Origin of the sequence: Streptomyces sp. NPDC051561, assembly GCF_044454195.1 — a bacterium.
Classification (GTDB): Bacteria; Actinomycetota; Actinomycetes; order Streptomycetales; family Streptomycetaceae; genus Streptomyces.
Map to the genome: position 1 here is coordinate 1 of NZ_JBITDM010000034.1, position 48,162 is coordinate 48,162.

32 protein-coding genes and 14 pseudogenes are annotated in these 48,162 nt (G+C 67.9%); 21 read left to right on the forward strand and 25 right to left on the reverse strand.

Annotated features, from left to right (window positions below; all coding sequences use genetic code 11):
- Positions 1–86, forward strand: a pseudogene (locus ACIA73_RS38760) (IS5/IS1182 family transposase); the annotation flags it as partial.
- Positions 87–92: 6 nt separating this feature from the next.
- On the opposite strand, the gene ACIA73_RS38765 reads toward ACIA73_RS38760, so the two are convergent.
- Positions 93–275: a hypothetical protein gene (locus ACIA73_RS38765; protein ID WP_399443694.1), complete on the reverse strand. Its 183-nt coding sequence runs from the start codon at positions 273–275 to the stop codon at positions 93–95.
- Positions 276–937: 662 nt separating this feature from the next.
- On the opposite strand from ACIA73_RS38765, the gene ACIA73_RS38770 reads away from it, so the two are divergent.
- Both ACIA73_RS38770 and ACIA73_RS38775 read left to right on the forward strand, forming a co-directional pair.
- Positions 938–1,363: a hypothetical protein gene (locus ACIA73_RS38770; RefSeq protein WP_399443695.1), complete on the forward strand. Its 426-nt coding sequence runs from the start codon at positions 938–940 to the stop codon at positions 1,361–1,363.
- 197 nt (positions 1,364–1,560) lie between these two features.
- Entirely contained in the window at positions 1,561–1,911 is a 351-nt protein-coding gene (locus tag ACIA73_RS38775) for a hypothetical protein (RefSeq protein ID WP_399443696.1), read from the forward strand.
- A gap of 382 nt (positions 1,912–2,293) precedes the next feature.
- Here ACIA73_RS38775 and ACIA73_RS38780 read toward each other — a convergent pair whose 3' ends face one another.
- The 4 genes and pseudogenes from ACIA73_RS38780 to ACIA73_RS38795 form a co-directional block, all read right to left on the reverse strand.
- Positions 2,294–2,503, reverse strand: a complete 210-nt coding sequence (locus ACIA73_RS38780; RefSeq protein WP_399443697.1) for a hypothetical protein — start codon at positions 2,501–2,503, stop codon at positions 2,294–2,296.
- A 354-nt stretch (positions 2,504–2,857) separates the two neighbouring features.
- A pseudogene (locus ACIA73_RS38785) lies at positions 2,858–3,013 on the reverse strand (glycosyltransferase family 2 protein); the annotation flags it as partial.
- Between the two features lie 123 nt (positions 3,014–3,136).
- Positions 3,137–4,576 (reverse strand): gluconate:H+ symporter, encoded by a 1,440-nt coding sequence (locus ACIA73_RS38790; protein WP_399443698.1) that lies wholly within the window; start codon positions 4,574–4,576, stop codon positions 3,137–3,139.
- A gap of 99 nt (positions 4,577–4,675) precedes the next feature.
- Entirely contained in the window at positions 4,676–5,269 is a 594-nt protein-coding gene (locus ACIA73_RS38795) for a gluconokinase (RefSeq protein ID WP_399443699.1), read from the reverse strand.
- Positions 5,270–5,414: 145 nt separating this feature from the next.
- On the opposite strand from ACIA73_RS38795, the gene ACIA73_RS38800 reads away from it, so the two are divergent.
- The 5 genes and pseudogenes from ACIA73_RS38800 (at position 5,415) to ACIA73_RS38820 (ending at position 9,146) form a co-directional block, all read left to right on the forward strand.
- Positions 5,415–6,116 (forward strand): FadR/GntR family transcriptional regulator, encoded by a 702-nt coding sequence (locus ACIA73_RS38800; protein ID WP_399443700.1) that lies wholly within the window; start codon positions 5,415–5,417, stop codon positions 6,114–6,116.
- Positions 6,101–7,013, forward strand: a pseudogene (locus ACIA73_RS38805) (IS3 family transposase); the annotation flags it as partial. The gene ACIA73_RS38800 and the pseudogene ACIA73_RS38805, both read left to right, overlap by 16 nt.
- An 11-nt stretch (positions 7,014–7,024) precedes the next feature.
- Positions 7,025–7,251: pseudogene (locus tag ACIA73_RS38810) on the forward strand (IS5/IS1182 family transposase); the annotation flags it as partial.
- A 25-nt stretch (positions 7,252–7,276) separates the two neighbouring features.
- A pseudogene (locus ACIA73_RS38815) lies at positions 7,277–7,528 on the forward strand (Imm53 family immunity protein); the annotation flags it as partial.
- Positions 7,529–7,820: 292 nt separating this feature from the next.
- Entirely contained in the window at positions 7,821–9,146 is a 1,326-nt protein-coding gene (locus tag ACIA73_RS38820) for a PQQ-binding-like beta-propeller repeat protein (protein WP_399443701.1), read from the forward strand.
- 558 nt (positions 9,147–9,704) lie between these two features.
- On the opposite strand, the pseudogene ACIA73_RS38825 reads toward ACIA73_RS38820, so the two are convergent.
- Positions 9,705–9,839 (reverse strand): annotated as a pseudogene (locus ACIA73_RS38825) (IS5/IS1182 family transposase); the annotation flags it as partial.
- A 1-nt stretch (position 9,840) separates the two neighbouring features.
- A pseudogene (locus ACIA73_RS38830) lies at positions 9,841–10,686 on the reverse strand (IS5 family transposase); the annotation flags it as partial.
- A 99-nt stretch (positions 10,687–10,785) separates the two neighbouring features.
- Here ACIA73_RS38830 and ACIA73_RS38835 point away from each other — a divergent pair.
- A complete protein-coding gene (locus ACIA73_RS38835) occupies positions 10,786–11,415 on the forward strand; it encodes a class I SAM-dependent methyltransferase (protein WP_399443702.1) in 630 nt (209 codons plus the stop codon).
- A 157-nt stretch (positions 11,416–11,572) separates the two neighbouring features.
- Here the strand turns inward: ACIA73_RS38835 and ACIA73_RS38840 are convergent.
- From ACIA73_RS38840 to ACIA73_RS38870, 7 genes and pseudogenes are all read right to left on the reverse strand, one after another.
- A pseudogene (locus tag ACIA73_RS38840) lies at positions 11,573–12,046 on the reverse strand (transposase family protein); the annotation flags it as partial.
- Positions 12,047–12,186: 140 nt separating this feature from the next.
- Positions 12,187–12,711 carry a DDE-type integrase/transposase/recombinase gene (locus ACIA73_RS38845; RefSeq protein ID WP_399443703.1) on the reverse strand — a complete coding sequence of 175 codons (525 nt, stop codon included), beginning with the start codon at positions 12,709–12,711 and terminating at the stop codon, positions 12,187–12,189.
- Positions 12,712–12,731: 20 nt separating this feature from the next.
- Positions 12,732–12,980: pseudogene (locus ACIA73_RS38850) on the reverse strand (IS3 family transposase); the annotation flags it as partial.
- A complete protein-coding gene (locus tag ACIA73_RS38855; RefSeq protein ID WP_399443704.1) occupies positions 12,977–13,117 on the reverse strand; it encodes a hypothetical protein in 141 nt (46 codons plus the stop codon). The pseudogene ACIA73_RS38850 and the gene ACIA73_RS38855, both read right to left, overlap by 4 nt.
- 29 nt (positions 13,118–13,146) lie before the next feature.
- Positions 13,147–13,521, reverse strand: a complete 375-nt coding sequence (locus ACIA73_RS38860; protein ID WP_399443705.1) for a hypothetical protein — start codon at positions 13,519–13,521, stop codon at positions 13,147–13,149.
- Between the two features lie 357 nt (positions 13,522–13,878).
- Positions 13,879–16,755: a hypothetical protein gene (locus tag ACIA73_RS38865; RefSeq protein WP_399443706.1), complete on the reverse strand. Its 2,877-nt coding sequence runs from the start codon at positions 16,753–16,755 to the stop codon at positions 13,879–13,881.
- Positions 16,756–16,832: 77 nt separating this feature from the next.
- Entirely contained in the window at positions 16,833–17,210 is a 378-nt protein-coding gene (locus ACIA73_RS38870) for a hypothetical protein (protein WP_399443707.1), read from the reverse strand.
- Between the two features lie 551 nt (positions 17,211–17,761).
- On the opposite strand from ACIA73_RS38870, the pseudogene ACIA73_RS38875 reads away from it, so the two are divergent.
- Positions 17,762–17,929 (forward strand): annotated as a pseudogene (locus ACIA73_RS38875) (MMPL family transporter); the annotation flags it as partial.
- On the opposite strand, the gene ACIA73_RS38880 reads toward ACIA73_RS38875, so the two are convergent.
- A complete protein-coding gene (locus ACIA73_RS38880; RefSeq protein WP_399443708.1) occupies positions 17,922–18,911 on the reverse strand; it encodes a GlxA family transcriptional regulator in 990 nt (329 codons plus the stop codon). The pseudogene ACIA73_RS38875 and the gene ACIA73_RS38880 overlap by 8 nt on opposite strands.
- 71 nt (positions 18,912–18,982) lie before the next feature.
- Here ACIA73_RS38880 and ACIA73_RS38885 point away from each other — a divergent pair, with 71 nt between their 5' ends.
- From ACIA73_RS38885 to ACIA73_RS38895, 3 genes and pseudogenes are all read left to right on the forward strand, one after another.
- Positions 18,983–20,275, forward strand: a complete 1,293-nt coding sequence (locus tag ACIA73_RS38885; RefSeq protein WP_399443709.1) for an MFS transporter — start codon at positions 18,983–18,985, stop codon at positions 20,273–20,275.
- A 28-nt stretch (positions 20,276–20,303) separates the two neighbouring features.
- Positions 20,304–20,609, forward strand: a pseudogene (locus tag ACIA73_RS38890) (transposase); the annotation flags it as partial.
- Positions 20,610–20,653: 44 nt separating this feature from the next.
- Positions 20,654–20,881 (forward strand): annotated as a pseudogene (locus tag ACIA73_RS38895) (transposase); the annotation flags it as partial.
- Positions 20,882–20,998: 117 nt separating this feature from the next.
- Here ACIA73_RS38895 and ACIA73_RS38900 read toward each other — a convergent pair.
- From ACIA73_RS38900 to ACIA73_RS38910, 3 genes are all read right to left on the reverse strand, one after another.
- The gene (locus ACIA73_RS38900; protein WP_399443710.1) at positions 20,999–23,017 is read right to left on the reverse strand and encodes a glycoside hydrolase family 3 protein; all 2,019 of its coding nucleotides are present in this window, start codon (positions 23,015–23,017) and stop codon (positions 20,999–21,001) included.
- A gap of 358 nt (positions 23,018–23,375) precedes the next feature.
- Complete coding sequence (locus ACIA73_RS38905; protein ID WP_399443711.1) at positions 23,376–25,148, reverse strand: ThuA domain-containing protein; 1,773 nt, start codon at positions 25,146–25,148, stop codon at positions 23,376–23,378.
- Positions 25,145–27,964, reverse strand: a complete 2,820-nt coding sequence (locus tag ACIA73_RS38910; protein ID WP_399443712.1) for a PQQ-dependent sugar dehydrogenase — start codon at positions 27,962–27,964, stop codon at positions 25,145–25,147. The genes ACIA73_RS38905 and ACIA73_RS38910 overlap by 4 nt, the downstream gene beginning before the upstream one ends.
- Before the next feature lie 518 nt (positions 27,965–28,482).
- On the opposite strand from ACIA73_RS38910, the gene ACIA73_RS38915 reads away from it, so the two are divergent.
- Entirely contained in the window at positions 28,483–30,816 is a 2,334-nt protein-coding gene (locus ACIA73_RS38915; RefSeq protein WP_399443725.1) for a ricin-type beta-trefoil lectin domain protein, read from the forward strand.
- 1,240 nt (positions 30,817–32,056) lie between these two features.
- On the opposite strand, the gene ACIA73_RS38920 is transcribed toward ACIA73_RS38915, so the two are convergent.
- Positions 32,057–32,470 carry a hypothetical protein gene (locus ACIA73_RS38920; protein ID WP_399443713.1) on the reverse strand — a complete coding sequence of 138 codons (414 nt, stop codon included), beginning with the start codon at positions 32,468–32,470 and terminating at the stop codon, positions 32,057–32,059.
- Between the two features lie 249 nt (positions 32,471–32,719).
- A pseudogene (locus tag ACIA73_RS38925) lies at positions 32,720–32,968 on the reverse strand (transposase); the annotation flags it as partial.
- 397 nt (positions 32,969–33,365) lie between these two features.
- Here ACIA73_RS38925 and pflB point away from each other — a divergent pair.
- Entirely contained in the window at positions 33,366–35,621 is a 2,256-nt protein-coding gene (gene pflB, locus ACIA73_RS38930) for a formate C-acetyltransferase (protein ID WP_399443714.1), read from the forward strand.
- 458 nt (positions 35,622–36,079) lie between these two features.
- On the opposite strand, the gene ACIA73_RS38935 is transcribed toward pflB, so the two are convergent.
- Entirely contained in the window at positions 36,080–36,889 is an 810-nt protein-coding gene (locus ACIA73_RS38935) for an aminoglycoside phosphotransferase (RefSeq protein WP_399443715.1), read from the reverse strand.
- 560 nt (positions 36,890–37,449) lie between these two features.
- Here ACIA73_RS38935 and ACIA73_RS38940 point away from each other — a divergent pair.
- Positions 37,450–37,644: a hypothetical protein gene (locus ACIA73_RS38940; protein WP_399443716.1), complete on the forward strand. Its 195-nt coding sequence runs from the start codon at positions 37,450–37,452 to the stop codon at positions 37,642–37,644.
- Positions 37,645–37,732: 88 nt separating this feature from the next.
- Here the strand turns inward: ACIA73_RS38940 and ACIA73_RS38945 are convergent, their stop codons facing one another.
- Positions 37,733–38,689, reverse strand: a complete 957-nt coding sequence (locus ACIA73_RS38945) for a helix-turn-helix domain-containing protein (protein ID WP_399443717.1) — start codon at positions 38,687–38,689, stop codon at positions 37,733–37,735.
- 124 nt (positions 38,690–38,813) lie between these two features.
- On the opposite strand from ACIA73_RS38945, the gene ACIA73_RS38950 reads away from it, so the two are divergent.
- Positions 38,814–39,842, forward strand: coding sequence for a saccharopine dehydrogenase family protein (locus ACIA73_RS38950; RefSeq protein WP_399443718.1), 1,029 nt, complete (start codon positions 38,814–38,816; stop codon positions 39,840–39,842).
- Between the two features lie 68 nt (positions 39,843–39,910).
- Here the strand turns inward: ACIA73_RS38950 and ACIA73_RS38955 are convergent, their stop codons facing one another.
- Positions 39,911–40,378 (reverse strand): hypothetical protein, encoded by a 468-nt coding sequence (locus ACIA73_RS38955; protein ID WP_399443719.1) that lies wholly within the window; start codon positions 40,376–40,378, stop codon positions 39,911–39,913.
- 191 nt (positions 40,379–40,569) lie between these two features.
- Here ACIA73_RS38955 and ACIA73_RS38960 point away from each other — a divergent pair, with 191 nt between their 5' ends.
- The 4 genes and pseudogenes from ACIA73_RS38960 (at position 40,570) to ACIA73_RS38975 (ending at position 46,026) form a co-directional block, all read left to right on the forward strand.
- Positions 40,570–41,640, forward strand: coding sequence for a GTP pyrophosphokinase family protein (locus ACIA73_RS38960; RefSeq protein ID WP_399443720.1), 1,071 nt, complete (start codon positions 40,570–40,572; stop codon positions 41,638–41,640).
- Positions 41,641–41,654: 14 nt separating this feature from the next.
- Positions 41,655–43,286 (forward strand): annotated as a pseudogene (gene arc / locus ACIA73_RS38965) (proteasome ATPase); the annotation flags it as partial.
- Between the two features lie 1,148 nt (positions 43,287–44,434).
- Positions 44,435–44,956, forward strand: coding sequence for a hypothetical protein (locus ACIA73_RS38970; protein WP_399443721.1), 522 nt, complete (start codon positions 44,435–44,437; stop codon positions 44,954–44,956).
- A gap of 488 nt (positions 44,957–45,444) precedes the next feature.
- The gene (locus ACIA73_RS38975; protein WP_399443722.1) at positions 45,445–46,026 is read left to right on the forward strand and encodes a DUF6368 family protein; all 582 of its coding nucleotides are present in this window, start codon (positions 45,445–45,447) and stop codon (positions 46,024–46,026) included.
- A gap of 192 nt (positions 46,027–46,218) precedes the next feature.
- Here ACIA73_RS38975 and ACIA73_RS38980 read toward each other — a convergent pair whose 3' ends face one another.
- Positions 46,219–46,566: a MerR family transcriptional regulator gene (locus tag ACIA73_RS38980; protein WP_399443723.1), complete on the reverse strand. Its 348-nt coding sequence runs from the start codon at positions 46,564–46,566 to the stop codon at positions 46,219–46,221.
- Positions 46,567–46,589: 23 nt separating this feature from the next.
- A complete protein-coding gene (locus tag ACIA73_RS38985; protein WP_399443724.1) occupies positions 46,590–47,525 on the reverse strand; it encodes an aldo/keto reductase in 936 nt (311 codons plus the stop codon).
- Between the last annotated feature and the right edge of the window lie 637 nt (positions 47,526–48,162).

The window sequence follows — 48,162 nt, forward strand, 5'->3', positions numbered from 1 at the left end:
GGCAGATCTTCCGCAGATCCCGCATCAGTCCCAACCGCATGAGCGTCATCACGAAAGCCGTCCTCACCCTGGAGAGGCAACGCTGAAAACGCTCAGCGATGCAGCTCACTGCCCGGCAGAGAGGTGATCAGCTCCAGGGCGTCACCGGCCAGAGGTGCCTCCCAGATCGCGACATCATGACCCACCAAGTCCTCAGCGCTGAGATGCCTCATGGGGTCGGTGATCCGGACTACCTCGATCAACTCGGTCTTCTCTTGAATGAGCGGAAGCATCATGCACAAACACTCTCTGATCGAGGCGCCCCACACCAGGATGGGTCAGACCTGGCCACCATGAAAATCCGCCCATCGAAAAGAGCCTTCCCGTGCCGCAGGAACAGGGCCGGGGACAGCCAACCGCCCCGCCCCGAGAAGAATCCGCCACCGCCCGGGGCGGGCCAGGTGCAGCGCGGGGATACGCGCGTCGGTTAAGCAGGGCGGCCGCCCGACATCTGGCCGTAGGCCGAGTTGCGCGAGCACAACGGCGGCCACCCTGCCGGGCCGGCCGGCGCGCACGGCGCACCTGCTGGCCGGTACACCAACCACGGGTGCAGCGAACCTACGGCCTTGCCCGGCGAATCGTGTCGTTCTCGTCACCGCGATCAACCCCAGGCGGTTGGCAGTCCAACTGAGAGGAGAGCAGGTTGGGTCAGGGCGAACGCATTCCGCAGCCGCCCGACGAAAGCCCCTGTGAGCAGCCCCCTCGCCACCGCCCGTTCCTTCCTTCCGGGCCGGATCTTTCCTTCGGGCCGGGATCCCGGTGAGCGTGACCGGCCACGCGAACAGGCGGGCCCACGCACGTCCGCGACGGAACTCGATGAGTTGCTTCGATGTACCTGAGTGAGAGAGCGGCGATTTTTGCGGGCATCATGAAGGCCGACCTTGGAGGAGCGACGCCTATGAGACTGGTGCCCGATCCCGTGTGCGGCGAAGTAGCTCTCACCGCGACGGCGTCAGAACTGGCCCGCTTGGCAGGCGCGATAGCCGAGGGTGCCGGGTTCATCAGCACCGCGTCCATGCGTCCCCTCGACGGCAACACGCTGGCGGGCATCGAGGTCAGGACGACACTCAGTTCCGGTGTCCGTATCGACCTCGATGCCCAGCGGCAGACCCTTGTGATCAGCGGCGATGCCGACGCCAGGGCTGTCCTGGCCGACAATCTGCATGCCATGGCCACTGCCGAGGACGGCGGTCACCTCCACATCGACTACTTCCCCGAGCACCCCTACCTGATGGCAGGGTCACTGCCCGTGGTGGTCAACAGCCCGCACGGAGGCATGCCGGCCCGACGAACTGAGCCTGCGGCCACTGGGCCGTGCAACTGACCCGAACGGCCACCCTCCCCGCCGCCTCGCAGGACACACGCGAGTTCAGCGCTACGTCTCCCCTTGTCGGCGACTCACAAGCGCTCAAGGAAGTACGGGCGAACGTGCTCAACAGGATGACGGGTGACCGCTCAACTCAAGGGGAGCGGTGCCACGATGACCTTGTGAACATTCCTGGCCCTTCAGGGCGTCGTCGCATGCTGATCGAAGCGGTGGTAGTGGTCGCGGCAACTGCCACGGTCCAGGTGGCTTGGCTGGAAAAGTACAACGTGCCACCCGACGAGATCGCCTTGGACTTCGATGACGCCTTCCGGCTGGCTGCGCACCTGGTCGACGAGGGGCAGCTCAGTCCGGTGGCGCTGCCTCATCTGCAGATGATCGACGACGTCTTCAGCGAGATGGCCCAGGCTGCGGGAATGGATCCGTGGACAAGGTCGGCACTGCACACCGAAGCGGGATGGGACCGTGCCCGGCAGGCGGCGCGAAAAGTCCTCACTGCGGAAGGCGAGGGCGACGCACCGCTGCCGGACATCTGCATCATCCGATGATCGCTTGAGCCAGCAGCAGATCACAGACCGCGCGATCACGTTGACTCGCACGGGAGCCATGAGCTCTATGTGCCGTCGGTGATCGCATCACTCTGCCCAGCCCGGTGCGCGCGACGGCGCACCGGGCGAACGAAATCCCCAGACTGAGCCACCTGTTGCCCGCCGTCGTGAAGCACCCGACGGGCCACGACACGGAAGTCAGCTGAGCAGGCCCGGTCCCAGTACGTCAGATCACCGGATCTGACACAAGCTCCGCGGAAGCGGCACCCCTGCTTGCTGACGGTCGGCCCGCCGTTGCACGCCTGCAGGCTCGCGAAGGAGAGGTAGTGGCTCGTACTCCAGTGTGACTTCGCAGTTCCACGTCGCAGCGCGCGTGCGCTGGCTACTGGACGTTCTCCTGTCCGATCGCGTGGAGGACATCGGCGAGCCAGACCAGGTGGTGGCCCACGGCTCGGCCCGGGTCGGCGAGTAGGTCTTCAAGGTGCTGCCAAGACTCGGACAGCTGCCCGATCGTGATCGTTCTCGGCTCATTGAGTACGTCGTACAGTTCGTCGCCCGGTACAGACCAGAAGTAGTCGTGTTCGAGCGCCACAGTGCCAGCTGACGTTTCAATGTGTCGCAGTACCAGCTCGAAGGCATGCCGGAGTTGACCAAGCGGGATTTGCAGAGGTTCGCTGTCCGTGCGCTCATCTTGTCGATCAGGGCCGTTGGGCCGAAGCGAGGAGTTCGGTACTGCCCCCGGTCCCGGCCAGGAACGGGAACGGGAACGGCCACCGCGTGACCACTTACGCCGTCGACCATCTCGGCAGCCGGGATGGGGCGCTGATCGTCGACGAGACCGGACGTATCGAGGCCAGTCAGGTCGGCGTCTTTCTCGCTTAAGCGACCGGCCGGGGACGGGCCCTGGATGCCGCGCCTGCGTGCGGATCTAGACCTGCGTGCGGATCTAGATACGCGAGTTGCGTACCGACTGCAATACCGCGCCGGCCAGGGAACGGGTGGCCCGCGGGAGCGACAGGTGCTCGTGCTCGCGGTACAGCTCCCGGTTGTACTTCACCAGGGACATCTTGTTGGAGGAAAGCGACCCCGCCTGCTGGACCCGGGGCGTGAGGGCCTTCTGATCGTTCCGTGTAGATGTCGCAATCCACACCGAACCCGAAGGCCTTCACCCGTTCAACATCCCCAAGCCGTGGGATCCGTCATTAACCCCCGGTGGACAGCACAGCTAGATCACCAGTGACAGCAGCAGGACGAGTGCGCCTGCGACGACCGAGATGATGGTCTCCATGACCGACCAGGTCTTGATGGTCTGGCCGACGTTCATGCCGAAGTACTCCTTGACCAGCCAGAAGCCTGCATCGTTGACATGGCTGAAGAAGAGCGAGCCCGCGCCGATCGCGAGGACGAGCAGGGCCGCGTGCGAAGTCGACATGTCGGCTGCGAGCGGTGCGACCAGGCCTGCGGCGGAGACCGTCGCGACGGTGGCAGAGCCGGTGGCGAGGCGGATGACGACGGCGATCAGCCAGGCGAGCAGGAGGGCGGGAATCGCCCAGTCCTCGGAGATCTGGAGGACCATCTGACCGACGCCGGAGTCGATGAGGGTCTGCTTGAAGCCACCGCCCGCGCCGACGATCAAGAGGATGCCCGCGATCGGGGCGAGCGACTTCTCGACGGTCGCGGTGATCTTGCCCTTGGAGAATCCGGCGGCGCGGCCCAGGGTGAACATGCCGACGATGACGGCGGCGAGCAGGGCGATCAGCGGCGAACCGATGACGTCGAAGACGCGCTGCACGGTGTGCTCGGGGTTGTCCACGACGATGTCGACGAGGGCCTTGGCCAGCATCAGCACGACAGGAAGAAGCATGGTGGCGAGGGTCGCGCCGAAGCTGGGCAGCTTGGCTGCGGTATTGCCGGGCTTGCCCGACTCACCCGTGGCGTCCTCCAGTTCCTCGGACGGGCGACGCGGAATCATCTTCTCGGGCACCGGGATGTCGACCCAGCGGGCCGCCACCTTGGAGAACAGCGGGCCGGCGATGATCACGGTCGGGATCGCGACGAGCACACCGAGGGCGAGCGTGACGCCCAGGTTGGCGCCGACCGCGTCGATGGCGACGAGCGGGCCGGGGTGCGGCGGGATCAGGCCGTGCATCACGGAGAGACCGGCGAGGGCGGGGATGCCGATGCGCATCAGCGAGTAGTTGCCGCGCTTGGCGACCATCAGTACGACGGGGATCAACAGGACGATGCCGACCTCGAAGAAGAGCGGCAGCCCGATGACGCTGGCGATGAGCACCATCGCCCAGGGCATGGACCGTCCGCCCGCTCTGGCGAGGATGGTGTCGACGATCTGGTCCGCTCCCCCGGAGTCGGCGAGGAGCTTGCCGAGGATGGCGCCGAGCGCGATCAGTACGCCGACGCCGGCGACCGTCGAGCCGAGCCCGGAGGTGAAGCTGGTGATGACCTTGTCGAGCGGGGCTCCCGCGAAGGCCCCGAGCGCGAGCGACCCGATGGTCAGCGCCAGGAAGGCGTGCACCTTGAACTTCGTGATGAGCAGGATGATGACGGCGATGCCCGCGAGCACGGCGATGCCCAGCTGGGCGTGGCCGGCCGAGGTGATCGGCTCCACGGCTTCTGCTGCCAATGTCTCGACGCTGAGACTAGTCACGGTGTGATCCCTTGCAGGAGGTGGGTTACGGGGAGGGGCGCGTACGTACGGGGGTGTTCGTACGCGTCGGGGCCCGGCGTCCGCGAGGCGGCGCGGGCGTCACTGTGGCGGTGACTGCGGGAACTTCGGGAGTACGGGGACTGCGTGATGAGGCGACTGCAGGATCCCGGGGCCGCCGTCCGGCTCCCCGTCCAGCGTGTGCAGGGCAGCTACGGCCCGCTCGGTGATCTCCTCGGGGCTGCCCGCGACGTCGACGTCGACGCCCGCCTCGTCCGGGCCGAGCGGCTGGAGCGTGGCGAACTGCGAGTCGAGCAGCGCGGTCGGCATGAAGTGGCCCTGGCGCTTCGACATCCGGCCCTCGATCAGCTCGCGCGAGCCGGTCAGATGGACGAAGACGATGCCCGGAGCGGCGGACCGCAGCCGGTCGCGGTAGCTCCGCTTCAGTGCCGAGCTGCTGACGACGCCGCCGAGCCCGGTCCGGCCGTGGGCCCAGGAGCCGATGGCGTCGAGCCATGGCCACCGGTCGTCGTCGGTCAGCGGGGTGCCCGCCGACATCTTGGCGATGTTCGCCTCGGGGTGGAAGTCGTCGCCCTCGGCATAGGGAACGCCGAGCTGTGCTGCGAGCAGGGGGCCGATCGTTGTCTTCCCGGTTCCTGCCACGCCCATGACTACGACGACGTGGGGGGTGTGCATTGCTGCCTCGCTGTCTTCATCGACATCTCGCACGGCGGCCGGTCGTGCGTCATGCCACTGAAACCCATTAGGTCAGAGGAATTCAAGAGCCTGTGACCTAAAAGTCATACTTATTGTGATCCGGGTCGCCTCGTAGGCTTACCCCATGACTGCACAGGCCCGAGGGCTGCACGCCCGCGTACTGGACACCCTCGGGCCCGCCATCACGGGAGGCGAGTACCCGCCGGGCAGCGTCCTGCGCACCGACGAGCTGTCCCAGGAGTTCGAGGTGTCCCGCTCCGTCATGCGCGAGGCGGTCCGGGTTCTGGAGTCCATGCACCTGGTGGAATCGCGGCGCCGGGTCGGGGTGACTGTGCTGCCCACCGCGGAGTGGAACGTCTACGACCCGCAGGTCATCCGCTGGCGCCTGGCCGGTGCCGACCGGCCTCGCCAGCTGCGCTCCCTCACCGTGCTGCGCTCCGCCGTCGAGCCCACCGCGGCCGGCCTAGCCGCCCGCTACGCCACCGCCGAGCAGTGCGCGGCCCTCACCGAGTGCGCCATCGGCATGGTCGCCAACTCGCGCGGACAGCGGCTGGAGGGCTATCTCCTGCACGACATCGAGTTCCACCGGACGATCCTCAGGGCCTCCGGCAACGAGATGTTCGCCCGCCTCGGCGACGTGGTGGCCGAGGTGCTCACGGGACGCACCCACCACCAGGTGATGTTCGAGGAACCGGACCCGGCTGCGGTCACCCTGCACGTCAAGGTCGCCGAAGCGGTCCGGGAGCGGAACGCCGTACGGGCCGAGGAGCTGACCCGCGAGATCACCATCGGCGCTCTGGAGGAACTCAACGTGCTCGCACCGTGAACCGCTTCCAGTGCGTCGCCGACCTCCACCACCGTGACGGCGTGAAGCGGTTGTGCAGCATCCTCGGCGTGAGCCGCTCGAGCTTCTACTACTGGCGCCGGACAGCCGAGGCCCGAGCCGCCCGGCTGGCGGCCGACGCACAACTGGCGGCCCGGATACGGGTGGTGCACCAAGAATCGGACGGCACCTACGGAGTCAGAGAATCACCGCCGAGCTCCGCGAGACAAGCGGTGAGGCGGTCAACCACAAGAAGGTCGCCAGGATTATGCGGGCGTCCGGGATCGAAGGGATCCGGTTGCGCCGCCGGCACCGCACCACCGTCCCCGATCCGGCGGCGGCCACAGCACTGGACCTCATCGGTCGCGACTTCAGTGCAGAGAAGCCCAACACGAAGTACGTCGGCGACATCACCTACCTGCCCATCGAGGCGGGAGGTTCTGCTACCTGGCGACCGTCATCGACCTCGCCTCACGCCGTCTGGCCGGCTGGGCGATCGCCGACCACATGCGCGCGGATCTCGTCACCGACGCCCTGGCCGCGGCGATCCGCACCCGCGGCAACCTTGCCGGATCGATCATGCACACCGACCACGGAGCCCGGTACACGAGCAGGGCATTCGCCGAAGCCTGCAGGTCAGCAGGGGTTCGGCGAAGCATGAGCGCGGTCGGGTCCAGCGCGGACAACGCACTCGCCGAGTCCTTCAACGCGACCTTCAAACGCGAGACGCTGCAGGGACGAAAGAGCTGGCCCGACGAACGCCAGGCCCGACTCGACGCCTTCCGATGGCTCCACCGTTACAACACCCGACGCCGCCACTCCCGCCTCGGACAACGATCACCGATCGCCTTCGAAAACGCCCTCCACCTCACACCAACTACGCTGGCACCAGCCGCATAACCCGTGTTCAGGATTCAGGGTCAAGGCCCGCCGGCAGACCCGTCCGCGTTCCGTTCCGGAGCCGCCACCTCAAGCGATGAAGCGCCGCCACAACACCACCCACGCCAAGATCCGCTGTGTCGGCGAGCAGCCCATGGCCACCCTCAAGGGCTGACGCCTCCTGCGGAAACTCCGATGCAGCACCAACCGCATCACCAACATCGTGAAGGCCGCCCTCGTCCTTCACCACGTGTCAGCGCGAGGTTGGAAAGAGCTCACAGTGCGATGGCGACTGGGAACACGAATGGGGCATGACCATCGAGACTCTCGACAACCCGGGCCGGGCCGTCAAGATTGATCTTGAGGAGACAGTCTTGGCGGACCGGGAGTATCCCCAACATCAGGTCACTCGGGATGAGCGCGACTGGGTCATGGCCTGGACGGCCGAGAGGGCGTTTCGCATCGCGTGTGGACCTGGCAACCTGACCGAGGCCCTCACGCTGTTCCGGGGCTGGGCAACGGTGAGCGTCCCGTAAGTGAGGCGACCGGAGATCCTGTCACGCTGCGAGCGCGGGTCGACCGCCCCATTCGAGCGGATGGGCAGCACACGGAGGTGACACCTCTCGGTAATGTGACATGCACAGGGCCACCCGGGGGCAAGTAGGCCTGCCGGGAGGCCGTTTGCCCGTCAGCCGATGAAAGGCCCACCGCGTGCGTTCCCCATCCATACCTCGTCCCTCTGCATCTGCACCCCCGCCCGGACGGGACCGGCGGCCGGCGGCCGGGCCCCGGGACAGATGCGGGAAGGGGCGGACCACTGGGGCAGCAGTGGCCGTACTGCTGCTGTTCGGTGGGGTGGCGGGCTGCGGAACCACGGGATCCGCCGGTAAGAACCCGTCGGCGAGCGGCACGCCCACCCCCTCGCCGACCCGCCCTGCGAGCACCGAGGCGGTCGAGATCCTGCGGGAGACCGTCCCCGAGGTCGACGGGGACGACTTCGTAGGGGCGAAGGGGACTTGGCTGGCAGGCACGACGTACGCCTCGGCCATCCCGTACGGGGTGGCGGGGTACGAGTCGGCCACTGGCCGCAAGCTGTGGACGCTGCCCCTGAGCGGAGACATCTGCGAATCGTCGCGCGATGCCAACCGGAGCGGACTGGTCGCTGTGGTGCACCGCGCCTCCAAAGACCCCGACGCCCTGTGCACGCAGATGAGCCTCATCAACCTGACCACCGGCACGCAGGTGTGGCGCAAGCCCGTCCCGGAGAGCGTCGCCGCCGGCTTCAACCTCAACGTGAATGTGGCATCGGGCATCGCGGCCGCCGGCTGGCCCGAGGGATCCGTTGCCTACCAGGCCACGCCCGCCGGACAGCAGGTGTGGAAGAGCGCTCCCGCGGGCTGCACGAACTCCGAGTATCACGGCACCGAAGCCCTCTACTCGGTCGCCTATTGCGACCGCACGTTCCGCGTGGAGCGGCGCGCCGGGGACACCGGGCGCGTCGAGTGGACGTATTCGCTCCCCCGAGGCGAGAAGGGCCCGAAAGCGGTCTGGGTGGTCTCCACCTCCCCGCTGGTCCTCGCCACGGTGACCCCGCCCGGAGAGGACTCCGACGTGGACGGTCCGGACAAGCTGCTGAGCATCACCCCGCAGGGCACGGTTGGGGCCACCATCGACCTCGGCAAGCGCAAGTACGAGACCGGGTGCACGGACGGTGACGGTACCTGCGACGGCGTCGTCGTCAGCAAGGGCACGATCTACCTCGCCACCCACGCAAAGAATTTCAGTGTGCCGAACGCACTGGTGGCCTTTGACGCCGGGAGCGGGGCCCGCAAGTGGAGCGCTCCCGCCCCCGGATCGGGCACGTACATCCCGGTGCGGTCGCAGGACGGCGAGCCGATGGCCTACCAGAGCTCAGAGCCTCTGCGAGGCCCCCGGCTGGTGCGCATGGACCGCGAGACCGGTCACCAGACCCTCGTCCTGCGCATGCCCCCGGAGAAGAACATGGACTCGTCCCTGCTGGTGACAAAGACCGGCGCTGAGCCCGCCCTGTACGCGCACGGACGGCTGCACCTGCACCACGGCGGCTCCTACCTGCCCGGCGACGCCGGCAAGATACTGATGAGCGCCATCTACGCCCCGAAACCGTCCGCTTAGGGGCCAGGTCTCCGTCCGCTTCGGAGCCCCGTACCCCTTTGCCGGGTAGTCCGACACGGCTCGAAGCGCAGTCAGGGCCGCTCTGTACACCCCAGGAACGGGATACGGAGCGGCCCTTCGTCGTGTCAGGGCGCGGCGTCACGGGGAGGGTGCCGCACCCTATGGCCAGTAGCGATGTCGTACCCCGTTCGCGAGGATCTCCGCTCACCCTGAGTACCTTGGCCCCGCGCAACCACCAGGTATGACGGCAACGCCCTCGTCGCTGTTGCCGACGATGTCCGCCGGAAAGCGTCGAGACGACCGTGTCTCGGCGCTCACCCGCCTCCTGCCCCGGGTTCCCCGCTGTGCTGCGCATGGCTGCGGCTCACCAGGCGACACGGGGCGGATTACGGCCCTCGATCAGTGCCCGCGTGAAGTCCCACGGGAGGCGAGTACGGTCCCGCGCTATTCCGAAGCTACCGTGGTGTCCGTACCTTTCGCGGCCCGCCTTCTGGGCTTTCGTCTCCGAGTTGAGCCCTGTTCAAGAGGCCGAAGGACCGGGATTAACGGCGAGCTTCTTCAGCGGTGCCGCTCCAGTGTGAGGATGGCCTTGGCGATTGACGTCATGCGGTTGGGGCTGCAGCGGGACCTGCGGAAGATCCGCCAGGACTTCAGGCGGGCGACGCCGCGTTCGTCGGGCGCGCGTGCTAGGGCCTGTCTGATCTGACAAATGATTACCCCGTGGACTCGCGGAGCCAGAGGATCAAGGAAGCCAGGACAACTCCGGCACGGTAGCGGTCGCCGAGCTTGTCGAACCGGGTCGCGATCGCGCGGAACTGCTTGAGGCGGGCGAAGCATCGTTCGACGACGTTGCGGTCGCGGTAGGTGACCTTGTCGAAGGCCGGCGGCCGGCCGCCGAGGGCTCCGCGTCGGTGGCGGTTCGCCGCCTGGTCGCGGCGCTCGGGGGTCGTGGCAGCGATGCCCCGGCGCCTCAGCAGATGGCGGATGGCCCTGCTGGAATACGCCTTGTCACCCAGCACACGGTCCGGTGTCGTGCGCGGGCGGCCCGTGCCGAGGCGCGGGGTGCGGATGCCGTCGAGGACCTGGCCGAACGCCGTCGCGTCGTTGACGTTGCCGGGCGTGAGCACAATCGACAGGGGCAGGCCCCGGCCATCGACGGCGAGATGGACTTTGGTGGTCAGTCCGCCTCGGGAGCGGCCGAGGGCCTGGCGCGCCTGCGAGCGGCCCGGATCGTCCAGTTCGTCCCCGTTCGCATCCCCTTTTTGCGGGCGCCGACTGCGTGCTGGTGGGCTCGGTTGATGGTGGAGTCGACGGAGACGGTCCATTCGACCCGGCCCACCGCGTCATCGCGGACCTGAACGTGCTCCAGCAACCGTGCCCAGGTGCCGTCCGCCTCCCAGCTGGCGAACCGCTCGTAGACGGTCTGCCACGGCCCGAACCGGTCGGGAAGATCCCGCCACGGAGTCCCGGTCCGCAGCCGCCACAGCACCCCGTTGACCACCTGCCGGTGATCACGCCACGGACGGCCCCGTCCGTCCACCTAAGGCAAAAGGGGCTCTATCCGCCTCCATGCCGCATCCGTCAACTCACCTCGACCTGCCACAAGATCAATTATCAGACCGGCTATAGAGTCCTGCCCGTGGCGAATCATCAGGACGAGACCAGGACGGCCTACGACGGTGTCGTCGAGCTGTACGCATCGCTGTTCGCAAACCGGCTGGAAACACAGCCTTTCTCCCGGGCCATGATCGGCACCTTCGCCGAACTGGTGCGCGCGACGGGCAACCTGCGGACAGCGGACGTCGGGTGCGGGCCCGGACATCTGACAGCCATGCTGCACGAACTCGGCCTGGACGCCTTCGGACTAGACCTTGCCCCCGGCATGGTCGACCACGCCCGGCAGGCCCATCCGGCGCTGCGCTTCCAAGAGGCGCGGCTGGAATCCCTGCCGATCGAGGACGCCGCGCTCGGCGGCGTACTGGCCCACTACTCAATGATTCACACCCCTCCGGGGGAACTACCGGAGCTGCTCGCCGAACAGGTACGCGTCCTGGCACCGGACGGTCTGCTCCTGGTCTCCTTCTTCGGGACCGACGGACAAGAACCGGTCCGGTTCGACCACAAGGTGGCGCCCGCCTACAGCTGGCCGGTGGATCGCCTCGCCGAACTGCTGGGCGATGCTGGGCTCGATCCCTTCGCCCGGCTGCTCCACGATCCATCCTCTGATCGGGGCTTCCTCGACGCCCATCTACTGGCCCGCCGTTCGTAGCCACTGCCCAGTCCCCCCCCAGCCGATCGGCGCACCTCCGGATTGCCAGCTCAGCCGAATCTCGCTGATCAGACCGGAATTGTCAGACACCCCCTAGGGCCAGGCCACGGGTGCGGGTCCTGTCGGTGGGAGTGAGTTCCTGCAGGGGCTTGCGTTAGATACCTGTGGTCAGCCGCGGGCCGGCGCCCTGGTAGACGAGATCAGCCACGATGGGAACGCCCTGGCGCTCGCAGATTCGGATGATCCGGTGGGTGCGGGCGGCGGTCAGGTCGTGGGTGCGGCCAGGCAGGGCGGGCGAGAGCCACAGCAGCCGGCCATCGGGATCGGTGACGATCTGCACGTTCACGCCGTGGCGGCGGTGCTTGTGGAAATAGCCGGCCCGGCCGTCACCGACCCGGTCGCATGCGGCGAGGGTGCCGTCGCGCAGGACGAAGCCGGGTTCGTGCTCGCGCAGCGTCTTGAGCACGCCCGGTGCACGGGCGGCGAGAAGGTCGACGACCGCGCTGGTGCAGGCATGGGCGGTGGACTCGCTGATCCCGAAACCGGCGGCGATCTTCGCCAGAGTGGTGTGTTCGCGCAGGTACACCAGTGCCACCATCGCGCGCTGTGACGGGCGGAGCTTGCAGCGCCGGTGGGCCTTCCCCCAAGAAGGTGGGCACGCGGTTATTGATCACGCGGCGAGTGTGAGTCCAGCGGCGTGGTGTCGGCGTTCGTATTCGCCGGAGCTGAGGTGGCCGTTGGCGGAGTGTCGGCGGCGGGTGTTGTAGCGGGTCAGCCAGGTGAAGACGGTCTGTCGGCAGTTGCCGGCATCGCCGTAGGCGGGGGCTCCTTGGGGGTTTCGCGTTTCGGGGAGGCGTGGAAGCTTTCGCAGGCCTCATTGTCGGCGCTGGTGCCAACCGTGCCCGTCGAGCGGGTCACCCCGGGCTGGTCGCAGAGTTCGGCGTAGGCCCTGGATCCGCCCTGGGCTCCGTGATCGGAGTGGAACACCGATCCGTCCCGCGAGCCGCGGGCCGAGGCGGCCATCCGCAACGCGTCGGCAACCAGTTCCGTGTGCATGTGAGGGGCGATGGACCAGCCCACGGTCTTACGGCTGAAGCAGTCCAGCACGGTCGCGAGGTAGAGGAACTCCCCTTCTGCGAGCGGGAGACAGGTGATGTCGCCCATGTACTTCTGCCCCGGCTCGATGGCGGTGACGTCCCGCTGGAACAGGTCTTCAACCGGTGAGCTCGACGGGTCGGGGCAGGTGGTGCGGACGCACCTGCGCAGCCGGATGCCGGTGATCGAGTACGCCTGCATGATCCGGGGACCCGCTTCTCGTTGACCACATGTCCTTTGCCACGGAGCTCGGCGGTCACGCGCGGGGAGCCGTAGGCGCCGCCGGACCCACCGTGGACCTCGCGGATCTCCTCGGCCAGGAGACGGTCCCGGCGTTGGCGGGTGGCCCGGGACTCGGCACCGGCGAGCCACTTGCAGTAGCTGGACCGGTTGACGTCCAGGATCTGGCAGAGCCGCTTCACCTCGTAGGTGGCCCGGTGGTCGTCAACGAACTGGTAGCGGCTGGTCACCAGTTGGTCTCTCCGGCGAAATACTTGGCCGCCTTGCGGAGGATGTCCCGCTCGGTGGCGAGCTTGCGCTCACTGGCCGGACTCGTACGGGGCCACGGCATCGGCCTTGAATTCGTCCGGTAGTCCTTCAATGCCATCGGTGGTCTTCTCGCTTCCTCCGGATCAATCAAGATCCAGTATCAGCGTATCCACCACTCAGGGGGAGGCCCCAGCTGTCCATCGCCAGGCTGATCAGCCCCTGCTGAGTGATGCCGAGCAGACCGTCGGCATGGAGGTGGCGATGGTGCAGCCGGAGCTCCTCGACGCTGACACCGACCGTCTGCGCGAACTCTGCGATCGGAATGAGGCTGCCGGTTTCGCCGTCGGGATTCATCAGTCCGATCTGGTCACCTCGCATCACCTCGTCCAGCAGAGCAGCCGATTCGGGCACTCTTCCCCCGTAGACGGGAAAGGGCTCTTCCATTTGCGCGAAGAAGACGACCGTCTCCGACGGAGCGAAAGCCTTGAGGTCGAACCGCCCCGTTTGCGGATGCGGAATCAAAGGCTCGCCCCACCACACCTTTTGACCGCCGCCGTTCCCTCAGCGGCAAGCGCTTTGGGACTTGCCGGGCTTACTTCGTCCCATGACCGCAGTTGTGGAGTGCTGCTCAGGTCGCTCACATCCACATCGGAACTCGGCAGGAGTATGTTCGTCCTACTGCGCGTCGTTCATGCCTTCCCCTCCCGGAGCCAGGGGACTCACACCCGTCCGTCTGCGCGGCCGAGGTGGCGGACGGCAACACGGCATCCGCAACCTCCCGGGAGCGAAGACATGACGGGGCACGACTCCCACGAAATCACCACCCCTACTCCTGACCAGGGGAAACGCTGCCCTCAGTTCCGGAAAGGCAACAACTTCTTATCGCCAGCCAGCCACGATGCTGGCCGCTGCAGCAAAGTTGGCGTTCCGGATGCACTGCCGGATTTGACCCTCCTCTGCCTCCCGACCCAGTGCGGACAGGGCGTCGGCCACTGTGGCGAGGGTGACGGGAAGGTATGCCGTGAAGCCTTCGGGGAGTTTCACCGCCAGCTTGTCGTAGAGAGAAAATGCCTCGGTGGCTGTTCTCAATGCCGCATCCTCTTCTTCGTGGAGGTGCAGCCGGATCCCGGCGTGAATGTGAAGCGTTCTGGCTAGCTCGGAAGTGAAGAAGGTATTCGCCTCCGACAGTTTTCGATAGTGCAGGACCGCCTCATCGGATGCCGCCAGCGCGTCCTGTCTCTCGCCCACTTTCGCCAGCTGGTAAGCGAGGTTGCTCAATGACATGGCGTAACGCTCGCCGTAGGAAGCCCAGTTGTCGCTCGCCAGTCGTTGGTGGATCTGTACGGCTTCGCCTGTGGCTGCGAGTGCTTCGTCCATGCGCTCGTGCAGTGACAGCCGGAGTCCAAGGTTGCTCAGCGCGTTGGCGAGGTCCGGCTCGTGAGCCACACGGTTGGTACTTGTCAGTGACCGGTTGAGTTTCACGGCCTCCGAGGCGTTGGTCAGCGCCTCGTCGTCGCGATCAACCTCTGCCAGTATCAGCCCCAGGTTGGTGAGGGCCGCGGCGAGGTCCGGCTCGTACATTTCCTGGTTGGCTTGAACCAACTGCCGGTAGAAGTGGACTGCGGCCTCACCGTAGAAAACGGCTTTGTCGAACCACCGGATCCGCATCATCTGTGTGCCGAGGGTGTTGGCGGAGTCGGCCAGTCCCGGTAGGGAGTCAGCCGGGTTTTCCTCGTAGAGGGCTTTTCGGATCATGAAGGCTGACACGGAGACTTCAACAGACTGGCGAAACCTGTCGAGCTTCTCCAGAACCATGCTCAGGTTGTTCAACGCGATGGCATAACTACGCCGCTCATCCCGGGTCTCCAAGTGACGAGACCGGATCTCGACCGCCGTCTCCAGTGCAGCCAGTGCTTCCTCCAGTTGTCCCAGCTCGGCCAGCACGGTGCTGTGCTGACTCAGCGCATAGGCCAAATCGCCTGCCTCCCCGGTGTGTGTCTCGTCCAGGCGCCGTTGAATCGTGACGGCTTGCTCGGAGGAGATCAGGGCGTCCTGAGGGTGGCCGAGGCGGGAGAGGAGGACTGCCTGGTGGCTGAGAGACCGTGCAAGGCGAGGCAGTTGGGCGGGCTGTTCCAGCGCGAGTCGCCGGCGGATGCGGACGGCCTTCTCATTGGCCACCAGAGCTTCCTGGTTCAAGCCCGCCTGACCGGCGCTCACGGCCAGTTCGGAGTACAGGTCGGCTTGCTCCGCCGGATCGGAGGTGTGGGACAGAAGGCGGCAGGTTGTCCTTCTGACGATCGCCGCCATTCCTGGCGCAAGTTCTGGATAGGGCCCGCTGGGAAAGCAGAGCTGAATGCCCTGCAACACCTGCGGGTCCATTTCCGGGATGTCTGCCAGGGAAATGAGCGCTGCGCTGCCGGCGGCGACGGCCAGCGCAGGGTCGTCGAGCAGGATTTCATTGAGGTGCTCCGCGACGTGTGACCAGCGCCCTGGGGACGCTGCTGCGGCCAGGAAGCCGAGGGCCCGGGGAGTCCAGGGCGCGGCATAGCCCTTCGGAGTCCTGGCAAGCAGTTCCTGGATGGTGGTGCAGGCCCAGGCCTGGGCTGGGTAGTCGGCGTGGTGGCCGGGCAGGCTGAGGGCGAGGAAGTCTTCTGCGAGCCGGTCCGGGTAGAGGGGCTCCAGTGCGGAGAGACGCGTCGGGTCGTTCGGCGGGCGTGGTACCAGGGGTGGGTAGCAGCGGGCGTGATCGACTGCCACCTGCTGTGCGCCGGGGGCGAGTTGCAAGCTGTCGAGTACTCGGATGGCGCGTGCCCGGGGCAGTGCTCCGGTGAGGGCGGCGGTGAACACACTCCGTTCCATGGATGCGGGCGGGGTGCGGTAGGGGCGCCGGCCCGGGGTGAGTTCGTGGGTGCCGTCTCCGTAGAGTTTCGCCCAGTGGAGGTGCTCGCGGTCCAGGAGATACAGCGTGAGGCCTTCGGGCGTCCGAGGGGGGCTGCGTCCCTGGTCCGCGGCGTCCACGGCGACCAGCGCAGCCATGTGCACGGTGAGGGTCAGGCCCATCTCCGGGTCCGTCAAGGGGCTGGGAGATGCGAGGTGGGTGGTGTCCTGGAGGCCGTAGCGGATGGCGAAGGCGTTTCGGGCGGCGGTGAACATCTCCAACCGGCCGGCCTGCCCGTCCGGCAGAGAGCCCAGCTGTGTAGTGGAGACATCCACCTGGCTGTTGGCCAGGGTGGCACGGAGGGGTGTCCAGGCTTCCGCCCCGCGGGCAAGCAGGAGGATGCGGGTCGGAATCGGTTGGTAGAGCAGGGCGTTGCTGAACAGCCAGGTGAGGTGCGAGAGCGGCCACTGGTCGGCGTAGTCGACGATCAGGAGGACTCCCGCGGCGTCGGTCAGGCGCAGGTCTTCCTGCATGCTGGGTGACGGCCAGACCAGGCCCGGGCCGTGGAGTGCGGTGACAGCCTTCCAGCCAAGTGCCGTGCATTCTGCGGCCAGTTGGTCCGCGAGGCGGGTCTTCCCCTGCCCTCCGGGCCCGTGGAGCCAATGTACGGCCAGGCGCGATCCCTTGTCCCGCCACTCGCGCAGGTCGGCGAGCTCGTTCTGGCGGCCGGTGAAGTCGACGATCTGGAAATGGGCGTTCAGCATGCGGCTGGGCAGCTCCCGCAGGAACCCGGCATCCGAATCGGGCGGGGGCCTGCGGTTTGCCAGCAGGTAGACGGGCACACCGTCGCCGAAGACGTGGATATCGGCTCCCTGCACTCCGTGACCAGTACCGCTCTCCACCCTGACGGTCTGCTGCGAAGTGACGGGCCGACGGTCCCTGCCCTTCCGGAATTTCACCGGTTGCCCTCTGCGTCGTCCCCGTGCAGAGTCCTCGGCGGAGAAGGGAGCGGCGCCCCTGTGGCGCCCGTCTCGTGGTGGGTGACATGTCCGTTCATGGACGCGTAACCGGCACCGCCGTTGATCACAATGGTCTGCTGCTGGTGGGGCTGTCCGGGGCGGCCGTGGCCGGGCGGGCCGGGCACGGGGGTCGGATTCTCCCGCCGCGCCCCACGCACGGAGCAGACCAGGCCTGCTATGGCCACGAACAGCGCCAGAACGCTGGCAATCTTGTCTGCCTGGTCCCAGCCCACCACGATCAAATAGGCCACCAGGGCCGCCGTTGAGGTACCTGCCGCTGCGCCACCGGCCCACGCCTGAACCTGCCCTGTCATAGCCGTATGGTGTCCAGACGCCGACGGGCTGGAACCTCTATGGCACACCGGCGACGGCCGCGTGGGTGCCCGCGACCGTGAGGGCGTCCGGCATATAGGGCGGGCAGCGGCCAACCGGTGCCGGGTCACAGGCAGTCGAACACGGCAGCTGTCGCAGAACAGCGCAGACCCGTCCGTGCGTATCGCGGTGGCCTACAACCGCCACGTCACCCCCGAAACCCGGGACCGGCTGCTCGCACTGGTGGAGACCGAGGACGCGGCCGGCAGCATCGACGCCGAAGTCGCTCTGCGCTGGTCGCCCCACGAGCCGGGCCGGCTGCGCACCGCACCCCTCACCGAACGGCTGACCTACCTGAACAGCCCGCACCCGGCGTTCCGGCGAGCACTGGCCGCGGGCCGGGATCTGCCGGATCACGCCTGGCAGAGGCTGGACGACGACCCGGACGTATCCGTCCGCCGCGTCGCCGCCCGCCGACCCGGCACACCACCGCAAGTCCTGTTGCGGCTGCTCCGCCACCATGGCGAGACCTCCCACATCCGACCGCTACTGGGCGACGTTCGCGGCGCTTGGGGTGACCCCGCTGGCCTTCCTGCTCCACATCGCGTTCATCGTCGCCTTCGGCATGCTGTTGGACACGCTGGTGGTGCGCTCCCTGCTCGTACCGCCGCTGGTGTGGGACATCGGGCGCAGGGCGTGGGCGCCCGCCGCTCCTACTCGGCCGTTCTCGCGCGAAAGGCGCGCCGGTACGCTGCCGGGGTCGTGCGCAGTGCCGTGTGGAAGCGGCGGCGAAGGTTCACCGCCGAGGAGAGGCCGACGCGGTGGGCGATGGTTTCCACCGGGAGGTCCGTTTCCTCCAGCAGGGCCCGGGTGGCGTCGATACGGCGGTCGAGGAGCCAGCGGCCGGGGCTGACGCCCAGTTGTTCGGTGAAGCGCCGAGTGAGGGTGCGGGCCGAGACCTGCGCGTGGGCGGCCATGTCGGCGACGCTGACCGGCTGGTCCAGGCGTGCGGTGAGCCAGTCCAGGAGCGGGGCGAGGGAGTCGGTGACGGGGGCGGTGGCAGGCAGTTCGGCGTACTGGAGCTGACAACCCTCCCGGTGCGGCGGCATGACCAGCCGACGGGCGACGCGACGGGCGTACGCGGCCCCCTGGTCGGCGCTCACCAGGTGCAGGCACAGGTCCAGGCCGGCCGCCGAGCCCGCGCTGGTGGCGACGTCGCCGTGGTCGACGTACAGCGCCGCGGGGTCGACCCGTATCTGCGGGAACCTGGTGGCCAGTTCGGCACTGCGGGCCCAGTGGGTGGCGGCCCTGCGGCCGTCGAGCAGTCCGGCGGCGGCGAGCACGAAGGCTCCCGTGCAGATGCTGACGACGCGAGCCCCGCGCACGTGTGCGCGGCGGACCGCGTCGGCCACCGGCTGCGGCACCTCGGTTCCCGGCGGCTGGTCCCAGCCGGGCACCAGCACGGTGTCGGCGCGTTCCAGCGCGTCCAGGCCTGCCGTGACCGTCAGGTCGTAGCCAGCCCGGGTGCGTACCCGGCCGGGGCGCTCGGTGCAGACCTCGAAGGCGTAGCGGACGGGGATGTCCGGGCCGTGCTCGCCGAACACCTCGCTCGCGCAGGCCAGCGCGAGTGCCGACTGCGGGGGCCCCACCAGGGCCACGATCCGGTGCCGCGCCGGGAGGGGTGACGGCAGACTGGGCACCATGGCGGGAAAGTACCTCATCATGTCGTTCCGGACACTGGGGCGACCAATTGGTCTGAACCATTATGTGTGCGGTGACCACTTCAGAAACCCCCGCTCCGGAATCCCCCGCCGCCGAGGCTCCCGCTCCGGACTCGAAGGCATCGGCGGCTCTTCGCATCCCGCTCTGGGACCGGCGCTTCACGCTCTTCTTCACCGCCCGTACGGTCTCGCAGTTCGGCGACGCGATGATGCCGGTGGCCGCCGCGCTCGCGGTCGGCGCGGTGTACGGGATCTCCGGGGTCGGCCTCGTGCTCGGCACCTGGACCGGCACCTTCGTCCTGCTGGTCCTGTTCGGCGGGGTGTTCGCCGACCGGTTCGGGGCGCGCCGGATGATGGTCGGCGCGGATCTGGTCCGGGTGGGCACCCAAGGGGTGCTGGCCGTCGCGTTCTTCGCCGGGACGCCCCCGTTCTGGCTGCTGGTGACCATGTCGGCACTCGGCGGCGCGGCCGTGGCGATGTTCCTGCCGGGGATGAACGGAATGGTTCCGCTGGTCGCCCGCGAGCCTCAACGAGCCAACGCCACGCTGAAAGTGGCCGACGCGCTCGCCCACTTGCTCGGTCCGGCCCTCGCGGGACTACTGATCGCACTGACCAACGCCGGGATCGTGTACACGATCGACGCCGGCACCTTCGTCCTCAGCGCCCTGTGCCTGGCACTGATCCGGCTCGCCCCGCATACCGACAATTCCCTTACTCAGAAAGGTCGTTCACTTCGGCGGGACCTGCGTCAGGGCTGGCGGGAGTTCCGTGCGCGCACCTGGATGTGGGCGGTGATCCTGATCTGGATGTTCTACGGAGTTCTGGTCTTCGGCCCGCTCGTACCACTCAGTTCGGCGCTCGTCGGCGCACGGCTGGGTCCGGACGCGTACGGACTCGCGGTGTCCTTCCTCGGCGTGGGCACGGTGCTCGGCGGCGTGCTGGCCATGCGGGTGCGCCCGGCCAGGCCGCTGGCCGCCGGTGCGGTGGCGATGGCCCTGTTCACCGTGCTGCCCCTGTGCGTGGCGCTGGACGCCGGGCTGCCGGTACTCCTCACCGGCCACGTACTCGGCGGTGGGGCGATGGCGTTCTGGTCGGTGATGTGGGCGACCAGTGTGCAGACCCACACCCCGCCCGCGGTCCTCAACCGGGTCACCGCCTACGAGCTGGCGGGTTCGGTGTCGGGCATCGCGATCGGTCAGATACTGGCCGGCCCCGCTCTCGCGCTGGCCTCCCCCGCGCGGCTGCTGATGGTCTCAGCGGGCGCGTGCCTGGTCGGTTGCGCGGCGCTGTTCGCCATCCCCGCGATACGTATGCTGCGCCGCGCTACTCCCCCGGCCGCAGGCTGACGATTCCTCGGCAGCGGACCCAGGCGCACAGGCTGCTGACGCGGTACGCGGCAGGATCGACTGGAAATATTGCCTGGGTCTGGAGCTGCACGATTCCGGCTTCGACGCCTCGGTGCTCAGCAAGTTCCGCAGCCACCTCGTCCAGGACGACCAGGAAGACCGGATGCTGTCCCGCACCCTTGAGCTGCTGGCCGGCCGTCAACTGCTGGGGGCCGGGGGCGTGCAGCGCACCGACGCCACGCATGTGGTGGCGAACATCCGGCTGCTGAACCGGCTGGAGCTCGTGGTGGAGACGATGCGGGCGGCGCTGGAGGCCTTGGCGGCAGCCGCGCCGGGCCGCGCGCCGTATGCCCCCGGCATGGCTGCGCGAAGAAGCACTACGCGCTGCGGGCCGGAGTCGAGGGCACCATGGCCCAGGCGTCCAGCCGCTGCGATGTCCACCGAGCCCGCTACCGCGGGCTCGCCCGCACGCACCTCCAGCACGTACTCACCGCGACCGCCCTCAACCTTGTCCGCACCGACGCCTGGCTCTCCGGGATTCCCCCGGCCGGGGCCTGGACATCACGCCTCACCCGCCTCCACCAAGCACTCACGGCCACCATGTGAAGAGACCAGCAGGGTCAATCACGGGGAAACCTCACCCAGTGGCAGCTTGACAACCCCGCCCCTGGGCGGTGAGGGGCCGGGGGCCGGCCCCTCACCGCCCGTATGAGCCTCTGGAGCTCACCCCCGGCGCGATCCCCGGTACCGGAGCCCGTACCCGCGCTCGTACAACGGGTTGGCCGTGTCGTCCGGTACGTCGCCGAGCTGGGCCTCGACCTCCTTCTGGGAGGACGGCAGTTCGAAGGGCAGCTTGCCCTCGGGGCTGCGCTCGCCGAAGACGGTCTCCAGGAGCACCTCGTCCGAGACGCCGTAGTTCGCCAGGACCGCGTCCGCGTCGCGGGCAACGTCGGTCAGTACCAGCGGCCGGTCCAGCTTGGGCACCGCGACGGTCGGGGTGCCGCTCTTCGCCGCCGCCTTGAAGGCCTTGTACGCCGGGTCGGTGGCGCTGAACTCCAGGCCGGTCAGGTCGGATCCGCCACGCGGGTCGGAGAGCCGTACGAGTGCCAGGTCGGCCTTGGCCGGGTCGGTGACGACGCGCAGCCCACGGGCCTTCGCCTCGTCGGCGGAGACGCCGTACAGGTAGACGTCACGCACCTGGGAGCGCTTGGCGGGCAGCGTACGGTCGCCCTTCCGCCCCGCACTGTTCTTCAGCAGCGTCAGCGACTGGGCCTGCGCCTTGTCGCCGAGCGCCTGGAAGGCACCGTTGCCGACGAGGCGTCCCGCGGCCTTCTCGTCCACGTAGGGGGTCTCGAAGAGGCCGAGCTGGAACTTCTGCTCCAGCACCCGCCGCGCCGCCTCGTCAACCCGCTTCTGGGTGACGAGTTTCTGCTGGACGGCCTGCACGACGTACGCCGGCTCGTCGCTGCCGCCGATCTGGTCGACGCCCGCGTTCAGGGAGAGCGCGAAGCGGTCCAGCACGGTCTTGTCCTCGACACCCCACGACATTCCGACGCCCCACGACCCGAAGAAGGGGGCCGGCGGCTTGGTGTTGCGGCACACCTCGGGACACGTGCCGGTGATACCCCAGTCGGACACGATGACGCCGTCGAACTTGTACGTCCCGCGCAACAGGTCCTTCAGCAGGTAGGAGTTGAAGCCCGCGCCCACCTGCTCCAGCTTCTGCCCTTTGTGGGTGAGGTCCTTGAGGATGGAGTACGTCGGCATGATGCCGGAGGTGTTCGCCGCGAACGCGCCCTTGAAGGGCGTGATGTGGTCCTTGAAGTTGTTGCCGGGGAAGGTCGCGTAGCGGCCGTAGTAGTAGTGGCTGTCGTAGCCGTTCGCCTGGGCGCCGTAGCCCACCCAGTGCTTGGTGACGGTGGCGACGCTGTCCTTTTCCAGGCCCTTGGAGCCGCCCTGGAGGCCCTTGACGTAGGCGTTCACCTGGCGGCCCGCGTCCTCGGGGTCGGAGCCGAAGGTTCCGTTGATCCGGGTCCAGCGGGGCTCGGTGGCGATGTCGGCCTGCGGCGAGAGGCCCTCGGTGATGCCGACGGCGCGGTACTCGCGGCGGATGACGTCACCGAGCTTCTCGGTGAGCTTCGGGTCGTCGGTGGCGCCCATGCCGATGGCGTCCGGCATCGCGGTCGTGCCCGCACCGGCGACGGTCTGGCCCTCGACGACGGCGAAGCCGTTGCGCGGGTCGGTGGAGATCATCACCGGAATGCCCAACCGCTGTTTCTCGGCGACCAGTTGGACCTGGTTGCTGGCCGCGGCGACCTCCTCGGGGGCGGCCGACAGGCGGGTGATGGCCGTGGTCACGTGGCGATCGCCGACCAGCTGGGCCAGCTTGGCAGGGTCGTAGGCGGTGCCCGCGGCGGTGAGGGTGCCGTGGACCAGGAGTCCGGCCTTCTCCTCAAGGGTCATGCGCGAGAGCAGGTCCCGGGCGCGTGCGCTGTCGCTCAGTCGCCAGTCCTCGTACGGAGTGAGGCGGCCATTGCGGTCGAGGTCGCGGAAGCGCAGGCCCTGCGACGTGATGAGGGGGGCTTCGCGGGTACTGAGTCGGGGCTGATGGGGCGGTTGGCCATGGGCCTGGGCGGCCGGGCTGAGGATGCCGGACTGGGCCACGAGTGCGGCCGCCGTGACGACGGCAGCCGCCGAGGCCACCCGTCTCGCTCCGGTAGCGCCGCCAATACCTGAACGCATGAGGTTCCTCTCCATTGAGGTGCGCAATGTCTCCAACATGTGAAGTGGTGACTCGCGTCAGCGGCCTCAACGTAGGCGATCAGATTCAGACGTCACAAGAGATAAGCAGCAACCACATCCCTTGAGTTCAACTCATGGCGCTGCTAAGGGTTATGTGCCACAACGAGCGCGGCCCTTTCCGCAGAGGCCGGCGGATCGGATGGGGTCCCGTTGCGGGGTGGCGGCGAATCCAGGTTCGGCTCGGTACGGCGGCGGGGCGCTTCGGCGTCGCGTCCCGCCGCCGTCACCGGCCCGGTGGAGGGGCCGGTTCCGTCGTCACCGTCCTCCACGGTGACGACGGGGTCGGGGGGAGGGCCGCTCAGGCGGGGAGGGCCCATTTCTGGTTGGCTCCGGTGTGGCAGGCCCACAGGTGGAGCCTGGTGCCGTCGACCGAGGAGCCCCCGGCCGCGTCCAGGCACTTGCCCGACTGCGGGTTCCTGAGAGTTCCGTCGGCCTGCGGGACCCACTTCTGGGCGCCGGTGTTGTTGCACCCGTACAACTGGATCTTGGTGCCGTCGGCCGTGCCGCTGCCACTGACGTCCATGCACTTGCCGAGTGCGCGCAGGGTGTTGTCCGCGGCGACCGTCCATTTCTGGGCGGGCGTCCGGTTGCAGGTCCACAGCTGGATCTGGGTGCCGTCCGCACTGGAACCGTTGGAGACGTCGACGCACTTGCCGCCGATGCCGGTGAGGGCGCCTTCACGGGGGCCGGTGGTGCCGCCGAGTTCCTTGATGCGGATGTTGCGGAAGGACACGTCGTCGCCGTCGCCGTGGTTCTGCAGGCCGATGTGGCCCTGGAGGAGACTGCGGGCGGGGTCGGTGTTGGTGAAGTCGTTGATCTTCCGGCCGTTGAGGAAGAGCTGGAGCCGCTCGCCCTCGACGCGGATCTCGTAGGTGTTCCACTCCCCCGGCGGGTTCAGGGCCGCGTCACGGACGGCGAGGTCGGCGGACTTGTAGCCGTAGACGGCGCCGGTGGTGCGGTCGGCGGCATCCGTGGCGTCGATCTGGATCTCGTAGCCGTTGTTGACGGCCGACCACGGGTCGTCGGAGGCCGGGAAGCCCACGAAGATCCCGGAGTTGTCGTCACCCGCCTGGCGCCAGTCGAGCTTGAGGGAGTACGACTTGAGCTCCTTGGCCTGGTACCAGAGCATTCCCAGGCCGCCCTGGGAGGTCAGGGTGGCGTCGCTGTGGGCGAAGGAGCCGGGACCGGCCTGCTTCCACCCGGCGGTGCCCGCCGAACCGAAGAGCGTGGTGTAGCCGCTCTCCGCGCGGCAGTCGGCCTCGGTCATCTCCGAGGCCCAGCGGATGCCGCCGAGCAGGTGGCGGCGGAACGCGGGGTCGGCGTAGGAGGCCTCGGTGTGGCCGCCGCCGGTGTAGAAGGCTCGCCCGCCCAGGTAGTCCTTGCACCAGGCGATCGGGTGGTCGCCGCCCATCGCGCCGCCGCTGTAGGTGGACTCGTCGAGCGAGGCCAGGACGTGTGCGGTGCTGCGCGGGTTGGTGCGGTAGTCGTACCACTCGTCGGTCCGCTGCCAGGTGGATCCGAGGTGGGCGGTGGCGTCGTGCGCGCGGTCCTCGACCTTCACGGTGGCGGGCTGGATGTGCGGGTGCGACTGGAACAGGGCGCCGGCCAGGCCCGCGTACCAGGTCCAGTCGTACTCGGTGTCGGCCGCCGCGTGGATGCCGACGTATCCGCCACCGGCCCCGATGTACCCCTCGAAGGCGGTCTGCTGGGCGGGGTTGAGGACGTCGCCGGTGGTGGAGAGGAAGACGACGCTCTCGAAACCCGCGAGGTTCGCGGAAGTGAAGGCGGCTGGGTCCTCGGTCGCCGTGACGGTGAAGTTGTTCGCGGCGCCCAGTTCGCGCAGGGCGGTGATGCCTTCGTCGATGGAGGAGTGCCGGAAGCCGGTGGTCCGGGAGAAGACCAGCACGTCGTACGCCGGGTCGGCCGCGAGCGCCTCGGCCGCGCGGGTGGGCGGGGCGGAGGCGGGCGGGGCGGAAGTGGGTGCGGCGGAGGAGAGGCTGGCGGGCAGGGCGAAGGTGCCGAGCAGGCCGCAGACGGCCCAGCAGGCAACGCGACGGAGTCGTCGGTTCATGACAGGGTCCACTTCTGGTTGGCGCCGGTGTGGCAGGTCCACAGGTGGAGCTTGGTGCCGTCGGCCGAGGAGCCCCCGGCCGCGTCCAGGCACTTGCCCGACTGCGGGTTCTTCAGCGTGCCGTCGGTCTGCGCCACCCACTTCTGGGCGCCGGAGGCGTTGCACCCGTACAGCTGGATCTTCGTGCCGTCGGCCGAGCCGCCGCCACTGACGTCCATGCACTTGCCGAGCGCGCGCAGGCTGTCGTCCACGTGCCTGGTCCACTTCTGGGCGGCCGACTGGTTGCAGGTCCACAGCTGGATCTGGGTGCCGTCCGCACTGGAACCGTTGGAAACGTCGGCGCACTTACCGCCGACGCCCTTGAGTTCGCCGCCCTGCGGAGGGGTCGCCGTGGTGGTGAGGGTGAAGTCGTCGACGTCGAAGAGGGATCCGGTGCCCCCCTTGAAGACGAGGTGCAGGGTGGTCGCGCCGGCCGGGCGGGCGTTGAGGGCCACCGACACGTCCCGGAAGGTGTCCCAGCTTCCGGTGGCGGGGACGGCCGTGGAGCCGAGCAGGGTGCCGGTGGGCGAGCCGGCCCGTACCTCCAGGGTGCCTCCGGAGGTGCCGGAGGAGACGCGGGCGGTCAGCGAGGTGACGTTCGAAAGGTTGTAGGGCGTGAAGGAGATCCAGTCGCCGTTGTCGATGTAGCCGACCGTCTTGCCGCCGTGCGCGGAGGCCTTGTCGACGATCTGCACGCCGGCCGAGGCGCCGAAGTGCTCGGCCTGGCGCTTGCTGCCCTGGCTGATGTTCTGGTCGTGGGTGGTCAGGGCGCTCTGGCCGTTCGCGCCCTTGTCGGTGTACTCGGCGTCCCAGACGCCGAAGATGTTCGCGTTGGGGTCGTGCTCGCCGTCGGCCAGCGTTTGTACGGTGCCGGAGCAGCCGGTGGCGGAGGTCTGCGGGTGGCCGTGGCTGTCGTGGCCGACGATGAAGGTGACCTTGACCTTGGAGCAGTCGATGGTGCCGTCCTCGGGATCGGTGACGGTCACCTTGAACGGTACGGCGGCGCCCGGGTCGATGACGGACCCTTCGGAGGGCAGGTCCAGCGTCACGGTGGGCGCGGTGTTGCCGACGGTGACGAGCACGGAGGCGGTGGCGGTGTTGCCGGTGCCGTCGGAGACGGTCAGTTCGGCGGTGTAGCGGCCGTAGGCGGTGTACGTGTGGGAGGGGTTGGCCGCGGTCGAGGTGGTGCCGTCGCCGAACTTCCAGGAGTGGGTCAGCGGGTCGCCGTCGGGGTCGGAGCTGCCCGCGGAGAAGAACTGGACGGCCAGTGGGGCTGGGCCGGAGGTGCGGTTGGCCGCGGCCTTGGCGATCGGGGCGAGGCCGCCGTTGACGCGCTCGATGCGGTACAGGGCGCTGTTGGCGTCGCCGTTGAAGTAGCCGGTGCCGTAATCCAGGACGTAGAGCGCGCCGTCCGGGCCGAAGGCCATGTCCATGACCTGGGTGCCCTGCCAGGGGAAGGCGTTGATCGACTGTACGGTCCCGTCGGTGCCTTGCTCGATGCGCTTGATCCAGCGTCGGCCGAACTCACCGGCGAAGAAGTCGCCGTCGAAGCTCTGCGGGAACTTGACCGCGGAGGTGGACGCCGCGTCGTAGCGGTAGACGGGTCCGGCCATCGGCGACTCCGAGCCGGAGCCGAACTCGGGGACCGATCCACCGTCGTAGGGGATCCAGGCGGCCTGGGCCGGGGGCAGGTCGGCCAGGCCGGTGTTGCGCGGCGAGGTGTTCTTCGGTGCGGTGCAGGAGAAGGCGGCACCGGAGGTGGAGGTGGCGAAGTCGTAGTCGATGTAGGGGCTGTTGTTGCCCGTGCAGTACGGCCAGCCGAAGTTGGCCGCCTTGGTGATCCGGTTGAACTCCACCTGTCCCGCCGGTCCACGTCCGGGGTTGGCGGTGCCCGCGTCGGGGCCGTAGTCACCGAGGTAGACGGTGCCGGTCGCCTTGTCGACGCTCATCCGGAAGGGGTTGCGGAAGCCCATGGCGTATATCTCGGCCCGGGTCTTCGCGGTGCCGGGGGCGAAGAGGTTGCCCACCGGGACGGTGTAGCTGCCGTCGGCGGCCACCTTGATGCGCAGCACCTTGCCGCGCAGGTCGTTGGTGTTGCCGGCGGAACGCTGGGCGTCGTATGCGGGGTTGCGGGACGCCCTCTCGTCGAGAGGGCTGAAGCCGTCGGAGGCGAACGGGTTGGTGTCGTCGCCGGTGGAGAGGTAGAGGTTGCCCTGGGCGTCGAAGTCGATGTCGCCGCCGACATGGCAGCACAGGCCGCGGGAGGCGGGAACGTCGAGGACCTTCTTCTCGCTGGCGAGGTCCAGGGTGCCGTCGGTCCGGAGCACGAACCGGGACAGCCGGTTGACGCCGTCGAACGGTGCGAAGTCGGCTGCCGTGCCGCTCGCGGGGGCGTCGCCCGCCGGGGTGGTGAGCTTCGGGGCGTAGTAGAGGTAGACGGCGCGGTTGGCGGCGAACCCCGGGTCCACGCCTATGCCTTGGAGGCCCTCCTCGTCGTGTGGGTACACGTCGATTTTGCCGGCGACCTTGGTGGCTCCGGCCGCGTCCGTGAGGCGCAGGGTGCCGTCGCGCGAGGTGTGCAGGACCGATCTGTCGGGCAGTACGGCGAGGGTCATCGGCTCGCCGGTCTCGGCCACCCCCTTGGCGAGGGTGACCTGCTGGAAGGTGTCCGCGGCAGGTGCCGCGGACGCGGGTCTCTGCTGGGCGGTGAGGGCGCCCGCGGCGGCGAGCAGGGTGCAGGCGAGCGCCGCGAGGGGTCGGGAGAGTCTCCTGTGCACGCGCATCCTCCGTATGACAACGGGGTGGGGAGTCTGAAGCACAGGCGCGCGCCGTCGCGCCGGGAAGACGGACGTCCAGCAGGAGGAGGAGGAAAAGCTGGGCGCCCGGCCTTTGTTGTCCGGTACAGACCAGGAAGGTAATGGCTATTCCCTTGACCAGGAAGCCTTTGGTCACACCCGTCCGCAACTTTCTCCAGCGCGGAGACAAAGCGCCTGAAGGGGACGGCTCACCTGGCAGAACGGAAACTTTGTACACCGTGGTGACAAAGCATGGACGGGCTCACGAGAAGTCCCTACTGTGTGCGACGCGACGGCACGGACCTCATGTGTCCCCGTCCGCACCACTCCGTAACCGGGTCGACGGCGCGCCCCGGCAGCGGTGGATCTTCCACTTGCCCAAGTCGTTCCTCAACTCCGAGGTCCGCACAGGAGGTTACGTGTATCCACGGCTGTACTCCCACCGGCTCGGCAGACGTCTCGCCGGCACTCTCACCGCGTCGTTCCTGGCGCTGGGACTGATGTCGCCCGCGGTCACCGCCGCACCAGCCGCCCCAACTCCCGCTGCTGTCGCACCACTTCCACCGCAGGTACCTGGCGTCACCCTGCGCGTCTTCGACGTTCAGGTGCCGTTGAACGCGCTCTGCGAGCTCAAGCCGGGACAGACTCCGAACGTCGACAAACTGATGCCGGTCATCAACTGGTCCGCGGACGCCGACTTCGGTCTGAGCTCCCAGTTCGTCTCCCAGACCCTCGCCAACCTCACCGCCCCCACGGCCGGCACCTACGCCTTCCGGCTCACCAGCGACGACGGCTCCCGGCTCTTGGTCGACGACAAGCCGGTGATCTCGCACGACGGGCTGCACGGCCCGGAGTCCAAGGACGGCGAGGTCTCCCTCACCGCGGGCCCGCACTCGCTGCGCATCGAGCACTTCGAACGCGACGGCGGCCAGCAGGTCACCCTCGCCTGGAAACCGCCGGGCGCCGCAGGCTTCACCGTGGTTCCCCAGTCCGTCCTGAGCACCGACGCCGATGTCGTACGGGTCACCTCGCCGGGACGCAAGGAGTGCGAGGGCGGCGCCGACTCCCCGGGCGACGGCCTTCCGCTGACCGCCGTCCACCCGAACTACACCCTGACGAACCTGCGTCCGGCCGGCTTCGAACCGCAGGTCTCGGCGATGGACTGGCTCCCGGACGGCCGCCTGGCCGTCACCACCTGGGGCGGCAGCAACAACACCGCGGGCGAGGTGTACGTGCTGAGCAACGTCACCGGCAGCACGGGGCCCGACAAGGTCACGTACAAGAAGATCGCCTCGGGTCTCAAGGAGCCGATGGGCGTCAAGTACGTGGACGGCAAGCTGTACGTGTCGCAGAAGCACGAGCTGACCGAGCTGACCGACACCAACGGCGACGAGGTCACCGACCAGTACCGCAGGGTCGCCACCTGGCCGTTCGGCGGCAACTTCCACGAGTTCGCCTTCGGCCTGCTGTACAGGGACGGGTTCTTCTACCTGAACCTGTCGGTGTCGATCAACTACGGCGGCGCGACGACGGATCCGCAGCCCGCACCGAACCGCGGCACCACCCTCAAGATCAGCAAGGCGACCGGCGCGGTCAGTTACGTCGCAGGCGGCCTGCGTACGCCCAACGGCATCGGCTGGGGCCCTGACGGCGACCTGTTCGCCACCGACAACCAGGGCGGCTGGTTGCCCTCCTCCAAGCTGGTCCACATCAAGCAGGACCGCTTCTTCAACCACCACATGAACCCGGACGGCCCCTTCGACTCCCGCCCCGTCACCAAGCCGGTGCTGTGGCTGCCGCAGAACGAGATAGCCAACTCCCCCAGCACACCGCTCCAGTTGACCACCGGCCCCTTCGCCGGCCAGATGCTGTTCGGCGACGTGACCTACGGCGGCATCCAGCGCGGCTTCCTGGAGAAGGTCGGCGGCGAGTACCAGGGCGCGGTCTTCCGCCTCACCCAGGGGCTGGAGGCCGGCGTCACCCGGATCAGCCTCGGACCCGATGGAGCGCTCTACGCCGGCGGGCTCGGCGCGGGCGGCAACTGGGGCCAGGAGGGCAAACTCAGCCACGGACTCCAGAAGTTGACCCCCAACGGCACCGAGGCCTTCGACATCCGCGCCATGCGCGCCGTACCGGGCGGCTTCGCCCTCGAATACACCCAGCCGGTGTCGACGGAGACCGCCGCGAACCTGGCCGCCCGCTACAAGATCAAGCAGTGGCGGTACGTGCCCACCGCCGCGTACGGCGGCCCCAAGGTCGACGAGGAGACCCTCACCGCTCAGTCGGCCACCCTCTCGGCCGACCGCAGAACGGTCACCCTGACGGTCCCGGGACTCAAGGCCGACCGGGTGGTGCACATACGCTCGGCCCGCCCCTTCAGCGCCACCGACGGCAAGCAGCTGTGGAGCACCGAAGCCTGGTACACGATGAACCAGCTGCCCGGCTCCCCGTCCCGCACGGGCGAAGTCAAGGGCGTCAACAGCAAGTGCCTGGACGTCGACAACAGCGGCACCGCCGACGGCACGAAGATCCAGGTGTGGACGTGCAACAGCAGCGCCGCCCAGCAGTGGACGGTCCCCGGTGACGGAACCGTGCGCGCACTGAACAAGTGTCTCGACGTGAGCAACGGCGGCACCGCCGACGGCACCAAGGTCCAGCTGTGGACCTGCAACAGCACCGCCTCCCAGACATGGCAGCCCCAGGCCGACGGCACGGTGCGCAACCCGCAGTCCGGCAAGTGCCTGGACGCCTCCGGCGGGGTCTGGAACGACGGCACCGCAGTCCATCTGTGGAGCTGCCACACCGGCCCGAACCAGACGTGGGTCCTGCCGTAGGGCCACCGCCGACAGCCCTGCTCAATCCGCAGAGGCACAGGGACAGTGCGCTCCGGCGAGGGCCGTCGGAGCGCACTGTCGCGTGCCGTGCGGGTCACGCGCAGGCCGTGACCGGCAGACGTCGCGGCGGAAGCAGCCGAGATCGCGGCAGTTGCCCGCAACTCCGCTCCCCCGTCAGGTAAATGGCAGCAACTCGGACAACGCTGGTTGCGTCCGGCTCTCGTGATCGCGGTAGGCATCGCGGTCTTCTCTCAGCTCACCGGAATCAACGCCATCGCTACTACGCGCCGACGATCCTTCACGACGCGGGTCTCGGTGACTCCGTGGCTCTCCTCATCGGCATCGGCATCGGCATCGGCATCGGGGCGATGCTTGTCCTTGCGGGAGTGGTCGGAGCCATCGCCATGGACAAGGTGGGCTGACGCCGCACGATGCTGTGGTTCCTCCCCGGCTCGGCGCTCGCCATGACCGTACTCGCGCTCGCTTCACCGACTCGTCCGGATCCGCCACGCAACGCTGCACGGTCTCCCTCGGGCATCTCCGGGCCGTCCGGCCGGCAGATGGCATCGAGGTCGTCGGGGTCGGTGTTCTCGATCGCCTTGCGGGCCCCGATGGCCGGCATCCCGTTGGCACGCGTCCCCGCATCGCGCGTGAGACGAGGCGTCCCAGAACCGACCTGGAGCGACTGCGCCAGCTGGCTCTCGCCATGGTTTGAGTCCGGTCCACGCCCTAGCATGCCCATGACGCGTCGCACTCCGAAACTGTGCCGCTCCCGCGGCAGCGCGAGGACAGCGTCGGCCGGGCAGACATTGCGCCGGCCCGGGGCGTGCAGCGCGCATCGTGCGACGGTGACCGGGCCGGACACGGTCGCCAGAGCGCGGTGCACACCCCCTCGGCCCCGACGGTCAAGGCACCCGACAAACGAATCACCGGCGACGTCTACCTCAACAGGACTGAAACCCCGCCGGACCAGCCCGCCCCGCCGCCGCCATGGTCCGCTTCACGCCCGGAACCCGCACCAACCAGCACTCCCACGCCAATGGCCAGACCTGTACATCACCGACGGCATCGGCCTGGTCAGCACCCGCGACGGCCATGTCGTACGGGTCAGCGCCGGACAGTCCGTCAAATGCCCGGCTGGTGAAGAGCACTGACAGGCCGGCACCGACACCACGTTCATAGCCCACATCGCCATGGTCGCCAGCGACGCGCACGGCGACGGCCCGGGCCCCCGATGTCCTCACTGCAGCGCTTCCACCAGTCGCAATTTCACGCCCGGTGCCAGGAGCGTGAGGGGTTTGGCGGTCTGATTCCGATGGATCTCCATGCGGTGCGCTCCCATATAGAGTTCCACGACCGTTGTCTGCTGGACACCGGTCACCTCGCTCCAGGCCACAGAATCGGCCACCCGGCCGAAGCGGTTGGTCACGGCCACCCCCTCCGCCAGGAGGTAGCACCGGTTCATGCCGAGCCAAGCGGTCAGCAGCCGCCATCCGAACGTCACGGTGTAGACGGCGATCACCACAGCCGTCGTCCAGACGAGGTTCCCGTCGACCTGGTCGGGGGTGAACACGGTGAGACCGGCCATGACGACCCAGAAGATCAGCAGGAATCCCCGAAATATCTGCAGCAGGGTGCCCGCGAACAGGGTCATGACGGTGTAGTCACCTCGGATTGGACCGAGGCCCAGTCCGGACACGCGAGTGCGCACGATTCCCCCATCAGCCAGATCCGCTCCGAGCCCTGACGTACGGTCGGCAAGGCAGGACATACCCCTACGCACGAGGAATCGAACAGGCTTGTCCTGGATCGTGCCGGCTGGTCCCAGCGCAGGGGCACGGAGGCGGGACTGGCCGACACTGTTGTCGCGGGCATCACCCTGTACGAGGCCGCCGCCCTCCCGCTACTGGGCTTTCAGGCGGGTTGTCGTGGGGTGGAGGCCGGTTGCGGCGAGGCATCCGTCGATGACGTCGCTGCGGTATTGGATCTCTCGGAGAGTTCGCCGCAGGACGCGCATGAGGTGGTCCCAGTCGGTGAACGCGATGTTGTTCTGACCCGCGCGGCGAACCAGTGACCAGATGCCTTCGACGGGGTTGAGGTCAGGTGCATAGGGCGGTAGCCGGAAGGAGGTGATCCAGTCCCGGGAGGCGATGAGGAGGTTGGCGACGGGTTTCACTCCGTCGTCGATGTTCCGCCCGGCGCATCCACTGCGACAGCGTCACACCCGGGCCACGGTTCCTCGCGACCCGCACCACATCATCCCGGAACTCCTCCGGACAAGGCTTCGGCACAACGACATCCTTCCCGCCCGCCCCACAGGGCGAGCCAGTTCAGATCTCACCCGATCGTCCAGCAGACCCCCCGCTCGCACGCCTGGGCGCACCGGACTGTTGCGACTGATGGCCGCAATACGCCTCTGGCTCAAGGGCAGAAAGACTCCGCAGGAGGTTCCTTGGGCCTGAGAAAGAGGACTTTTGGCCCGCCAGGATGATCCATCAATGGGTGTCCACTGAAAGCGCGGGGATAAAGCCTTGGAAAGGTGAGAATCCATGACAGCGATTGCTGAAGCACCGGCCGGCGAGCGGGCGTGGGACGGCTTCAAGGGCGGCCTGTGGCGGGACGCGATCGACGTCCGTAACTTCATCCAGTGCAACTACACCCCGTACGAGGGCGACGCCTCCTTCCTCACCGGCCCCACCGCCCGCACGACGGCCGTCTGGGAAAAACTTCTGGCCCTGTTCCCGCAGGAGATCGCCTGCGGCATCCTCGACGTGGACGTGTCAACACCGTCCCGCATCGACGCTTTCGGCCCCGGATACATCGATCAGGACCTGGACCTGATCGTCGGTCTGCAGACCGACGCCCCGCTGAAGCGCGCCATCATGCCCAACGGCGGCTGGCGCATGGTCGAGTCCTCGCTGAGGGACTACGGGTACAAGCCCGACCCCCGGATCAAGGAGATCTACACCCAGCTCCGCAAGACCCACAACGCGGGCACCTTCGACGCCTACACTCCCGAGATCCGCGCCTGCCGTACCTCAGGCATCATCACCGGCCTCCCCGATGCCTACGGCCGCGGCCGCATCATCGGCGACTACCGGCGCGTCGCCCTCTACGGCGTGGACCGCCTCGTCGCGGCGAAGGAGTCGGAGAAGGCTCGGCTGGGCGAGGAGTGGGTGACGGAGTCCGTCATCCGCGACCGCGAGGAGATCTCCGAGCAGATCAAGGCGCTGAACGAACTGAGGACGATGGCGGCCTCCTACGGCTGCGACATCTCCCGCCCCGCCGGCACGGGCCGCGAGGCGATCCAGTGGACGTACTTCGCCTACCTGGCAGCGGTGAAGGAGCAGAACGGCGCGGCCATGTCGCTGGGCCGCACCTCCACGTTCGTCGACATCTACCTCCAGCGGGACATCGACGCCGGTCTCCTCTCGGAGGTGCAGGCGCAGGAACTCGTCGACGACTTCGTCATCAAGCTGCGCATCGTGCGCTTCCTGCGCACCGAGGACTTCAACCAGGGCTTCTCCGGCGACCCGACGTGGGTGACGGAGTCCATCGGCGGCATCGGTGAGGACGGCCGGCCGCTGGTGACCCGCTCCTCGTTCCGCTACCTGCAGACCCTCTACAACCTGGGGCCCGCCCCCGAGCCGAACCTCACGGTCTTCTGGTCGCCGCGGCTTCCTCAGGGGTTCAAGGACTTCGCGTCACAGGTGGCCATCGACACCTCTGCCCTGCAGTTCGAGTCCGATGACCTGATGCGCCCCAAGTACGGGGACGACACTGCCATCGCGTGCTGCGTGTCACCGTCGGCGACCGGCAAGCAGATGCAGTTCTTCGGCGCCCGCGTCAACGTCGCCAAGGCACTCCTGTACGCGATCAACGGCGGCCGTGACGAGAAGACCGGGCAGGTGGTCGCCGAGGGGTTCCAGCCGCTCACGGACGAGGTCCTCGACTACGAGACGGTGGCCCGCCAGTACGACGCACTGCTCGACTGGCTCGCCAAGACGTACGTGCACGCGATGAACGTCATCCACTACATGCACGACAAGTACGCCTACGAGCGCATCGAGATGGCCCTGCACGACTACAACCCCCTGCGCACGATGGCCTTCGGCGCCGCGGGGCTGTCCGTCGCGGCCGACTCGCTCTCGGCGATCAAGCACGCCAAGGTCCGCCCGGTGCGCGACGCGAGCGGCCTCGCCGTCGACTTCGAGATCGAGGGCGACTACCCGGCGTACGGGAACAACGACGACCGCGCCGACCAGATCGCGGTGCGCATCGTGCACGACTTCATGGAGAAGCTCCGCAAGTACCCCACCTACCGCGACGCGGTGCACACCCAGTCGATCCTGACGATCACCTCGAACGTCGTCTACGGCAAGAAGACCGGCAACACCCCCGACGGCCGCCGCGCGGGCGAGCCCTTCGCCCCGGGCGCCAACCCGATGAACGGCCGGGACCGGCACGGCTACATCGCCTCCTCTATGTCCGTCGCCAAGCTCCCGTACGACGACGCCGAGGACGGCATCTCACTCACCAACACCGTCACGCCTGACGCTCTCGGCCGGACCCCGCAGGAACGCGTCGCCAACCTGTCCGGTGTCCTCGACGGCTACGTGGAGAGCGGCGGCTTCCACATGAACGTCAACGTCCTCGACAAGAGGATGCTCGAAGACGCCATGGAGCACCCGGAGAACTACCCGCAGCTGACCATCAGGGTGTCCGGATACGCGGTCAACTTCGTACGCCTCACCCGCGAGCAGCAGCTCGACGTCATCAACCGCACCTTCCACAACACCCTCTAGAACACCCTCTGGAGCGCAGGTCGCCATGGGCGTCTCCCCAGGCGCCCATGGCGACCTGCTCTGTGCGCCAGGGCCTGAGTCACCGGCACATGCGACGGCCGACGTGTCCGCTCGCGTACGCGGCGACCGGGCCTGCGGACGCTACTGGCTCCCTGCGACAGGTTCGTCCGAAGATGCAGGCTCCAGTGCGGTTCGCCGCGCACCGGAGCAGCGCCTGATATACCGCTGTCGAGGTCCCGATGGGGTCGCCCGGCAATCTCACATGTGGCACCAGGGCGGGTTCGGGCGGCCCGCCGGGTAACGCGTTCGGCGAATGAACACCCTCCGGAGCCGCAAGCTCGATCGCCGGGCCCTGACAACCAGCCGATGCCCACTCGGGCTTGCCCCGCCGCAGCTCGTAGCTGAACGCACCTGGCAGGCGAGCAGTAATGGCACGGCTACTCACTCAGGCAGTACCGTCATCGGCGGTGCCAGAAGTCGGCCCACCGGCGGGCGGCCTCGGCGGTCGACTCGATGCCCTCGGTGCCGTACGCCTGCCAGTCCTCCCACGAACGCGCCTCCGCCTCCGTGAGCACGCGCACCCCCTCGCAGGCTGCGGCGGCGAACACAGGGATGCCCGCGATCTGCTCCGCCGCCTGCTCCAGGGTGTGCTTGCCGTCCAGGATCAGCCGGTACCCCCACAGCGCCGTATCGATCCATCCCGGCCCCCGGGCCGCCCAGGCCCAGTCCACCAGCCACGCCCGGTCACCGTTGATCAGGAAGTTCGTCGCGGCGGGATCGGTGTGCAGGAGACACTCCCCGGTCAACAAGGGTTCGTCCTGCGGGTCGCAGTAGGGGCCCCACCGGTCCCACGCCGTCATCAATCCGACGTCCGGTGCCGGACGGGTGCTCAGGTCCCGCAGAACGGCGGCCACCTGGTCCAAGTGCCCGCCGTCAGGTGTGAAGTCGGCCCACGGGGTCGCGGTGACGCCCTCGAACCCCAGCAACCGCCACCCGCCGGCCTCCACCCACCACAGCAGCTTCGGCGCGTAGTCGGGGAGTCGGTGGCTGACCCTCGCTTCCCGCTCCAGCTCCTCGGCACGCTCGTGCTCGACGGGCAAGCCCTTCACGAATACCTTCGAACCGTCCGGGACAGTGAGCAGCGTGGCGATGCCGGTGCTCTCCCCCGTGCTCATCCCCGTCACCTCGTAGGTGGCCCCCACCTGGCGGTCCACCGCCGTACGGGTCTCGTCGGGGAGCTGGTCCCAGCCGATGTGTGCCACGCGCATGATCAGCGCGACCCGGGAGGATTCGGGGGCATCGGCGGGTTCTTGTCCGGCCCCGGCCCCGACGGCGGGCGTCCCGGCGGCGGCTGGGACGGCGGACGGGACGGGGGCCTTCGCGCTTCGGTCGTCGCCATGGGGCGAGGGTAGGGCGACCGAAGTTCATGCCGCCACAGGGCGCGCACCGGGGCCGCTCCAGCCCCCCTCCAACTCACCCTGACACCACCGCTATTGACACAGCGGCGCGACCAGTCGTTTGTACCCGTGAGCTTGACCGTCTCACTGAACGTGGCGGGGCGGAGGTTCTCCTCCAGACGCAACCGGAGAGACGGCCGCCCCGTCCACCGCGAGAACGAGACGTGCTTCTCGCCCGACTCAAGCGACTTCGAACACACGACTTTGACCTCGCTGGCCCCTCCGGTCAGCCCGGGCGTCACCGACTCCAGACGGCCACACCCCTTGCCATGCACACTGAGCTGACCCCTGAGCCGCCACCCCTTCCCCTCCCGGTACACGCTGAGGAGCATCGACGTCTCCACCGCTACACTCCCGCGTCAGTCAGGCCCATGAAGAGGGCGGAAGCTCTCGTAACGCTTTCCAGCTGCCTGGATATTTCGCGCTGGCAGGTGGTGGACAGCACGACGAGGAAGCCAGCCATCCTGCCCAAGGAGCGGCTGACCAAGTTCGTCGTCGTCTCGACACTTGAACGATGGTCAGCAGGTTGGAAGGTCATCCGTGACGAGCCGCAGGCCCAGGGATGATGAGCCGCAGAGCGGACGGGCTTGGCGCCGGCGCCGCCGTGAGCGCATTCCTCTGACTGCTCGTTTCCTGTGCTTCGCGCAGGTGGTGTCACTCGCCGCGGTTCGGGCCGGGGTGGGTGTGGGAGCGGAAGGTACGGCGATAGGTGTCCGGGGGGACGCCGACGGTCCGGTGGAAGTGTCGGCGCAGTGTCGTGGCGGTGCCCATACCGGTGGCCGCGGCGATGGTGTTGTCAGTGGTTTCCAGGAGTTCCTGGGCGTGGCGGATGCGTTGGGTGTGGAGCCACTGCAGCGGGGTGGTGCCGGTGACGTGCTTGAAGTGGCGGCCAAGGTGACGTGAGCTCATCCGTGCCTGGCGGGCCAGGTCCTCCACGGTGAGCGGCTCGTCGAGGCGTTGGAGTGCCCAGGGAAAGAGTTTGGTGAGGGGGTGGTTGCCCGGGGTGGGGACAGGGGTGGTGATGAACTGGGCCTGGCCGCCGTCGCGGTGTGGTGCTGCGACGAGGCGGCGGGCGATCTTGTTGGCGTTCGCCGAGCCGTGGTCGAGGCGGACGAGGTGCAGACACAGGTCCATGGCGGCGGCCTTGCCGGCGGAGGTGAGCACGTCGCCGTTGTCGACGTAGAGGACGTCCGGATCGACCGTGACCTTGGGGTGGCGCTTGGCCAGTTCCCGGGTGTGGGCCCAGTGCGTGGTCGCCCTCTTGCCGTCCAGCAGGCCGGCGGCGGCGAGCACGAAGGCGCCCGTGCACAGCGAGACCACGCGCGCGCCCGCCTCGTGCGCCGCGCGCAACGCGTCAACGAGTTCGGCCGGAGGGTCCTGGTCGGTGTCGGCCCAGCCCGGGACGATCACGGTGTCGACGTTTGGGAGGTGGTCGAGCCCGTGGTCTGGCTCCAGATGGAAGCGGTCGACTTGTACGACGCTCGGTCCGCAGACGGAGAACTGATACCAGGGGTCGACGATGTGGGTCAGGTCGGCTCCGAAGACCTCGAAGGCCAGGGACAGCTCGAAATGCAGCATGCCGTCGGTGACGGCCAGTGCGACAGTATGCATGTCCGAAAGTGTATGGGTCATGTCGTTCCAGACACTCATGCCAAGGTGCAGGCCCTCGGCAGGATGTCCGTAACGGACCGCAGCAGATCAGCGGCGGACGTTTCGAGCACGGAGGAGCGACCTCATGGGATCACGTCAGACGGTGGCGGTTTTTGGTGCGTATGGACATACCGGGCGGTTCGTGATCGCAGAGCTGATGGAGCGTGGGTTCGTCCCGGTACTGTCCGGCCGCGACGCCGACAAGTTGAAGGCGCTGGGGTACGAAACCGGTCTCGACGCACACGTGGCGTCGGTCGACGACCCGGCCTCGCTCGACCGCGTACTGGCCGACGCAGCGGCAGTGATCAACTGCGCTGGTCCCTTCGCCTCGACGACGGCCCCCGTGATCGAGGCGGCCCTGCGCGCGAAGATCCCGTACCTGGATGTGGCGGCCGAGCTAGAGGCCAACATCGACACCTTCGCCCACTTCACCGACCGGGCACGGAACGCCGGTGCGGTGATCGTCCCGGCGATGGCCTTCTTCGGCGGTCTGGGCGACCTGCTGGCCACCGCGGCGATGGGTGACTGGACCGAGGCCGACGAAGCACACGTCGCGTACGCCCTGAGCAGCTGGCACCCCACCTCCGGGACTCGGCTTTCGGGCGCGGTCTCGCGGGAGCGGCGCGGTGAGAGGCGCATGCGCTATACGGGCGGCCGGTGGGAGTACCGCACCGACGCTCCGCCGACCCTCGAATGGCGCTTCCCTGAACCCATGGGCCAACGGTCGGTGATCGGGGAGTTCACGATGGCCGACGCCGTGACCCTGCCCAGCCACCTGTCCATCCCGGAAGTGACCACCTACATGACGGTCGAAGCGGTCCGTGACATCACGTCCCCGAGCACACCAACCCCGGCTGCGGCCGACGAGAGCGGACGATCGGACCAGACGTTCCTCGTCGACGCGGTCGTACGCTCGGGCGGCACCGAACGCCGCGCCGTGGCCCACGGTCAGGACATCTACGCCGTCACCGCACCCCTCGTCGTGGAGGCCCTCGACCGCATCCTCACCGGCCGCACCCGCGCGGTCGGCGTCGCCGCCGCAGGCGCGATCTTCGACGCACCCGACTTCCTGCGCGCGTTGTTCCCGCACATCACCCTGGAACTGCTTCCGTAGCGGGCTGTCTGGCCCCGGCAGGGCAGGCCGCTGAACCCGGCACCCCGTTCCTCAGCCGGCAAACCGGCCTACGCGTGTTGGGTGCGGAGTTCCGTGAAGCGCGGGATGCCCCGTGAGGGAGTCGGTGTCGGCGTACACAGTTGGCGCAGTTCCCTCTTTACCGCACGGAGCAGGTCTGTCTGAAGCGGTTCCAGGTGTACCCACCAGTCCGGGTACTGCGTCGGCTCGCGGGACACATCATGCAATGCCTTGTTGTGTGCGATGAGGGGTTGTTGAAGATCGTCTGAACTAATGATCTCGACTTGCTTCTCGGCCGGCCAAAGTCGTTCAACGAGGCCCTTGATAGCTGGTGCGGCTTCCCCGCGCTCCCGGGCATCCAGCTCACCTTGCAGCTTGTGTGCTGCCTCCAAATAGCTGGAGATCGCAGCCTTGACTTCGGCACGGTGTGCGGCGCGCCGCTCCTCGGCGATTCGCGCTCGCGTCTCCCGGGCCGCGCTTCGCTGCACGAGCAACGTCGCTGCTGCACCAACACTCACACCGAGGAGGGGCACAAGGCCGACGACCAGGTTTTTTAATCTCAGGCTGAGACGGGAAAACGGTGAGGATGCCGGGAAATGGTGGGTAGACCACGGGCATCGGCCCAGGAGGTTGGTCCGGAGCGCTGCGGAAGGAGGCAGAGGGTTCTACTCTGTTCTTCCTGCGTCATTCGCCTCAGGGGAGGGTGCCTGTGTATGGCGATGACATTGCGCGGGACCGGATTGCCACGGCGTACCCAGCGGTGTATCCGGTCGTCACCGGATACGCCGCCGTCCTGCGCTCGCTGATTGAACAGCTTTGCCGGGGTAGCGGGCTGAAGCCGCACTCGGTAGAGGCGCGGGCCAAGGACCCGGCCAGTCTGCTCGACAAGTTCCAGCGCCATCCAGGCTACGAGTGGCTCTCGGACGCCGAGGATCTGTGCGGGGTGCGCATCGTGACGTACTTTCTCGCGGATGTGGAGCTCGTACGAGGGCTGCTGAAGCGAGAGTTTCGCGTCCTCAAAGAGGAGAGCAGGGAGGCGCAGTCGCCAGACGCGTTCGGCTATCGCAGTCTGCACCTCATTGGCTGTCTCGACGAGCGTCGCAACGAACTGCACGAATATGCCCCGTACGCTCACTTCTGGGTTGAATTCCAGGTGCGCACGGTCCTACAGGACGCCTGGGGTTCCATCAGCCACAGCCTGGATTACAAGAACGAGGCGGAAACCCCGCCAGAGATCCGCAGGAAACTGTTCCGGGTGGCGGCGCTCCTGGAGACCGGCGACGAGATCTTCGCCAACTACCGCAGCGAGGTGGAGGAGGTCAGGGCACGCTACCGGTCGCAGGCAGGCACCGGAGATTGGTCGCTTCTTCCGCTGAACATCGATTCTCTGAGGTCGAGCTGGGCCCGTCTTCCGGTAGAGCAGGTGGTCGCGGTGGCCGGCGAGTGCGGCTTCGAACGCGACCCGCGGAAAATCGTGGCCGATCAGCTGCCGGACAGTGCCGTCGCCGGAACGCTGTTGAGCCTCGCCAGCCTGGCGGGCGTTGACACCCTCGGCGAGCTCTCAGCCTTCATCGACCTCGCGCCGCGCCACCGCGCAAAGTTGTCGCTTCTCGCCGTGACGAGCGGCAGCCACGGATACATTCCCACAGCGCAGCCCCTCGACGTGATCCTCTTCCTTCTGCTCCTCGCCTTCCCCGAACTGCGAGCCCGCTCAGCCGTCACCTTCCACCCGGCCATTGAGGCGGGCCTGGATGCCGCACTCGAACTGGAGGAGCGGTGATCGAAGACGGGCGGGAGCAGATCGTCGAGCTCCAGACCAACCTGACGGCCGTGACCGACCAGAACGCACGGCTCGCCAGCACCCTTCGCGAAGCCCGCGACCACATCATCGCCCTGAAAGACGAAGTGGAACGGCTTGCCCAACCGCCCGCCGGGTTCGGCATCTTCTTGTGCACCCACCACGACGGCACCGCCGACATCTTCACCGGCGGCCGCAAGCTCCGCGTCAACTCCGCCTCCACCGTGGACACCGAGTGCCTCAGCCCCGGGCAAGAGGTGATGCTGAACGAGGCCCTGAACATTGTCGAGGTCCTGGAGTTTGAACGCGCCGGTGACATCGCCACCCTCAAGGGCCTGCTCCCCGACGGCATCCGCGCCCTGGTCGTGGGGCCCACCGACGACGAACGGGTGATCCGTCTCGCCGCGCCGCTGCGCAGCATCGAGCTGCACCCCGGGGACTCACTGCTTGTGGAGCCCCGCTCTGGCTACGCCTACGAGGTGGTGCCGAAAGACTCAATTCCGCAGGGAGAGATCCGCGGGCTGTTGCACGACATGCCGGCGCAGGTGGAGTACGAGGAGATTGGCGGCCTCGACCAGCAACTCGAACAGATCCGCCGGGCCCTCGAACTCACCCGGAACCAGCCGGAGCTGTGCCGTCGGATGGGCTTGCGGACTCCACGGGGCATTCTGCTGTACGGACCTCCCGGCTGCGGGAAAACGCTCATCGCGAAAGCGGTAGCCACCGCGCTGGCACGGCCTCCGGCCGCCGGATGCGGTGAAGACGGTGCCCGCGCCCGCTTCTTGAGCGTCGCTGGACCAGAACTGCTCAATAAATACGTGGGCGAGACGGAGCGCACGATCCGCTCCATATTCCAGTGGGCCCGACACACCGCACGCGACGGGGTGCCCGTGGTGGTGTTCTTCGACGAGATCGATTCGCTGTTCCAGACCCGGGGAACGGGTGTCTCCAGCGACGTGGAGAAGACCGTCGTGCCCCAGCTGCTCGCCGAGTTCGACGGGATACGCGGCCTGGAGAACGTGATCGTGATCGGCGCTTCCAACCGTGAGGACCTCATCGACCCGGCCCTGCTGCGCCCCGGCCGATTCGACCTCAAGATCCGCGTAGACCGGCCGGACCGGGCTGCCGCCCACGATATTTTCGCGAAGCACCTCACCGCCGAACTGCCCTTGCACCCCGACGCATTAAACGCTCACGAGGGATCGGTGGCCGAGGCAATCCAGACCATGATCCGTCACGTCGTCACCTTCCTGTACTCCGATGCCGACCCCAACCGGTTCGTGGAAGTGACCTACCAGAGCGGGGCCAAGGAGGTCGTGTACTTCCGCGACTTCACCTCCGGCGCGGCGATCCGCACCATCGTGGAACGCGCGAAGTGGTTCGCCATGGACCGCCACCTGGCCGGTACCGCGGCACCACTCGGGATTCGCGTCCAGGATCTGATCCAGGCCGCCAAGGAGGAGATCCGCGACACCCAGCGCCTGATGAACACCACCAATCCCGACGACTGGGCGCGGATCTCCGGTGCGCGGGGCGAGCGCATCGTGTATGTGCGCACGCTGGGCCAGGCCGAACGGGGGTTCGCCAGCCGTTCCCTGGAGGTCGAACGCGGCAACTACGGTCTGTGAGTGGCTGTGCCGCGTTCCAGACCGGAAGACCGTCCGGCATAACGACGCCCTTCACTTGAGACTGCGCGTCGAGGATCAGCCGGCCCTCGACCAGGGGCTCAGCGACGAAGACCAGGAAGTACAACGGCTCCCCCAGCGACGGATCTTCCGGGAGCAGCCCCCAGAGGCCGAGGCTCGACCTGGAAGGCGACGAGGGTCTCCTCGAAGCAGCCCACGCCGGAAACGTACCTGGCCGTCAGACGCTACGACCTGCCTCCCGCACGCGCTTGGACGGTGTCCTATGCCACGACATGGTCCTCTCGATGACCCATCTGCGACGGCCGAGCCGTTCGGGAGCCGACGAGAAAGGGGCGGCATGCCGGCAGGCCCATCTCGCCCCTTCTCCCCGGGGGAGTTACTGGATGATCGTGATCCGGTCCGCCGGCGGCGGGGCCAGCGGTGTGGCGGCCACGTCAGACGAACGCGCGTACCGCGACGTACCAGCGTGAGGGCAGTTGGCGGAGGACCTGTCTGCCGTCTCGTCCGCCTCTATGAAACGGTCTCGTGGCCTTGCAGTTTATCGACTACGAGAGCGGTATGGCTGGTGGAGCGTCCTACTGCCCGGTGCGCTTCGATGGTGACAAGCACGGTCTGCCAGTCCAATTCGCTGAGCTCCCGAAGGCCGGGCCGGCGCAGACGGAGCAGGCTCCGGCCGGTGAGGTGGAGGCCAGGCCGGCCAGTACAGCGCCCAGTTGACAGGAGCGATCGATGACCGGGCGGGTCCGGTCGACAGTGTGCCGCACGACGAAGCCGGATTCCTTGGCGTGCGTCAGGTAGCCCGCCAGGGTGCCTGACGAACTGGTCGTGCAGGGCGGGGGCTTGGGGACGTGGGTGCAGGCGTGCCGTCTCGAGTGGGACCAGTTGGCGTATGCCGATGTGGATCTCGAACGTGCGTAAGAGGGCCGACAAGCCGGCGTCGGAACGGCGGGCGGTGCTCGACGAACACGCCAGGGAATGGGCCGCAGGCTCCGCCGGGAGGAGCACGGCATGCATGAATGTGACTCGCAGCGACAACTGTCACTTCGCAGGGGTTTCTGTCACCAGTCGCCCGTAGTCGCCGGAAGGTAATCCCCCAGGCCCTGGCCGCGTGAGCCACTACGTTGGTGTGCGTGGAGACACGGGGGCAAAGGTTTCGGTATGTGGGTCCAGCTGAGCTGAAGGAGCTTGTCCGGGCGGGTGGTGAGGGTCGGGGCATCCACTCGGCGGCAGACTTCAGCGAGTGGGTCTCGGCGCTGACCCTGGACGAGTTGGCCGAGCCGTTCACGTTCGTCGTCGATGTCGACGGGGTACTGCGACTGGCTCCGCGTCGCAGTGAGCACGTGGTGTGTGCCGGCGGCGGAGAGGTCCTGAGCGCCGGTGAGATGAGCTTCCGCGAGGAGTCCGGGTGGTGGGTGGTCGAGGAGGTCAGCAACCAGTCGACCGGCTACTGCCCGGACATCAGCTCATGGCCCGCCGTGGCCATGGCTCTGGATCGGATCGGGATTCATCGACCGCCCGGGTTCACGCACGAGGTCGTCTTTCGGCGATGCCACGCCTGCCGGGAGCTCAACATCGTGCGGGAGGAGGACTTCGTATGCGTCTTCTGCGGCGAGGATCTGCCTCTGGAGTGGAACGTCGGTGAGCTCGGGTGACGGGTGACGGGTCAGACCGCCAAGATCGCATCGCCTTGCGAGTGCGGCAGCATGGCGGTGCGGCAGGTGAACCAGTTCCTCCTTCGCGATGAGTTGTGGTCAGATTCGGAGTTCTCTTGCGGGTCCTGTGGCACCTACCTGTGCGAACACGCTGGTCCGGGACCAGCACCTGATGATGTTCGGGTGGCTCTCCTCGCAGCGCATGGGTCCGTCAGACTGCGGCTGGTCGGTTCGGTTTCCGGTCTCGTCCCAGGTTTGAAGGTCTTTCGGGAGGTCGCAGCAGCCTCGTTGTCGCGGGCTCGTGAACTGGCTGGGGAACTGAGCCACGATGGTCTGGTGGGGACGTTGTCGGAGACGGAGTTCCTGCGCTCCAGCGCTGGAATTGATCTTGAGCTTGGGCCGAGGCCCACAATGATCAGGCGTCTGCCGTCGCAACCTGGTAGAACCGGATCCCGGTGGCGCTTGGGTCACGAGGCTCTGGGGGCGGTATGTCGGGACCGGCAATGGGACTGTGGCTCCTCGAACCGCGCGGATTCGCGGACATCCTGGCCGATGTGGTCCCGTGGTTGGAGACCTTCTGCAAGCCGGTGGAGGCCAAGGCCAGCGGTGACGTGGATTTCTGGGTGCGAGACGGTTCGGCCCTGGGCCTGCGGGCCTTCGACCCGGCCGACGTCGGCGTGTTCTTCCTGTCGGAGGACGAGGAGATCCCTGCCGAGGATGAGGACTATGCGGCTTTCTCGCGGCCACCAGTGCAGGGGCTGATAGTCGGCGCCGGCTGCTCGGGGTCGGTGAACCACGTGCTGCTCGGCCACCTGACGCTCGCTCTCGCCCGCCGTCTCGATGCGCTGGTCGACTTCGACGGCCTCCTGAGTGGTCACCCCACCGCGGGAGACGACACGAGGAACGAGGCAGTCCTGGCCCGGGCGAGAGCACTGGCCTCGGAACTCCCGGGAAGGCTCGTGGAGGTCTCCCATGACACCGGCGGCGGGGACCGGTCGCTTCGACATGTCGGAGACGTGGAGTCTTTGGAAGCCTGGCTGCAACATCCCGACTTCCGCTTGATCAAATAGCGCTTCAGCGTCGATCGTCGCGCACGCTTCGAAATTCATGACAACCCGACTGCGAACACGAACCTTGTGACAACTAGCCCGAGCATTTGGTGACATCCATCGCTGCGAACGTGACCGAGGCCAGGTGCTGGGGCCGGTCAGCCGAAGGTAGCGAGGGGCAGGGAACGTGGTGGGGTGTGGGGTTGTTGGCGCTCAGCTGTAGTAGCCGATCTTCTCGTCGAGGACCTCTATGGCCCGGTGCAGCCCGGTCACCCGCTGTTCCAGGATGGCACGGCGGTCGCGGAGGAAGGCGACCCTGTCCTGCGGGGAGTGGTCGGCGCGCAGGATGGCGACAAAGTCCCGCAGGTCCGCGATTCCGAGTCCGGCCTCGCGGAAGCAGGTGACCAGGCCGATCCAGAAGACGTCGTCCTCGGTGTACTCCCTGCGTCCGCCGGCGGAGCGCCGGATCGGACCGATGAGCCCTTCACGCTCGTAGTACCGCAGCGTGTCGATCGGGACACCGGTGCGGTCGACGGCCGCTGCCGGGGTGAGGGTGGTCATGCGACTCCTTGGGTGATCCGCGGTTACCTCGCTTCGGCGAAGCGCGCCAGGTGCTCGTCGTCGAGCCGTACGTGGCGTGCGGCCAGTGCCTCTTCTACCTGCTCCATCCGGCTCGTTCCGACGATGGGGTCGATGCCCTGGCGCATCAGCCAGGCGAGGACGACCTGGTTCCTCGTGGCCGCGAGTTCACCGGCGACGTCCTTGAGGACCGTGAGCACCCGGGCCGTACCGGGGTGATCATAGGTTTGCGGGAGCGGTTTGTCAGCGCGCACGTAGGAACCCCACATGAGCGAGGTGTACGACCACACGGCGAGCCCTTCCGACCGCGCTAGGTCCAGGTCCTCGGCGGTGAGCATGCGGTGGCCGGTCTCCGCGAGGGGGGTGAGCGGGCGCGGCAGGACGAGTGAGTGACGCAGCTGCAGGGCACTCCACGGTTCCACGCGCTGCTCCTGGGCGAGCGACCGTGCGTGCTGGACGCGCCAGGTGGCGTGGTTCGCCGCCCCGACCCGCAGGGCCGTTCCCTTCGCGACCAGCTCGCCGAAGGCGCCGACCGTCTCCTCCAGCAGCACAGCGCGGTCCTCGGCGTGGGCCCAGAGCAGATCAACGTGATCGACGCCCAGACGTTCCAGGCTTCCCTCCAGGCCGACGCGGACGGCGCGTGCGCAAAGCCCTTCGGCGCTCTGCGGTGCGTGCGGGACGAGTGGGTTGTGGCGGACCTTCGTCGCGATCCGTACCGCGCCGCGCGTGGCCGGGCGGGCCCGGAGCCACGCGCCGATGACGCACTCGCTGGCACCCCCGCTACCACTGGGATCGGACCAGTAGGAGTAGCAGTTCGCGGTGTCGAGCCAGACACCGCCGCCGGCGGCGAAGGAGTCGAGAATCGCGAAGCCCCGGTCGGGATCGACGCGGGTGCCGAAGTCCATTGTTCCTAGGATGATCTGGGGGTCGTTGGTATCCATGAGGTTCATCCTCGGATCTGGAGCGCGCTCCAGGTCAAGAGCTTTCGTGGTGGGCAATCCGGGGAGAGCGGTCTTCGAGAGGCCAGCACCGCGAGCCAGCACCGCGACAAGATGAGGTGTTCCAAGAGAACGCGCTGTCAGGGGTCTCACCAACCCGCCGGGAAGGCGGGGGACTCCACCTTTTACGCAGCTGCGTACGCCGGGCGCAGGCGCCGGCCTGGCGGTGGAGGGTCCGTGCCGTTTACCTGGTGCCTTCTGGGCAGGAGCAGACCGCTTGGTGTCGGGAGATCGAGTGCAGCGAGGCGAGTTGGGCCAGTATTCGGGGCGAGGCCAGGGCGGTGGGGGCGTCGAGCATGTTCATACGACGAACACGGAGTATGCCGGCCCAATGCCTGAAGGGTGGCAGCCACCGCGCCACTAGTGGAGCGCTCCCCCTGAGGCGGTGAGGTCGACCCTTCCAGCTGAGAGCCGATCCGCGAGGAACTGGACACCACGCCACCCCGCTGCGCGTGTCCCAACTCAGCCCCCGGTGGCCCAGAAGTCTCAGAGCCTGTGTCTAAACCCCGGTCGGATCAGCGAACGTCGTCTGGTGCGTGCGATCGCAAGGCGCTGGAAGGTCCTCGCTGGGGTCTCCCCT

What these genes read in the sequence shown, in the direction of transcription:
- ACIA73_RS38915 (WP_399443725.1), top strand. Translation starts at nt 28,483, where the DNA reads ATGTCGCCCGCGGTCACCGCCGCACCAGCCGCCCCAACTCCCGCTGCT.
- ACIA73_RS38975 (WP_399443722.1), top strand. Translation starts at nt 45,445, where the DNA reads ATGTCGGGACCGGCAATGGGACTGTGGCTCCTCGAACCGCGCGGATTC.
- ACIA73_RS38900 (WP_399443710.1), bottom strand. Translation starts at nt 23,017, where the DNA reads ATGCGTTCAGGTATTGGCGGCGCTACCGGAGCGAGACGGGTGGCCTCG.
- ACIA73_RS38765 (WP_399443694.1), bottom strand. Translation starts at nt 275, where the DNA reads ATGATGCTTCCGCTCATTCAAGAGAAGACCGAGTTGATCGAGGTAGTC.
- ACIA73_RS38855 (WP_399443704.1), bottom strand. Translation starts at nt 13,117, where the DNA reads ATGGCATTGAAGGACTACCGGACGAATTCAAGGCCGATGCCGTGGCCC.
- ACIA73_RS38935 (WP_399443715.1), bottom strand. Translation starts at nt 36,889, where the DNA reads ATGCGCGTGGCACACATCGGCTGGGACCAGCTCCCCGACGAGACCCGT.
- pflB (WP_399443714.1), top strand. Translation starts at nt 33,366, where the DNA reads ATGACAGCGATTGCTGAAGCACCGGCCGGCGAGCGGGCGTGGGACGGC.
- ACIA73_RS38845 (WP_399443703.1), bottom strand. Translation starts at nt 12,711, where the DNA reads ATGCAGGCGTACTCGATCACCGGCATCCGGCTGCGCAGGTGCGTCCGC.
- ACIA73_RS38945 (WP_399443717.1), bottom strand. Translation starts at nt 38,689, where the DNA reads ATGCATACTGTCGCACTGGCCGTCACCGACGGCATGCTGCATTTCGAG.
- ACIA73_RS38980 (WP_399443723.1), bottom strand. Translation starts at nt 46,566, where the DNA reads ATGACCACCCTCACCCCGGCAGCGGCCGTCGACCGCACCGGTGTCCCG.
- ACIA73_RS38800 (WP_399443700.1), top strand. Translation starts at nt 5,415, where the DNA reads ATGACTGCACAGGCCCGAGGGCTGCACGCCCGCGTACTGGACACCCTC.
- ACIA73_RS38795 (WP_399443699.1), bottom strand. Translation starts at nt 5,269, where the DNA reads ATGCACACCCCCCACGTCGTCGTAGTCATGGGCGTGGCAGGAACCGGG.
- ACIA73_RS38950 (WP_399443718.1), top strand. Translation starts at nt 38,814, where the DNA reads ATGGGATCACGTCAGACGGTGGCGGTTTTTGGTGCGTATGGACATACC.
- ACIA73_RS38920 (WP_399443713.1), bottom strand. Translation starts at nt 32,470, where the DNA reads ATGACCCTGTTCGCGGGCACCCTGCTGCAGATATTTCGGGGATTCCTG.
- ACIA73_RS38985 (WP_399443724.1), bottom strand. Translation starts at nt 47,525, where the DNA reads ATGGATACCAACGACCCCCAGATCATCCTAGGAACAATGGACTTCGGC.
- ACIA73_RS38880 (WP_399443708.1), bottom strand. Translation starts at nt 18,911, where the DNA reads ATGGTGCCCAGTCTGCCGTCACCCCTCCCGGCGCGGCACCGGATCGTG.
- ACIA73_RS38775 (WP_399443696.1), top strand. Translation starts at nt 1,561, where the DNA reads ATGCTGATCGAAGCGGTGGTAGTGGTCGCGGCAACTGCCACGGTCCAG.
- ACIA73_RS38940 (WP_399443716.1), top strand. Translation starts at nt 37,450, where the DNA reads ATGAAGAGGGCGGAAGCTCTCGTAACGCTTTCCAGCTGCCTGGATATT.
- ACIA73_RS38770 (WP_399443695.1), top strand. Translation starts at nt 938, where the DNA reads ATGAGACTGGTGCCCGATCCCGTGTGCGGCGAAGTAGCTCTCACCGCG.
- ACIA73_RS38870 (WP_399443707.1), bottom strand. Translation starts at nt 17,210, where the DNA reads ATGACAGGGCAGGTTCAGGCGTGGGCCGGTGGCGCAGCGGCAGGTACC.
- ACIA73_RS38905 (WP_399443711.1), bottom strand. Translation starts at nt 25,148, where the DNA reads ATGAACCGACGACTCCGTCGCGTTGCCTGCTGGGCCGTCTGCGGCCTG.